This window comes from Mesorhizobium sp. BR1-1-16, from assembly GCF_020165495.1.
Lineage (GTDB): Bacteria > Pseudomonadota > Alphaproteobacteria > Rhizobiales > Kaistiaceae > Kaistia.
Genome location: NZ_JAIUIE010000009.1, coordinates 1 through 56,700, shown reverse-complemented (window position 1 = coordinate 56,700; position 56,700 = coordinate 1). Strand labels below are relative to the sequence as shown.

The window sequence follows — 56,700 nt, the reverse complement described above, 5'->3', positions numbered from 1 at the left end:
CCATCGCGAGCGAAAGGAAGAAGAGACGCATCGGAACCTCCGGTTTCTTGATCGATGAAGCAGATCAGCGGCGTGACATCAGGCGCGAATATCTCCCGGCCAACGCCAGAAGATCGAAACTTCCATCGCCTTGCCCAGCGCAACGACAGCCGCTCCCTGCCAGAGGTGACGGCATAAACCTTAAACGTCGGCAAAAGAGCGGAAGTTTCGCGGGGATTGCCGGAAGGGCGCCGTTCAGGGATGTCCCTTGCAATCTTCGACGTTGCGGCTGCCGCCAGGGCCGCAGGTGTTCGGCGGATTGTTCATCGCCCGCACCGCCCCGACATTATCGCCGGCGCCTGTGCACGCCGAAAGTCCGCAAAGCGGTGCAGCGATCGCGAGGACGAGGAGGAGTGCGCGCATCGGTCGATTCAAGCTCACGGGATTGGGGCAGAAGGCGCTAGCGCCGGCGGACAGAGAGCGACACAGGCTGTAAAGCTGGCCTCAACGCATCGGCACCAGACGTTTGGCTGCGCAGTCCTTTTCGACGGCAACGGCGATCAGCGCATTGCGCTCGCCCCGTGCCTTGGCAACCATGGCAGTGAATTCCGGGCTCCGCGAGCCTGTACCGAGCAGCAGAAATTCGAGGCTCGGGCTGCGGCGAAATCCGGCGATCGTGCTGTTGTTGTCGCCGATCGGCACGTTCAGCTTCTGAATCCGCACTGCGATCTCGTCGCAGGAGAGCTTGCGGAAACGGGCCGGATCGATGGGCGTCACCGGCTCCCATTGTGCGAAAGCGGGGATCGAACCTATGAGGACGAGTGCTGCGGCGATAACGAACCGTTTCATCTGTGTCCTCCGATCCCAGAAATCGGCGCCGGTTACCCGGCGCCGTTTCGATCAACGGCGGCCGCCGTTGCAATCATTGATGTTCGAACTTCCGTCCGAGCCGCAGGCATTGACGGGATTGTTCATCATATCGACGGCGGCTGCCGAGTTGCCCGAGCCTGTGCTGGAGCAGCCGGCAATTGCTGAGAGGCTGGCGACGACGGCCAGTGACAGAAGAAGAACACGCATTTGGACTTCACCCCCGGTTGAAACATCCTGGCCCTGCGGCCGCCTCAGCCATCATTGCCCGCATTGAGCTCCGATGGCCGCTTGCCTTCATCGGGCGGAAGCGCAGGCAGGTAGCCGCGGCTCTCGGCCCATTGACGGAAGGCGACCCGCAAGGCTTCGGGCCGCGACATCGACGGCGCCTCTTCCGTGATGAATCGGTCGAGCGCGCCGAGAAGCTCGGGCGCCATGCGTACGCCGACAAGCGTCGCGTCTGTGCGCGGCCTGCCTCGCAATCTGCGGTCGAAAGGTCCGTCTGAACTCATGTCTTATCTGATAACAGAAAATCGATATCGCGGCAATTGCCGGGTCGCTCAGGCTGTCAGCGGGGCCACCACGCGCGAGCAGATCCAGAGAATCTGCGCCGGCTCCGATCCCGTGGAGACACAGGCGTGACCCATCGAGCTGTCGAAATAGCAACTGTCGCCAACATTGAGCACAGTGGGGGCGTAATGCTCGGTATGCAGCGTCACCTGTCCGCAGAGGACATAGAAGAACTCTTCGCCGGAATGGCGGACGAGGCTCGGAAAATCGCTGATCGACCGTGCGTCGATCGTGGTGAGTAGAGGGATGAACTGCTTTCCCGAGAGCTCTGCCGCCAGCATCTCATAGGAATATTGTGCGGTGCTGCGAATGACGCCCTGTCCGCTGCGCGTCACGGTCCTGCGGCCGCCGATATCGTTCGGTACCTTGCCGGTGAACAGTTCGGCCATGTCGAGGCCGAGACCCCCGGCCACGCGCAGGATCGTATCATAGGTCGGAGACATCTGGCCGTTCTCGATCTTCGACAATGTCGAGGACGCGAGGCCGCAGCGGTCGCCGAGTTCCTGCAGCGTGAAGCCGGCTTCGCGTCGAAGCCGGCGCAGGATGGTTGCGATCGGCTCGCTTCCGCGGGGCGGAACAGGCTCGACGCCGGAGGGTGTTGCAGGGCGGGCAGTCTTTGAAGGCGAGGCCATCAGGCATTCCTATCAGAAACATTTTTGAACTACAGGATTCCCGGTGCCTTGGCAAAGCCCGCTGGTCATCGATCGCCAGAAAGAAATGTCGACAAATTGTGCACAATCGACGCACAGCTCGGGCGACTTCGTTTTGCGTCGCCCACGGCAGGAATAGGCCAGAAAACACGGAATTTACCGCCTCGGTTCGTTTTTAGCCGCGTCGGGTATGGATACGGATCAGCGCTTCCGGAAAGCAGAATGCAGCGTTTGCGCATCGCCGAGGCGCCAATGCGCTAAATTTCGCCTATACGAAATAAATTTCCTCGCTATGGTTTCCATCCGGAGTGGCGTCGATGCGCTGTCTTCGGCTCGAAGTCGGGGACGCGGCGACGCGGCAGCTTCTGGGACAGAGGGGAATTTCGATGAATTTTCGAGCAAGGGCATTGGCCTCGGCCTTCATCCTCGCCTCGCCGGTCTGGCTGGCGACGCCGTCTTTCGCGGAGCGCATCTTGCGCCTCGACGAATCGCCGATTGGCGAGATCGATCCGGCCAAGGCGACGGATTATGCCGACACCGTGCTGGCGGTGAACATCTATGACACGCTGGTCTTCCCGAAGGCGGGCGGTCCTGGCGTTCAGCCCCTGCTGGCGACCGAGTGGACCACCGACGGCAAGACCTTCACGTTCAAGCTGAAGGATGGCGTGAAGTTTCACTCCGGCAATTCGCTGACGGCTGATGATGTCGTCTTCTCGCTCAATCGCATGATCGCGATGGGGCAGGGCTTCTCCAGCCTCTTCGCCGGCCGGGTCGAGAAGGCCGAGGCCATTGATCCGCTGACGGTCAAGTTCACGCTGACGGAGCCTTATGCGCCGTTCCTGGCGGCCCTGGTCCGTCTGCCGATCGTCGATTCCAAGACCGTCATGGCCAACAAGGTCGACGGAAAATATGGCGAGTTCGGCGATTACGCCGATGCGTGGATGTCGGCCCATGACGCCGGCTCGGGCGCCTACAAGGTCGAGAGCCAGAACCCGCAGTCCGAGACCGTTATGGTCAAGTTCCCGGACTATTTCCTCGGCTTCGGCGAGAACGCACCCGACAAGGTCCGCTATCGCTATGGCATCGAGGCGCCGACCGTGCGCGCGCTGATGTCGCGCGGCGAGCACGACATCGCCGATCTCTGGCTGCCGCCGGAAGTCATCCGTGCGCTCGCAGCCGAGAAGGGGATCAAGCTCGCATCCGAGGCCGGCGGCGCGACCGGCGAATATATCAAGCTGAACACCACCCGTGCACCCCTGGACGACGTCCATTGCCGCCGAGCGCTGACCTATGCCTTCGACTATGCGACGGCCCTGAAGATCCTGAAGATCGACGACAAATATGCTCAGGGCATCCCGATGAAGGGCCCGCTGCCAAGCGGCCTGCTCGGCTATGACAAGAGCCTGCCGGACTACCAGCAGGACATGGCGAAGGCCAAGGAAGAGCTCGCGCAGTGCAAGTATGATCCGAAGACGAGCCCGCTCGATATCGCCTGGATCGCCGAGGTGCCGGCGCGCGAGCGCATCGCGCTCTTGATGCAGGCAAGCTTCTCGCAACTCGGCTTCCCTGTGAAGGTCATCAAGACGCCCTGGGCGCTGGTGTCCGAACAAGTGACCAAGCCGGACACGGCGCCGCACGCCGTCGAGATCGCGGTCGCCGCGGTGACGCCTGACCCGGATTCGCTGCTCTACAACATGTTCTCGTCCAAGGTTCCGCCGACCTGGATGTCCGCCGAGCATCTCAAGGATGCCAAGGTCGATGAACTGCTCGAGGCTGGCCGCAGCGAACCCGACGAGGCGAAGCGCGAGGCGATCTACAAGGAACTCAACACGGTGCTCCGCGACCTCGCGCCCGATATCAACGCCTATGAGTTCACGGGCGTCTACACGGTGCGCGACGCGATCGGCATCCCGGCGCTCGAAGACAAGTCCAAGCAGACGCTGGACAATTTCAATCTCGTCTTCCGCAATATCAGCGTCGCCGAGTAAGGCGCACCGGTTATCGGCCCCGGCGGATATCCGCCGGGGCCGGGTCCACTATCCGCCTGGCGGGTCGCTGACGGAGCAAGAGCCGCGATGATCCTGAAATCCACATTGAGGCGCATCGGCGCGGCGCTCATCGTCATGATCGGCATTTCCATGCTGATCTTCGCGATCGCGCGGGTGATGCCGGGCGATCCCGCGCGGATCGCACTCGGGCCGAACGCCACCGCCGAGCAGGTCGCTGCGCTCCGGTTTGAACGCCATCTCGATGCGTCCCTGCCGGTGCAGTATTTCGAGTTTCTGAAGGCGCTGTCGCGCGGCGATCTCGGCAGGTCGCTCTACACCAATCGTCCCGTCACGACCGATATCGCACAGTTCCTGCCGGCGACGCTGGAACTCGTCGTCGTGTCGGCGATCATCATGGTTCTGATCGGCCTGCCGCTCGGCATCATGTCGGCGCATTTTCGCGGCCGTGTGCCCGATCATCTCGGCCGGCTGATCGCGCTCATCGGCGTCTGCACGCCGGCGTTCGTCTGGGGCGTCATCCTGCAGCTCTTCTTCGGTTATTTCTGGCCGATCTTCCCGATCGAGGGGCGGCTGCTTGAAACGACGCCAGTGCCACAGGGGCCGACGGGCTTCTACCTGATCGACAGCCTCGCAACCGGCAATGTCTCGACCTTCTTCGACGCGCTGCATCACCTCATTCTGCCCGCGCTGGCGCTGGCCATGTCGGGCCTTGGCCAAACCGCACGCCTGACGCGGGCCAACATGATCGATGTGTATGACAAGCCCTATGTCGAGATGGAGCGCGCCTACGGCTTCAAGCCGTTCCGCATCGCGACGCGCTACGCGTTCCGCCCGGCCTTCATCCCGACACTCACCATTCTCGGGCTCGAATTCGCGGCGATGCTCGGCAATGCGTTTCTGGTCGAGAAGGTGTTCGGCTGGCCGGGCCTGTCCCGCTATGGCGTCGAGGTGATCATCCGCAAGGATCTCGATGCGATCGTCGGCACGGTTCTCATCATTGCCGCGGCTTTCCTGATCATGAACATCGTCGTCGACATTCTCGTTGGATTCATCAATCCGCGCATCCGCCTTGCGGCAGGGAAGGGCTGAGCGATGTCCGAGCCCGGTTCTCCCGTGCTGCCGAAGCGCGGCGGCTCCAAGGCTGTGGCGGCCTATTTCGGCAATCCGCTGTCCGTCGGCGGGCTCCTGATCGTCGTTGTGATCGTGATGCTGGCCGCTCTTGCCGACTATGTGACGCCATTTCCAGACCATGTCGGACCGATCGGCGATTTCGCAGCCATGAACACCGGCCCCGGCGAAACCTACAAGCTCGGCACCGACACGATGGGGCGCGATCTCTTCACGCGCATCATTTTCGGTTATCGCCTGTCGCTGATCATGGCGGTCGTCGTGCTGGCGATCGCGACGCCGATCGGCGTCATCGTCGGCCTCGTCGCCGGGTACAAAGGCGGATGGACCGATTATGTCCTGATGCGATTGACCGATGTGTTCCTGGCCGTGCCGCCGCTGGTGCTCGCCATGGCAATCATGGGCTTTCTTGAGCCGACGCTGATGAACGGCATGCTGGCGATCACCGCGATGTGGTGGCCGTGGTATGCGCGGCTCATCTACAACGTCACCCGCGCCGAGGCGCAGGAGGGTTATGTCCTCGCCGCCGAGACGGTCGGCGCCTCCACCGCGCATATCCTCTTCCGCGAGATCCTGCCCAATTGCTGGCCCTCGATCCTCACCAAGATGACGCTCGATGTCGGCTTCGTCATCCTGATGGCGTCGTCCCTGTCCTTTCTCGGCCTCGGCGTGCAGCCGCCGACGCCCGACCTCGGCTCGATGGTTGCCGATGGCGCGAAATACATGCCCGACGCTTGGTGGCTGTCGCTCTGGCCGGCCATCGCCATCCTGCTCGTCGTGCTCGGCTTTAACCTCGTCGGTGACGGCCTCAGGGAAGCCTTCGAGGCGGAGGGCTGATCGATGACGGAAGCGGTTCTCGCCATTCGCGATCTGCGCCTCGCCTTTGGCAGCCGGCGCAGCCAGAGTGCCGTGCTGCACGGCATTTCGCTGCATGTGCGCGCTGGCGAAAAGGTGGCGCTGGTCGGCGAATCCGGCTCCGGCAAGTCGGTGACGGCGCGTCTCGCGATGGGCCTCCTGCAGGAGAGCCCGAAGGTTCACGCGACAGGCTCGATCCGCTTCGACGGCATCGAGGCGATCGATGGCGGGCCTGAGATCGCACGCCGCAGGGGCAATCGTGTCGCCATGATCTTCCAGGATCCGACATCGGCGCTGAACCCGACCTTCCGCATCCGCGGCCAGTTCCGCGACGTGCTGCGCTCGGGGGGTCGGCGGATCAGCGTCGCTGATGCGGATGCGCGCGCTGAAGCGGCACTTGCCGAGGTCAGCATTCCCGATCTGAAGCGTGCGCTCGATTCCTACGCCTTCCAGCTTTCAGGCGGCATGAACCAGCGCGTGATGATCGCCATGGCGCTCGCCAATCGCCCGGCGCTGCTGATCGCCGACGAGCCAGGCACGGCGCTCGACGTGACTGTGCAGGCGCAGACTTTGGCGCTGATGCATGATCTGACCGAGAAGCGCGGCACAGCGGTCCTGCTCATCTCGCATAATCTCGGTGTCGTCCGGGAATTCGCCGACCGCGTCTATGTCATCTATCGCGGCCGTATCGTCGAACATGGCACCACGGCGCAGCTCTTCCGCGATCCGCTGCACCCCTATACGCGCGCCCTTCTCGCGGCGATCCCGAAGATCTCGGGCGGCGGCCTGCCGGATCTCCCCGAACGCAGCCCCGATTTCGAGAGCCCCATGATCACCCATGAAGGTTGCGGCGAACCGCAGGGCTTCTCGGCATGACGACGCCCATTCTCCAGCTCGACCAAATTGGCAAGGTGTTCTCGGCCGACGGCCATCGTGTGACGGCGCTCGACGATGTCTCACTCGGCTTCGAGCGTGGCGAATGCCATGCGATCGTCGGCGAGAGCGGCTCCGGCAAGACGACGATCGCCAATCTCGTGCTCGGGCTGATGCTGCCGACATCTGGCGCGATCCTGTTCAATGGCGTCCCGCTGCCGGGCGACCGCTCGCACGCGCAGAAACGTTCGATCCAGCTCGTGCAGCAGAACCCGCTCTCGGCGCTCAATCCGCGCCGCAGCGTCGGCGCCAGCGTCCGCCTGCCGCTCGACGTCCATGCGATCGGCGTCAGCGCCGACCGTCGGCAGCGGGTCGAGGCGCTGCTTGCCGAGGTGGGGCTCGATGCGGATATGGCCAGCCGCTCGCCGCGCGGTCTCTCGGGCGGACAGCGCCAGCGCGTCGCAATCGCGCGGGCGCTCGCCTGCGAGCCCGAGCTGATCGTGCTCGACGAGCCGACTTCGGCCCTCGACGTGCTGGTCCAGGCCCGCGTGTTGCAATTGCTACACCGGCTGCGGCTCGCGCATGGGCTTACTTATCTCTTCATCACGCATGATCTCGCCGTCGTCCGTTCGATCGCGACCCGGGTCAGCGTGTTCCAGAAGGGCAGGCTCGTCGAGACAGGCGGCGTGGACGCCATTTTCGCCGATCCCAAAAGCGCTTACACGCGCCAGCTCATCGGCGCCGTGCCCGTTGTGACCGACGAGGAAGCGCAACTGCGCGAGGCAATCCGGGCCGGCGCTCCGGGTACCGGAACCGCTGCATCGTAAAGGTGCTTCCCATCCAATGGGTCGTGGCGCGTCGGGCCTGCCCGGCGTCGTCGCCAATTCAAAGAGACAAAAAGGGCTTGGAAACGACATGACGACCGATACAACCGGGCTGCTCGCGCTTCTCTCTAGCGCTATCGAGGCGAACGCTGCAGCGCAGACGGCATTCCTCGCCAAGCTCGTTTCCTTCGATACGACCCGCGGCAAGGAAGCCGCCTGCCAGGATTTCATCGCCGGCGAGCTGGCGTCGCGGGGCGGGGTCGTCGATCGCTTCACGATTGCCGAAGTGCCGATTGCCGGCAAGCCAGGCGCCTCGGCGATCGTCGACGTCGATTATGAGAAGGCGGTGCAGGTCGTTGCCGCCTTCCGCGCGCCTGAGCCCGCCGGCCGCAGCCTGATCCTGCAGGGGCATATCGATGTCGTGCCGACCGGGCCGCTGGAGCAATGGGCGCATCCCCCGTTTGAGCCGGTGATCAAGGACGGCTTCATGTATGGCCGCGGCAGCACCGACATGAAAGTCGGCGTGGCCTCGATGATCTTTGCTCTCGATGCGCTCGCAGCCATCGGCCTCGAGCCGGCGGCGGATGTGTTCGTCGAAACGGTGAGCGAGGAGGAGTGCACCGGCAATGGCGCGCTGGCGACGCTTGAGCGTGGCTATCGCGCTGATGCTTGCTTCATTCCGGAATCGATGGACAACAAGCTCATCCGTGCCGAGCTCGGCTCGGTCTGGTTCCGCCTGCGCATTCTCGGCAAGCCCGTCCATGTGCTTCAGGCGCAGGCCGGCGCCAGCGCCATTCTGGCCACCTATGACTACATCACTGCGCTTCAGGCTCTCACGGCGCGGATCAACGAGCGCGCGCGCTCTCATCCCTGGTTTGGTCATATCGAGAACCCGGTGAAGTTCAGCTGCGGCAAGATCCGAGGCGGTGATTGGCTCGGATCGGTGCCGGCCTGGTGCGAAATCGAATGCCGGCTCTCTGTGCTTCCGGGCGATTCGCTGCCGGATATGCGCGCCTGGGTGCTGGAAACCGTTGCCGACTGTGCGGAGCGGCTCGGCGCCGATGCGCCACCGGCACTGACCTGGATCGGCTTCCAGGCCGACGGCCATGTCTTCGAGCCGGGCTCCGAGGCGGAAGCTGTCCTCGAACGCGTCCATGAGGCTGTGTTCGCCACTCCGTTGGAGCGCTTCAGCATGACCGCGACGAGCGATACGCGCCAATACGATCTCTATTACGGCATTCCGACGCTCTGCTACGGGCCGCGCGGATCGGGCGCGCATAGCGCCGCCGAGCGAACCGACCTTGCGAGCATGATCGAGACGACAAAGGCGATCGCCCTCTTCATCGCGGAATGGTGCGGAACGCGCCCGAAGGCCTCTGGCCACGCCTGACGGTCAATCCCTGGGCAGAACGTGCAAAACGCCGCGGCTGCCCAAGAGACAGGCGGAAAGGGGCAATTTCGGCTTGTCGACAGTCTGGATACAGGATAATTCTCAGGTGAATGAGGAGCAGGATGCCATGACGGCCAGCGTCAACGACTATTGGGATGAGTTCATGGCGGCGGTCGCGGAAGCCGATCAGCCGCGGCGTGCATTCGAGGTGCTGCAGCGCATCACCGAGGAGATGGTCGGCACCCAGCTCTTCACGGCCATGACCTATGATTCTATCGCCGGTCTCGCGCGCCGCACCTATTCCGGTAACGAGACCGCCTATCCGACTGGCGGCTTCAAGCCGATGTCGATCGGCATCTGGTCAGAGACAGTGATCGAGAAGCAGCAGCCCTATGTCTCGAACACGATCGAGCAGATCGCCGAGGTCTTTGCCGACTGGCCGCTGATCCAGTCGCTCGGCTGCGAGAGCGGCTGCAATATTCCGGTGGTTATAGCCGGAGATGTCGTCGGTACGCTGAACCTCCTCGATGCCAAGGGCCACTACACGCCCGAGCGCATGGCCATCGCGATGCAGCTTCGGCCATTTGCAGCCATCGCCTTCATGGCGGCGGACAAGGCCGCGGCGCGCGACGCCGCTGGCGCGGCCTGAATTCCACGAACGGAAGCACGAGCATGGCAGAGACCACTCTCCGCGTAGCGACGGATGTCGGCGGCACATTCACCGACCTCGTCTATTTCGAGACCGATACCGCGACCGGCAAGCAGACCATCCGCACCGCGAAATCCGACACGACGCCGCCGAATTTCGAGGCTGGCGTGCTCAACGTGCTCAAAAAGGGCGATGTCGACATCGCCTCGGTCGATTTCTTCGCCCATGGCACCACCGTCGTGATCAACGCGCTGACCGAGCGCAAGGGCGCCAGGACGGCGCTGATCACGACCGAGGGCTTCCGCGACGTGCTGGAGATCGCGCGCGGCAACCGGCCGGACTTCTTCAATCTCATGTATGAGAAGCCGACGCCCTTCGTGCCGCGCTATCTTCGCCGCGAAGTGCCGGGACGCATCAGCTATCGCGGGGAGGAAAAGACGCCGCTCGATCTCTCAGTCCTGCCGGAGATCCTCGATGGATTCCGCGCCGAGGGCGTCGAGGCGGTCGCGGTCTGCCTGCTGCATTCATACGCCAATCCGGTGCATGAACTCGCCGTCTCCGCCGAGATCCGCCGTCTCTGGCCGGAAGTCTCGGTCGTCGCCTCCCACCAGATCACGCGCGAATGGCGCGAATACGAGCGGACCAACACGGCTGTCCTCTCGGCCTATGTCCAGCCTGTGGCAGAGCGCTATCTCACCCGCATCGAGGAAGGGCTCGCCTCGGCGAATTATGGTGGCCGCCTCTACATCATGCAGTCGAACTGCGGCGTCGACTCGCTGCGCTCGACGAAGGCGATCCCGATCACCATGGTGGAATCGGGCCCGGCTTCCGGCTTCTGGGGCGCGGCGGAGCTTGGCCGCATCATCGGCGAGCCGAATGTGCTGGCGCTCGATATCGGCGGCACCACGGCGAAATGCTCGCTGATCGAGAACGGCCAGGTCCGCATCAAGACCGATTACTGGATCGAGCGCAGCCGCAAATCGGCCGGCTATCCGATCATGGTCCCGGTGGTCGATCTGGTCGAGATCGGCAATGGCGGCGGTTCGATCGCGCGGGTCGATGAGTTCGGCAAGCTGCATGTCGGACCGCAGTCAGCCGGCGCTTCGCCCGGTCCGGCCGCCTATGGCCGCGGCGGCACCAAGCCGACGACGACCGACGCCAATCTCGTGCTCGGCCGCATCAACCGCGACTATTTCTGCGGCGGCGAGGTGATCGCCGACATGGCCTCCGTCACCGCCGCCATGACGCCGCTCGCCGAGGCGCTCGGCGTCTCGATCGAGGAGGCCGCGCGCGGCATCGTCCGCATCGCCAATTCCAACATGGTCAACGCTCTGAAGCTGGTGTCGCTCAATCGTGGCCATGACCCGCGCGATTTCACGCTTGTCGTCTTCGGCGGCGGCGGCGCGATGCATGGCGTGGCGCTCGGGCAGGAACTGGGCGTGCGGAAAGTCGTCGTGCCGCGTGGTGCGCCGGTGTTCTCGGCCTGGGGCATGATGATGTCCGACCTTCGCCGCGACTATTTCCTGACGCGTCTGATGGACGAGACCGACACCGCGGCGCTTGATGCGCTTGTGCGCGAAGCCTGCGCCCATGCCACCGCCCAATTCGGCGAGGAAGATGTTGCCGCCGACAAGATCACCTTCCGGCCGATGGTGAAATGCCGCTACCAGAACCAGGAGCATTCGGTCGAGGTGCCGATCGAACCGGGTCCCGTCGATGAGGCGAAGCTCGCCACGATGGTTGAGCAGTTCCACGCGATCTACGAGCGCGAATATACCTATCGGCTCAAGGCGCCGGTCGAGATCGTCGGCCTCCATCTCATCGCCTCGGCCGAAGTCGGCAAGCTCGAGATCGTCGCACTGCCGAAGACCGGCGCGAAACTCGAGGACGCCGTGAAGGGCCATCGCCAGGTCGATTATGCGACCGAAGGCTTGCACGAGGCAGTGATTTACAATGCCGAGAAGCTGGAGCCGGGCATGGCCTTCAACGGCCCGGCCGTGATCGAGGATCCGGGCACGACCATCATCGTCCATCCCGGCAATCGCGTTTCGATCGATGATTTCGGCAACACCCATATCGAGATCAGGGGCTGAACCGATGAGCGACAAAACCTTCGACCCTGTTACCCTCGATATCATTCAGAACGCGCTGGAGGCCGTGGCGGACGAGATGTTCGCGGCGCAGCGCAAGACCTCGATGAGCGCCATCATCTATGAGGTGCTCGATATGGGCACCGGCATCTGCGACGCAAAGGGCGAAATCGCCTCGTCGGGTGCCGGCATCCCGGCCTTTGTCGGCGTGCTCGACAAGGCGGTGAAGCGCATCCTTGAAAAGCATCCCGCCGAGACGATTGCGCCCGGCGATCTCTTCGCCTCCAACGATCCCTATTGGGGCGGCGTCACGCATTTGAACGACATGATCCTTGCGATGCCGGTCTTCTCGGAAGGCCGGATTGTCGCCTGGACCGCGAATATCGCGCATTGGAACGATGTCGGCGGCATGGTGCCGGGGTCGATGTCTTCAGATGCCACCTCTATCTTCCAGGAGGGCGTTCGCATTCCCGCGGTGAAGCTGGTCAATGCCGGCGTTCCGAACGAGGCCGTGTTCGACATCCTCTATGTAAATTCGCGCCTGCCGGATTATCTGCGGGGCGATCTCTGGGCCGGCATTGCCGGTGCGCGGATCGGCGAGCGACGCATTCTCGAACTCGTCGAAAAATACGGCACCGAGACCTTCGAGGCGGCGCTGGCCGACTTCATGGAGCTCGGCGAGCGCCGCGCCCGTGCTGCCCTGAAGACGCTGCCGAAGGGCATCTTCCATTTCACGGAAGAGCAGGACGACGGGGCCATTCACAAGGTGACGGTCGAGATCACGGACGATGAATTCGTCATCGATCTGACCGACAATCCGAAGCAGTCGGGCTCCAAGAATTCGAGCCGCGAGGGCGTCGAGATCTCAGCGCAGCTTGCCTTCAAGGCGGTGACGGATACGCAGGCGCCGGGCAATGGCGGTTTCTTCAAGCCGCTGCGCGTCGTCACGAAGCCGGGCACGATCTTCCACGTCGTGGAGCCGGGCGCGCTTGGCTACTACTCCGAGGTCGAGATCCGTCTGTTCGACCTGATCCTCCGCTGCCTGGCGCCGCATCTGCCGGGTCTTGTTCCGGCCGGTAATTTCGCGTCGATCTGCGGCACTGTCGTCGGCGGGCCGCATCCCGATCACGGCCGTCACTACACGATCGTCGAGCCACAGCTTGGCGGCTGGGGCGCCTGGCGTGGCCATGACGGCAACAGCGCCATCTTCTCCGGCTTCCATGGTGACACGTTCAACTGCCCGGCCGAGGTCGCCGAGGCCCGCTACGGCCTCGCGGTCGACCAGATGGCGCTTAACCCGGAGGCGGGCGGCGAGGGGGCCTGGCGTGGCGGCAAGGGCATCAATGTCCACTACCGTGTCCGCGCCGACAACAACTTCCTCTCGATTGGCTATACCCGCTCGCGCATGCCGCCCTGGGGCGTCGATGGCGGTCTCGACGGTTCGCCGAATTATGTCGAGGTGCTTCGTCCCGGCAAGGCGCCGGAGCGCTATTCCTTCGGTACCGACATTCCGCTGAATACCGACGATATCGTGAAGGTCGTGACCGGAAATGGCGGCGGCTTTGGCAATCCGGCTGAGCGTGATGCGGCTGCGATCGCCGATGATCTCAAAAATGGCTATCTGACGGCCGAGCGCGCCGCCGAGATTTATGGCTACAGCGCGGAGGCCGCCGGATGAGCGCCTATCTCTTCACTGGCGGGCGCCTGCTCGATCCCGCGCAGGATGCGCTGCTGGAAGGCTTCGAGGTGCTGGTCGATGGCGGCCGCATCGTCGAAGTGTCGGAGGCGCCGATCAAGGCGGCTTCGGCCACCCGTATCGATCTCGCTGGCCGGACACTCATGCCGGGCCTCATCGACTGCCACCTGCATGTCGTCTCGACCACGGTCGACGGCGCGGCCAATACGCTACAGCCGTCGTCGCTGACGGCGCTCAAGGCCGGCAAGATCATGGAAACGATCCTGCAGCGTGGCTTCACCACGGTGCGGGATTGCTGCGGCGCCGATCTCGGCCTGGTGATGGCCATCGAGCAGGGTCTCGTCGCGGGGCCGAGGCTCGTCATCTGCGGCAAGGGCCTCACGATGAGCGGCGGGCACGCCGACCAGCGGCCGCGCCTCGATGATCGCACCTCGATGATGGAGGAGAGGCTCGGCAATCTCGGGCGCATCGTGGACGGCGTGGACAACGTGCGTCTCGCTGCGCGCGAAGAACTGCGCAAGGGCGCCAAGTTCATCAAGATCATGGCGAATGGCGGTGTGGCCTCGCCGACCGACCCGATTCACTCGCTGCAATACTCGCGCGATGAGATCCGCGCCATCGTCGAGGAAGCGGAAAACGCCGGCACTTATGTCTCGGCGCATGTCTATACCGACAAGGCGATCCGCCGTGTCGTCGAATGCGGCGTTACCTCGCTCGAGCACTGCAATCTGATCCAGCCTGAGACTGCGGCGATCGCCGCTGAGGCGGGCTGCATCGCCGTTCCGACGCTTGTCGCCTATGAGGGACTGGCGCTTGAAGGAGAGAAGTTCGGGCTTGGTCCCGAGGCGGCGGCGAAGATCGAGACCGTGCGGTCGGCCGGGCTTCAGTCACTCGCGATCATGCAGGCGGCCGGGCTGCCGATGGCGTTCGGTTCCGACCTGCTTGGCGAGCTCCAGAAGTATCACACGATGGAGTTCGAGATCCTCGCCCGTGTCCTGCCCAATGCCGAGATCATCCGCTCGGCGACGCTGGTCGGCGCGAAGCTCTGCCGGATGGAGGGTGATGTCGGTGTGATCGCACCGGGTGCCTTCGCCGACCTTCTGGTTGTCGACGGTGACCCCTACGCGGATATCACCTGCCTTGCCGGCGACGGCGCTCATATGCCGGCCATCATGGCGCGGGGCTGTTTCGCGAAGAACACGCTGAACTGAGATCGGTCCTAAGACCCGGCCAGCCGCCTCGTCGCGGCCGGCCGAACAAAAAGAACAATCAATCCTGCCGTCCAGTCCGGAATCCGGAAGAGGAGATAAGATTATGAATGTGAAGTCCATTGCGCTCGCAGCAGGCCTTGCCGCGCTGCTCTCGACGGCCGCGCATGCCGCCGAATACAAGGTGGCGTTCCTCGCCGCCTCCAGCCAGAACGGTTTCAATCAGGCCATCTGGGAAGGCGTGCAGAAGGCAGCCAAGGCGCGGGGCGTCGAGGTGGAGATCTTCAATGGCGAATTCGACGCCACGAAGCAGTTCTCGCAGGTCGAGGACATCGTCGCCGGCGGCAAGTTCCAGGGCATCGTGATCTGTCCGAATGACAGCGTCGGCATTGCCGCCGCCGTCGAAGAGGCGATCAAGGCCAATGTCAAGGTCGCGACGACGCTGTTCCCGATCGGGCCGAAGCTCGACGTGCTGGAGCCGCAGGTGCCAGGCCTCACCACGACTGTCGCCTCGAACCCGGCGATCGGCGCCAAGGCGCAGGCCGATGCGGTCGTCGATTTCTGTAACGACAAGGATCCCTGCAAGGTCGCCATCATCATCGGCCAGAAGATCTATCCGTTCGACAACCTGCGCTACGAGACCTACCAGAAGGTGCTCGGCGAGCATAAGAACATCGAGATCGTCGCGACGGTTGAGGGGAATTACGACCCGGACAAGTCGATGGCCGGCATGCAGGACGTCCTGCAGGCGCATAAGGACATCAACGTCGTGCTTTCAAACGCCGACCAGCAGCTTGTCGGCGCCGAGATTGCCCTGCAGGACGCCGGCATCGACACGTCGAAGCTCTATCTGATGGGCGGCGGCGCCAACCAGATCGCCATCGACGCCATCAAGGCCGGCCGCTGGACCGCCACGCTGGCGCAGCTGCCGGTGAGCGAGGGCGAATATGCGCTGAACGGCGTCGTCGACGCGCTCGAAGGCAAGGCAACACCGGCCTTCACCGACGAGATGTCGCTTGGCAAGGTTCCGCCGATCATCACCAAGAAGGTGCTGGACGAAAACCCGGACTACAAGCCGCAGTGGCAGGGCTGAGTTTCGGCAGTCCCCTGATTGGGGTGGCGTGCTGATCATGCACCGCCTGCTGTGACTGCGATGGCCGGGTCGATCCCGGCCATCGAGAGACTCGGCTGGCCGCAGAAGTGAGGCTGACAGCTGGCTCAGACCCGGCGATGACGGCCGTCGAAACGCCTGATGACGCCGACCCGCCTGCCTCGCATGTTGGAAAACGCTATGTCCGAAGACGCCGTCCGCCTTGAAGGCATCGACAAGAGCTTTGGCAGCGCGCGCGTGCTGGCGGGCATTTCGCTCGCCTTTGCGCGGGGCGAAGTTCATGCCCTGATCGGCGAGAACGGCGCTGGCAAATCCAGCCTCGGCAAGATCGTCGGCGGCTACTATTCCTTCGATGCCGGCACGCTCAGCGTGTTTGGCAAACCGGTAAGCCACTGGTCCCCGCGCGCGGCGTTGCAGAGCGGCATCGCCATGATCCACCAGGAACTTCAGCTGGTGCCTGAGCTGACCGTGGCCGAAAACGTCTTCCTCGGCATCGAAAGCAATCGCGGTGGTGTCCTGTCAGGCTCTGAACAGGCGCGCTTCCGTGCACTCGACGAACGCTGCGGCTTCGGGCTGTCGCCGGGAACGGTGGTCGCCGAGCTGCGCATCGCCGAGCGGCAGAAGGTCGAGATCATGCGGGCGATCGCCCGCGACGCGCGCGTCATCATCATGGATGAGCCGACCTCGTCGCTCACGGCGGACGAGACCGACAAGCTGCATCGCGTCATTCGCTGGCTGCGTGACGACGGCCGGACGGTCATCTATGTCACCCACTTTCTGGATCATGTGCTCGAAACGGCCGATCGGGTCACGATCATGCGCGACGGCCGTATCGTCCGCACCGGAGCGATCGCTGGCGAGACCAAGCAGAGCCTCATCGAGGCGATGCTCGGCGAGCCGGCCGATGTTGCCTTTCCGCCCTTGCCCGCACCGCCAGCCACGACCGCGCCGAAGCTGCTGGAAGTCGTGCATCTTTCCGCGGCGACCGGACTCGACGATGTCTCGCTCGATGTGCGCGCCGGTGAGATCGTCGGGCTGATCGGCCTTGTCGGTTCCGGCCGCAGCGAACTCGCCCGCGCGATCTTCGGCGCCGATCCCTCGCGCGGGACGGTGCGGGTTGCCGGTGAAGCCTATGACGATCGCAGCCCACGTCACTCGGTGAGGCGCGGCATCGGCTTTGTGCCCGAGGATCGCCGCAAGCAGGGGCTCGACCTCGTTCAGGCCGTGCGGCCGAACATGTCGCTGCCGCATCTTCGCCTCGTCTCGCGCCTCGGTATTCTGCGCACGCGCGAAGAGCGTCGGCGTACCGCCGAAATGATCGAGCATTTCAATATCATGCCCGGCCATATCGATGGCGACGTCGCCTATTATTCCGGCGGCAACCAGCAGAAGGTGCTGCTGTCGAAATGGGTCTATGGCGCGCCGAAGGTTGTCATTCTCGATGAGCCGAGCCGCGGCGTCGATATCGGCGCGCGGCGGCGCATCCATGATTTCGTCGTTGAACTGGCCAAAGGCGGCGCCGCGGTCCTGCTCATCTCGTCCGAGCTGGAAGAGGTGATCAGCCTGTCGCATCGCGGCTATCTCATGCGCGACGGCCGCATCATCGGCGAGGCCGACTGCCGCAACCTGACCGTGGAAGACGCGCTCTTCCGTCTCTTCAATGTCGACCGGGCCGCCGATGCGGCAGCTCTCGGAGTGTCCTCATGACCGAAACCTCGCATTCCGCCGCGCCCGTCCGCGCCTCCCGCATCGCCGAGGTTCCGTTCAGCCGCCGCCTCGTCGCGTTCCTGCAGACCTATGGCATTCTCATCATCATCGCACTGCTGATGGCCGGGTTGACCGCGCAGTCGAGTTCGTTCCTGACGCCGCTCAATCTTCTGAACATCCTCAATCAGAGCGCGCCGCTGGCGATCATCGCCTGTGCCCTGACGCTCGTCATCATCGGCGGCGGTTTCGATCTCTCGGCTGGCGCGATCTTCGGCGTCGCCTCCGTTTCGGCGGCCTGGCTCGCTGTCAATGTCGATCCGACTGTCGGCCTTGTCGCCGGACCGCTGGTTGGCCTCGTGCTCGGCATCGTCAACGGGCTGATCATCACCGGCTTCAACGTGCACTCGTTCCTTGCGACGCTGGCCAGCAGCATGGTGTTCCGCGGCATCGCCATCCTCATCACCGGTGGTGCGCTGATCCCCGTGCGCATGCCCGAATTCGCCTTTCTGGGGCGCGGGAAGATCGGGATGGTCAATGTCGCGGTGATCGTCTTCCTCGTCTTCGCCGCCGCTATGATCTTCCTGCTCAACCGCACCACCTTCGGCCGCCGCGTCTTCGCGGTTGGCGGCAATGAGGAGGCGGCGATCCTGTCGGGCGTCCGCACCAACCTCGTCAAGATCGCCACTTTCGGTCTCACGGGCTTTGCGGCGGGCCTAGCCGGCGTCATCGCCGTGTCGCGCATCTCGATGGGGCAGCCGCAGGCCGGCGTCGGCATGGAACTCGACGCCATCGCCGCCGTCATCCTCGGCGGTACATCGATCTATGGCGGCAAGGGCGCTGTCTGGCGCTCGATCGCCGGCGTGCTGCTGCTCGCGCTCATCGGCAATGGCTTCAACATCCTGAACGTCAATCCGTTCTTCAAGGATCTGACGACCGGCCTGATCATCGTCGTTGCCGTGGCGCTCTCGGCCGGCCGCAAGCGGCGGTAGGCGAGATCGCCTATTCGGCGGCCTGCGCCTTTGGCGTCGGGCAAAAGGCGGCGTGCAGGGCCTCGATCACCGAGACGACCTCAGGCGTCGTGATCCGGTAATAAACCGTCGTGCCCTCGCGCCGTGAAGCGACGAGGCCGTCGGCGCGCAGCCGCATGAGCTGCTGCGACATCGGCACCTGCTCGATTCCCAGTTCGTGCCGCAGCTCGGCCACCGTCTTTTCCTCGCTGCCAAGAGCGCAGAGCGCCAGCAGTCGCTGCGGATGCGACAGGCTGCGCATGAGTTCGGCAGCGCGTTCGGAGGCAGGGATCATTTCTGATACATTCATGATCTTGAATTTATAACTTTTGAATGTTACGTGCAACTCGGATCGCGGGGAGCCGCCGGGATGTTGCCCGCGCCGGGCCATACCGGCCCGAGTCCACCAGCGTTCCCGACCGCTTGTTCGAGATCAAGGCGGGCTGGTGAAGATCGGCTCTTGTCGAGACGTTGGGAGGAGAAAGCATCATGGCGCATATCGTCGTTCTGGGTGCCGGGCTTGGTGGCACCATCATGGCCTATGAGATGAAGGACAAATTGGGGCGAGGCGACCAGATCACAGTGGTCAATCTCGGTTCGACCTACTCTTTCGTCCCCTCGAACCCCTGGGTCGCGGTCGGATGGCGAGAGCCCGAGGACATCTCCGTCGATCTCGCCGAAGTCCTTGGGCGGCGCGGCATCGCGCTCCGGCCGGAGGGCGCGCGACGCGTTCATCCACACGAAAACCGCGTCGAGCTCAATGACGGTTCGATGCTCGACTATGACTATCTCGTGATCGCCACGGGGCCGGATCTCGCCTTCGATGAGATCGAAGGGCTCGGGCCGTCCGGCCATACGCAGTCGATCTGCGCGCTCGATCATGCCGTGAAGGCGCGGACCGCGTTTGACGCGTTCAAGCGCCAGCCGGGGCCGATCGTCGTCGGCGCGGCGGCGGGGGCATCCTGTTTCGGGCCGGCCTACGAATTCGTGTTCCTGCTCGATACTGCGCTCCGCAATGCGAAGCTGCGCGATCAGGTTCCGATGACCTTCGTGACGCCGGAACCCTATATCGGACATCTCGGCCTCGACGGCGTCGGCGATACCAAGTCGCTGCTCGAAAGCGCGATGCGCGAGCGGCATATCAAGTGGATCACCAATGCGCGGGTCGTCTCTGCCGCAGCGACCGAGGTCACGGCCGAAGAGGTCAATGAGGACGGGACCGTCAAGCAGCGCCACGTCCTGGCGTCGCGCTACACGATGATCCTGCCGGCGTTTCGCGGCGTCGAGGCCGTGCGCGGCATCGAGGGACTGACCAATCCGCGCGGCTTCATTCTTGTCGACAAGCATCAGCGCAACGCGGCCTTTCCGAACATCTTCGGGATCGGCGTCTGTGTCGCGATCCCGCCGGTCGGCAAGACGCCGCTCGCGGTTGGCGTTCCCAAGACCGGCTTCATGATTGAATCGATGGTGACGGCCACCGCGGCCAATATCGCCGCGCTTCTGAAGGGCGAGGCACCGCGCGCGGTCGCGACATGGAATGCCGTCTGTCTCGCGGATTTCGGCGATGAGGGGATTGCTTTCGTCGCCCAGCCGCAGATCCCGCCGCGCAACGTCAACTGGTCGTCGCAGGGAAAATGGGTGCACGCCGCGAAGATCGGTTTCGAGAAGTACTTCCTGCACAAGGTCCGGCGCGGCAAGAGCGAAACCTTCTACGAGAACCTCGCTCTGGATGTCCTCGGCATCAAGAAGCTCAAGGATATTCAAGTCGAGACGGTCGAGTGATGGGCTCAACAGAAACAACGGAAATAATCATGACGATTGATCGTGCTGTCCTGATGTTTGCCGGAGCCGTCGAGCTCCTCTCGCTTCTGCTCGGGCTCTATGTCTCGACATACTGGTTCCTGCTCACTGCCTTTGCCGGGCTCAACATGATGCAGGCGTCGGTGACCGGCTTCTGCCCGGCCGCGATGGTGTTTCGCAAGCTCGGCGTCCGGCCAGGCGTCGCCTTTCGCTGATCCGAGACCGCCGGCCGTGCGCCAGCCTCGCGTCGCCCGGCCGATCCATTGAACAGAAGGTCCTGAAATGCCCCTCGGCCCAAAATCCGCAATTCCGGTCCTGGCCGCGCTTTGGCTCAGCGTGTCTCTCCAGGGTGCTTTGGCCGGAGAGTTCACCGTCGAGGCTATCACCATCCCGGAGATGAAGGCGGTCTTCGGGCAGGTCGAGAGCCGGACCGTCGTTCCGGCGCGGGCGCGCATCGGCGGAACCATCGCTTCCATCGACGTGACCGAAGGCAGCGGGGTCACCGAGGGCGCCGTCATCGGACGAGTTGTCGACGACAAGCTGGCGCTGCAGATCCAGGCGGCCGAAGCGCGGGCGCAGCAAGCCAATTCTCAATTGGTCAAGGCCAAGGCCGATCTCGATCGCGCGCAGCAGCTTGTCTCGAAGGGCGTATCCAGCCAGGCCCAGCTCGATCAGGCGCAATCGACCTATGATGTCGCCGTCAACCAACTGGCTGCGGCCGAGGCCGACAAGGCCGTCGTCCGGCAGCAGAGCAATGAGGGCGACATCCTTGCTCCCGCTACCGGGCGCGTCCTGACCGTGCCGATCACGCTCGGCTCGGTGGTCTTGGCCGGTGAGACGATCGCCCGTGTCGCAAGCGGCGGCTACTATCTCCGCCTCTCGCTGCCGGAGCGTCATGCGGCCTCGATCCGCGAGGGGGACAGCGTCATGATCGGCGGACGCGGGCTCGCGGCAACCGATGGCGCAGGCAAGGCCACGCTGCGCACCGGCAGGATCGCCAAGGTCTATCCGGAGATCACCGACGGCCGTGTCACGGCCGATGTCGAGGTCTCGGATATCGGCGACTATTTTGTCGGCGAACGGACGCTCGTCTCGATCCCGATCGGAAGCCGTAGCGCGCTTGCCGTCCCGCCCGCCGCGGTTGAGACGCGGCACGGTCTCGACACAGTGCGCCTTGCGTCCGGCGACGCGATCTCCGTCATTCTCGGTGAGCATTTCGTGTCGAATGGCGACGCGCGCGTCGAAATCCTGACCGGTCTCAAGGCCGGCGACATCGTCACTCTTCCGGATGCGGCGCAATGAAACTCGGTCTGGCCGGCTCGCTCACGCGCGCCTTCATCGCGTCGCCCCTGACGCCGCTGTTCCTGCTGGCAGCATTCGCGCTCGGCACGGTGGCGCTCATCACGCTGCCGCGTGAGGAGGAGCCGCAGATCTCGGTGCCGATGGTCGATATCCGCGTCGAGGCCAATGGCCTCAAGTCGGACGATGCCGAAAAGCTTGTCACCGAGCCGCTCGAGACAATCGTCAAGAGCATCGACGGCGTCGAGCATGTCTATTCGACGACCGAGGACGACGGCGTCCTCGTCACGGCGCGCTTCGCGGTTGGTACCTCGTCCGATGCGGCGGTGCTGCGGGTGCACGAGAAGGTGCGCGCCAATCTCGATCGCATTCCGGTCGGCATCCCCGAGCCGCTGATCGTCGGTCGCGGCATCGACGATGTCGCCATCGTCGTCGTCAACATTGCGCCGAAACCCGAGGCCGCGTCGCGCTGGACCGCCGACGGACTGACGCGGGTCGCGCGCGAATTGCAGGTCGAGCTCGCCAAGCTGCCGGATATCGGGCTGACCTATCTGGTCGGCGAGCAAGGCGAACAGTTTCGCGTCGAGCCGGATGGCGAGAAACTCTCGCTCTACGGCGTGACGCTCGCGCAGCTACAGGCGAAGATCACCGGCGCCAACCGGTCGTTCGAGGTCGGCCGCGTGCGCGACGGCGGCCAGCAGCGGACCCTGGTGGCTGGCCAGACGCTGCAGCAGCTCAGCGACATCGGCAATCTCGTCATCACCGCACGCGACGGCCGGCCGGTCTATGTCCGCGACGTCGCCAACATCGTGCTGGCCACCAGCCCGAACGAGACGCTGGTCACCGCCGTGACCCGCACGAGCGATGGCCTGATCCGCACGCCGACCGTTTCGCTCGCGCTGGCCAAGCGGCCCGGCACCAACGCGGTCGTCATCGCCGATGCGATCACCGAACGGCTTGACGCCGTGCGCGGAGCCATCGTCCCTGATGACCTGACGCTGACGGTTTCCCGCAACTATGGCGAAAGCGCCAACGAGAAGGCGAACGAGCTTCTGTTCCATCTCGGCCTCGCCACGATCTCGATCGTCGTCCTCGTCGCCATCGCGATCGGCTGGCGGGAAGCGGCCGTCGTTGCGCTCGTCATCCCGACCACGATCCTGCTGACGCTCTTCGCGTCTCGGCTGATGGGTTACACGCTCAACCGTGTGAGCCTGTTCGCGCTGATCTTCTCGATCGGCATTCTCGTCGACGACGCGATCGTCGTGATCGAGAACATCGCTCGTCACTGGGCGATGAAGGACGGGCGGCCGCGCGCGCAGGCAGCCATCGAAGCGGTCGCGGAGGTCGGCAATCCAACCATTGTCGCGACGCTCACCGTCGTCGCGGCCCTGCTGCCCATGCTGTTCGTCTCGGGCATGATGGGCCCCTATATGAGCCCGATCCCCGCCAATGCCTCGGCGGCGATGCTGTTCTCCTTCTTCGTCGCGGTTATCCTGACGCCGTGGCTGATGCTGCGTTTCGCCGGCAAGGCGGGCGTGCATGGCCATGGCGAGCATGAGGCGGCCGATGGCGGGCGGCTCGGATGGATCTATCGCGCGGTGGCACGGCCGATCCTGGCCTCGCGCGGCCGCGCCTGGATGTTCCTCATCCTTGTCGGCGTCGCGACCATCGCTTCGATGGGGCTGATCTATACCAAGCATGTGACGGTCAAGCTGCTGCCTTTCGACAACAAGGCCGAGCTCCAGGTCGTTGTCGACCTGAACAACGGCGCCTCGGTCGAGGAGACGAACCGCGCGCTGCAGGCGATCGTCGACCGCCTCACGGGCATCCCCGAGATCACATCGTTCGAAACTTACGCAGGCACCGCGGCGCCGTTCAATTTCAACGGTCTGGTGCGGCACTACTATCTACGGTCCGGACCGCAGCAGGGCGACGTCGCCGTCAACCTGACTCCAAAGGGCGATAGAAAGCTGACGAGCCATGCCGTCGCGCTTGAAATCCGCGACCGCTTGAAGGGCCTTGATCTTCCTCAGGGTTCGGCCGTCAAGGTTGTTGAGCCGCCGCCGGGACCTCCGGTCATGGCGACCCTGCTCGCTGAAATCTACGGCCCGGACGCCAGCACGCGCCGTGCCGTTGCCGGCAAGGTCCGCGAGGCCTTTGCGAGCGTGCCCTATATCGTCGATGTCGACGACAGCTACGGCATTCCGGCCGAGCGGGTGCGGCTCGCGATCGACCAGGACAATCTCGAATATTACCGCGTCGAGCAGGGCGACGTTTATGACGCCATCAACGCGCTCTATGCCGGCACTACGGTTGGCTATTCGCATCGCGGCGAGGGACGGCAGCCGATCCCGATCCGCATGGCGCTGCCGAAAGAGGAGGGGGTCGTCGATGCCCGCGCGCTGGCAACGCCCGTCCCCGCCAATGCCTTGCCGGGCGGCCGCGGTGTTGTCGAGCTTGGCGACGTCGTCCATGTCAGCCGTGAGCCGGCTTCCTACCCGATCTTCCGGCACAATGGACGCGCGGCGGAGATGGTGACGGCTGATCTTGCCGGTGCTTTCGAAGCTCCTGTCTATGGGATGATTGCGGTCTCCGACGCAATCGACAAGGCGGATTGGGGCGCTATACCCAAGCCGGCCATCGCCTTGCACGGGCAGCCCGACGACGAGACGAAGCCGACGCTGCTGTGGGACGGAGAATGGGAGGTGACCTGGGTGACGTTCCGCGACATGGGGGCAGCGTTTGGCGTCGCCATCCTCGGCATCTATATCCTCGTCGTGGCGCAGTTCGGCTCGTTCCGCCTGCCGCTCGTCATCCTGACGCCGATCCCGCTGACGCTGATCGGCATCATGATCGGCCACTGGCTGTTCGACGCGCCGTTCTCGGCAACCTCGATGATCGGCTTCATCGCTCTTGCCGGCATCATCGTCCGCAACTCGATCCTGCTGGTCGATTTTATCCGCCACGCGCGAACGCCGGGTCGGCCGTTGCTCGACGTTTTGCTTGAGGCTGGGTCGATCCGCTTCAAGCCGATCCTTCTCACCGCGATCGCGGCGATGATCGGCGCGGCGGTGATCCTGACGGACCCGATCTTCCAGGGGCTTGCGATTTCACTGCTGTTCGGCCTCGCATCCTCAACCGCGCTGACCGTCCTCGTCATTCCGGCGATCTATGTCGCGCTCCGTGGTGAAAGGCGCGGCGCGGTTGGCGTGAGCCCCCCGAAGGCCTAGATTCAGTTTCAGCGCCACCGGCGCCGAAACTGAAGGGCGGGATCAATGAGGCTGGATGCCGAGACGATCGGATGGTGCGCGCGATGAAGGCGCGTGCCGTGAAACCCGAAAGCGCCGGCATTTTGATGTATCGCCGCGGGGCGGGGGGCATCGAGGTGTTGCTCGTGCATCCCGGCGGGCCGTTTTGGCGGAAGCGCGATGCTGGCGCGTGGTCGATCCCGAAAGGCGAATGCGAGCCGGGCGAGCCGCCGGATTTTACCGCGCGGCGGGAGTTTGCCGAGGAAATCGGCATCATCCCGACCGGCCGGCTGGTGCCGCTTGGCAGCGTCCGGCAGAAGGCCGGCAAGCTCGTGCATGGCTTTGCGATGGAAGGCGATTTCGATCTCGCCCGTTTCGCCAGCAATGTCTTCGAGATGGAGTGGCCGCCGCGGAGCGGGCGGATGCAGAGCTTTCCGGAGGTCGATCGGGCCGAATGGTTCGATCTCGCCACGGCGCGAACGAAGATCAACGCCGCTCAATCGGACTTGCTGGACCGGCTCTTGGCTGTGATCGACGCAGGATAGCGGCGTCGCTTCGAGGCGCGCGACGACAATGGATCAGCCGCCGGCCAGATGGCGTTCGATCTGCGATATCGGCAAGCCCGTCAGTTCCTTGGCAAGATCTTGCTTCGCGATCGTTCGTACCGACGCCGGGAAGGCCTGGCGCAGCAGCCCGAGCGCCTTCGGTGGCGCGACGAGAACAAGCGAACGTGCCTGACGCTCCTGGAGGATGCCGGTGAGCTCATCGGCAACCCGCTTCAGGAATGCTGCTTCCGCGCGTTCATGCGGATCGGCCATCTCGACCGCGCTGCGGCTTTCTCCGAGCGATTCATGCACGCGGCCCGGACGGTCTCTGCCGAGTTCATGCGCCGCGGCGCCATCATGTTCGAGCACGTCGACAAGCTTGAGGTTGACCAGTTCGAGTGTGCCCTCATTCTGCAGAATCAACGCCTTTGCGCCGTCGCAAACGAGCACCCATCCGCGGTGGGGAATATTGATCCGTGCCATCGTCGTTTCCCTTCGATGGCGGCCCGCGACCCATGGTCGGCGCCGCCCCCTCACATCCGGATAAGCTTCAACCGGATCGGGGAGCGGCGCGTTGCGCTCGATCAATATCTGCGGTGGACCGGCCGTTTCGGCTGGTCCACCAGACGCGGTATCGGCTGTCAGTGCAGATCGGCGAGCGATGCCGCACCCGGTCCGGGCGTCACCAGCGTCGGCCACTGGTGCGAGCCGAACGGCACCTTCGGCGGCAGGAAGGTGGTCATGCCGCGCGCCTTGGTCTCGGCCACGATCGAGTCGCGCGCGTCGCCTCCCATCAGCTCGTAATCCATAAGATGCGGGCTGCCGAAAAAGGTCTCGCCGACGGTGCGATCGGCAATGATGCGGGTCAGCGAATCCAGCATGTCCTGCTGCGTCGTCGTGAACGACACCGTCTCGATCAGGATCAGGCGGTCATTGATGGCTTCCGGCGGGAAGAACTGCGCCAGAACGCTGAACAGCACATTGTTCTGCCGCGCCACATAGATCGTGTTGCTGGCGGCGTAGACCTTGTCCCAGTCCGAGCCGAGCTGCTGCTTCCAGTCGGCCAGCACGCCCATCCAGTGCTTCACCTGGGTATCGGCCGCCCATTTGATGTTGAGCTTCAGTTGGTTCTTCTGCTTCTCGGCGAAGTCCTGAACAGCTGCAAACGAGATGACGCCATCGGCGATCGACTTGTCGATGAAGTCAATATTTTCCTGGATCAGCGCCTTGTTGTTGGCGCGCCAGGCTTCGGGCATCGAGGTGGCGTCGAGGCTGTCGAGCGCCGCCTTCAGCTGGACGCGATAGGCCAGCACCGGCGTCTGCCAGGACGTGTCGCCGACCTTGCCGATATGCGGGCCGACGACGACGCCGAGGGCCATGACGCTGTGGCCGATCGACTTCAGCAGCTGATAGACCTCGGGAACGGGCGGCGCCTCCAGCGGCGGCTGGCCGGGACGGTAGAGCGTGAAGCGTCCGCCCGTTCCCGAAAAGAGGCCGAGGATGACCGGGTGCTGGGCGAGGATGCTCGCCTGCACCAGGCGGCCGGCGCTCTCATAGAGGGCGAACATGCCGGTATTCAGCGCCAGCACGTTCTGCTTGGCTGTTTCGGCGGGCGTCGGGACCGTGGCGCCGACGATCACGTCCATATAGGACGGGATGCCGGTCTCGGCCCGTGCGCTCGACACGCCGGCAAGTGCCGTGAATGCCAGTAAAGTCGAGACCATTAGCGCGCGAACGTCGCGATGTCTTTTCATAGTCCGCTCCCTCCCTCGTTGTTCGATTCAATGCTCGGCCGAGGACCTTCCATGCATCGCGCATCGAAGGTCCTCGGCCGAGCGAATACTGCCTCGGCGAGTGAACCCGGATGCCCGGGCTTGCCGTTTCCCGCTCTCGCGCGCGAACGCGATGCGGCCGGCGCCCGCATCCGACCCGATGTCGATTGCCAAAATCCGGGAAGTGCTTATCGTGCCTCGGTAGATCATTGCCGATGGCTGAAGCGGGGGCTCCAGCCATTCGGCTTGATCATGCGCGTCTAGAGCGATCGTCTCGCTGCTTTTTCTTGAATTGTCGCAATCACCGGGCCGGTTGAACATTCGTCTCGCGGCTTTGAAGCCTGTGTCTGTTCTCGTTTAGCGTTGCTTTGTTCGGAATCGATAGGCATGGCGTCTCAGCTCCCCCGCAAGATCCTTGATCACGTGTCTCTGCTGGCCGACAGGCAGGTCCGCCCCGAAAATCTGGGGGTGATGACCGTGCGGTCGACGGAGGGCATCGCGGAGCGCGAGCGTCTCGATTATTGGCGCCATTCGGTCCTGCACCGCATGGAGCCAGTCCCGCAACCCGACGCGAGCCGTCCCTTCGCGGGCCGTCTGGTTCATATTGCCGGCGCGACCTGCGCGTTTGTCCACAACGTTTCCGAGTCCATTCATACCCGGCGCGATCGAGCCCGCCTCAGGAGGGATGATTGCGATGAGATCCTGGTCGGCCTGGTGGAAGGGGGTGCCCCCAGCCGTCTCAGCCATGGAGGAAACTTGACCCTCCACCAGGACGATCTCTGCATCGCCGATTTCTCACGGCCGATCGAATACCGGCAGGGCCGCAACCGCGAGATTACCCTGATGTTCCGACGCTCCGTCCTCGCCGAGGCGATGAAGGGGGACGTGTCGACTTTGGCGGGGCGGCTGTTGCCGCGCAATGGCATCGCCGCGATGCTTCGCTCCCATCTGCGGCTGATCTCCGTCGAGGCCGGCAACATGTCGGCGAAGGAGCGGGCCGCGATGGTCGAGGCGGCATCCGAGATGACGCTGCTGGCGCTCCAGAGGGAATTTCGGTCTGTTGTCGATGAGGAGCAGTTCCCGACCGGCCTCTATGCTGCGGCGATGACGGTGATCCGCCACTACTGCTGGAATCCCGATCTCGATCCGGCGACCGTCGCCAGCCGCGTCGGGTGCTCACGAGCGACGCTCTATCGGATCTTCGCGGCCGAGTCCGAGAGCGTCGCGCGATCGATCTGGAATGCTCGCCTCGATCGCGCCCATGGCCTGCTGCGGGAGTCGTCCGAAAGCGGCGCCTATGTTTCCGACATCGCCTTCAGAAGCGGCTTCATCGACATGCCGACCTTCAACCGCATGTTCAAGCGCCGCTTCGACAAGACACCGACCGAGGCAAGGTTCGGCCCTTAGTCGCGGCAGTGCGTTCAGTCGAAAGGCTCCGGCCCGATAGGTCGGGATCGGCCAAATAAGGGATGGTGCAGGAGCCGTTCCTCGGCTATCAATTCGATAAATCTGGAATCATTGGAGTATCGAAATGAACCTCGAGGAACCGCAGGCGCTGGAGATCTTCGCCGCCCTGTCGCAAGAGACGCGGCTTCGAATGGTGCGTGCTCTGGTGAAGGCCGGTGCGGAGGGCATGGCGGCAAGCGCTGTCGCCGAAGCGGTTGCCGTGCCGCCGTCGAGCGCATCATTTCATCTCGCGCATCTCGAGCGGGCTGGCCTCCTGACATCACGGCGCGAGTCCCGCTCGATCATCTACAGCGCGGACTTTTCCGCATTCTCCGCCCTTATCGAATTTCTGATGCGCGACTGCTGCGACGGCCACCCCGATGTGTGCCTGCCCGCGATCGATGCGCTGTCCGCTACCTCTTGCTGCGCCCCGACCAAAGACGTCGATCAGGTCGAAGAGACCAGCACGCTCCGGTCGAACGTCGCTTAGGACGCCTCCATGACCCTCTTTGAACGCTATCTCACCGTCTGGGTGGCGCTGTGCATCATTGCCGGCGTTGCGCTCGGGCATTTCCTGCCCGGCGTATTCCATGCCATCGGCGCTGCCGAGGTCGCCCGGGTCAACCTGCCGGTGGCGGTGCTGATCTGGCTGATGATCATCCCGATGCTCTTGAAGATCGACTTCGCCGCGCTCGGGCAGGTCGGCCGGCACTGGCGCGGCATCAGCGTGACGCTGATCGTCAACTGGGCCGTCAAGCCGTTCTCGATGGCGCTGCTTGGCTGGCTGTTTATCGGCTGGCTGTTCCGGCCCCTGCTGCCCGCCGCCCAGATCGACAGCTATATCGCGGGCCTCATTATCCTGGCCGCGGCGCCCTGTACGGCGATGGTGTTCGTTTGGTCGAATCTCATCAAGGGCGAGCCGCATTTCACGCTGAGCCAGGTCGCGCTCAACGACGTCATCATGGTCGTCGCCTTCGCGCCGATCGTCGCGCTGCTGCTCGGCCTTTCGGCGATCACCGTCCCCTGGGACACGCTCGTGCTCTCCGTCGCGCTCTACATCGTCATTCCGGTGATCGTCGCGCAGGTTCTGCGCCGGCGGCTCCTGGCGACCGGCGGGCGGGGCGCGCTCGATGCCCTACTGAAGCGTCTGGGTCCGGTCTCGCTGGTGGCGCTGCTGGCAACTTTGGTGCTGCTGTTCGGCTTCCAGGGCGGCGAGATCATCGCGCAGCCGCTGGTGATCCTGTTGCTGGCCGTGCCAATCTTGATCCAGGTCTATTTCAACGCTGGGCTCGCTTATTTCCTCAACCGCGCGTCGGGTGAGGAGCACTGCGTCGCGGGCCCGTCGGCGCTGATCGGCGCGTCCAATTTCTTTGAGTTAGCCGTGGCCGCCGCGATCAGCCTGTTCGGCTTCCAGTCCGGCGCGGCGCTCGCCACCGTGGTCGGCGTCCTGGTCGAAGTGCCGGTCATGCTGTCGGTGGTCTGGATCGTCAACCGCTCGAAGGGTTGGTACGAGCGCGGCGCGGCCGTCCGGTCCGTCGCTGCCAGAAACCCGACGATCAAGCCGAGGACTGCGCAATGACCATCACGATCTATCACAACCCCGATTGCGGCACTTCGCGCAACACGCTGGCGATGATCCGCCAGAGCGGCGAGGAGCCCGTCGTCGTCGAATATCTGAAGACGCCGCCGAGCCGCCAGAGACTGGCCGAACTGATCGCCGCGATGGGCATCTCCGTTCGGCAGCTTCTGCGCGATAAGGGAACGCCCTGTGCCGAGCTTGGCCTCGCCGATCCGAAATGGACCGACGAGGAACTCATCGGCCTGATGCTGGCGCATCCGATCCTGATCAACCGGCCGATCGTCGAAACGCCGAAGGGTACCGTACTGGCACGGCCATCCGAGGCTGTGCTGGCGGTTTTGCCGAACCCTCATATCGGCCGCTTCGTCAAGGAGGACGGCGAGGTGGTGGAGCCTCCCGGCGCGGCGCGGGCCTGATCATCCAGCTCGCATCGGGTTTCTAGACCAGTTCGTTCCACTCGCCGGCCACGGCTTCGACCGATCTGACTTCGTTACCGATGCGCACCCTCAGCGCCCCGGATTGCGCGGGCAGGATGCGGCACTTCGTGACGGCGCCATCGGACCAGCTCATGTCGAGTTCGATCCCGCCGCGCAGACGCATGCCGCGGACGCTGCCGGTCGACAGAGCCTTGGGGAGGGCAGGCAGCAGGCGAATTTCGCCCGGCCGACTGTGGGCGATCATTTCGCAGATGCCGGCGGCCCCGCCGAAATTGCCGTCGATCTGGAAGGGCGGATGCGCATCGAACAGATTGGTATAGGTTCGATCGGGCGAAAGCTGGCGCTTCAACACAGTCCAGGCGCGTTCGCCGTCGCCGAGCCGCGCCCAGAGGCAGATGCGCCAGCCGATGCCCCAGCCGGTGGCCTCATCGCCGCGCAGTTCGAGCGATCGGCGCGCAGCCGCCGCGAGCGCGGGCGTCTCGACGGTGTCGATCTCCAGCCCCGGATAGAGCGCATAGAGATGCGAGACGTGGCGGTGGTCCCGGTCGCGTGCTTCGAGGTCCCAGTCTTCGATCCATTCCTGCAGCTGCCCGGCCTTGCCGATCAGGTCCGGCATCAGGCGAGCCCGCGCGGCGCGGACGCGGTTGAGAAAGTCTACGTCCTCGGCGACGCCGGCGGCCAGTATGCCATCGAAGAGATCACGGCCGAGCTGGTTGTCCATGGCGCAGCCAACCGACAGACTGGCGCCGAAGGGGTGGACGTTCTCGGGTGAATTGGTTGGGATGGTGACGAGCCAGTCGCTGCCGGGCAGATCGACGAGGAAGTCGAGGAGGAACTCGGCCGCCCCGCGCATCAGCGGATAGATGCGGCTGACGAGGCTCTCCGGCTGGCCCGCATAGACGCAGTGGTCCCAGAGCTGGCAGGCGAACCAGACGCCACCCATCGGCCAGAGGCCGGGGTCAGCCTGGTCGATCGGCCCAGCTGCGCGCCACAGATCGGTGTTGTGGTGCAGGACCCACCCACGCGCGCCGTAATGCTCACGAGCAATCTCGCTGCCGGTCTCGGCCAGATCCTCAACCAGCGCGATCAGCGGCTCGAAGCATTCGGCAAGGTTGGTCGGATCCGGCAGCCAGTAGTTCATCTCCGCATTGATGTTGGTTGTGATCTTGGAGTTCCAGGCCGGGCGAAACTCGGTATTCCAGATGCCCTGCAGGTTGGCCGGCTGCGTGCCAGGGCGGGAGGCGCTGATCATCAGATAGCGACCATACTGGACATAGAGCGCGGCCAGCGACGGGTCGGTCTCCTTGGCGGGATCGGCGATCCGGCGATCGGTCGGCTTCTCGTCCTGGCCATCGCCGAAGCTGATGGCAAAACGGTCATAGAGACCGCGATAGTCGGCAACATGACCCGCCCGCACGGCATCCCAGCCGCGCTTTTGAACCGCATCGAGCCGGCCGATGGTGGCGGCCTCCGGATCACCGGACACATCGTCGTAGCGCAGGAAGCTGGTTCCGACATCGACCCAGATCGTGAAGCCCGCGACCTTCGAGAGCCGCAGCCCGCCGTCATAGGCGCTGATCGTGCCGCCATCGGGGACGATGCGCATCCTGACGCTCCAGTCGAGCCCGGACGGCACGCCATATTCGGCGCGATTGCGCCCGCGGCAAACGATCTCGCCCCGCTCCGCATCCATGACAGGCGCGAAGGGCTGCTCGATGTCGTAGCTGATATCGCTGTCGAATGTTTCGCCGCCTTCCGTCCACATCCGGATGCCGATGACATTGTCCGGCGCCGAGGCGATGACTTCGCGGCGATAGTGGATGCCGTGATGGCGGTAGTCTACCGAAGCAATGGCCGTCGCGAGATCGAGTTCGCGCCGGTAGGTCCCGACGTCCGGGCGATGACGCGTCTCGATGAAGATCCAGCCGGCCGGCTGATATGTCATCTGGAAGCGAGGACGGGCCATGAGCTGCGCATCGGCGAGGCGCTCGGCGTCGGCATATTCGCCATCGAGCAACAGCTTTCGGAGCGCTGCGAGATGCTGATGGGCGCCCTTGTTGGCGGCGCTATAGGGCGAACCGGTCCACAGCGTGTCCTCGTTGAGCTGGATGCGCTCCTTGCGGCTGTTGCCATAGACCATTGCGCCGAGACGGCCATTGCCGACCGGCATGGCCGCGGTCCAGTCCACCCAGGATTCCTTCGGATACCAGAGCCGGTCAGACATTGCTTCAATCCTGCATGGAGTGAGAACGACACGGCCTTCGGGAACCCAGGCCGGAGCGGCCGGCTGCGAACGCCGCCGGCCGAAGGGGAGGCGGCGCCTGCCTATTCCTTGCCGCCGCTCGACACGCGATTGCCGACGGCGAACTGGCGCTGAAAGATCAGGAACACGAGCAGCGGCACGATGGCCGTCACGATCGCGGCGACCGCCTGCTGGTCGATATTGGGATCATAGGTCCCGGAGATCCGGGCCAGCAGGACCGTCAACGTGACGTCGTTGCGGAGGAACAGCATCGGCAGCAGCAGCGAGTTCCAGCACCAGAGGAACTGGAGAATGCCGCAGGCGAAGATCGGCGAGATGAGATTGGGCAGCACGACCCGCGTGAAGGTGCTGATCGGCCCGCAACCATCGATACGGGCGGCCTCGATCAAATCGTTCGGAAAATCCTCCAGGAAGGACTTCACCAGGAAGACCGACCACGCATAGCTGAGCCCGACATAGGGGATGATGACCGCCCAGATATTGTCGAGCATGCCCATTTCGCGCCAGAGCCTGAACAGCGGAATGATCACGACCTGCTGGGGCAGCACGAAGGCGTTGATGATGATGATCAGCGAGGTGCGCCGCAACGGGAAGCGCAGATAATGGAACACATAGGCGGCGGCCGGCGCCGTCAGCATGGTCAGCACGGTCGCCAGCAGCGTCACTTTGGTCGAGACCCAGAGGCTGTTGGCAAGCGGATAGTCGCTCCAGACTTTCTTCCAGGCATTCAGCGTCAGCTGGTTCTGGCTGAAATGCCACCAGCCGCGGGCAATCGATTCCGGCGTCTGGAAAGAGGTGGCGATGATGCCGATGATCGGCACCACCCAGAGGCACGCGATGATGCCGACAACGATGATGATCCAGCGGGGGGCGCGATAGACCATTATTTGGCACCCTTGGTGCGCTGGGCAATCGCCGGGATCGCGACGATGAGAACGGCGACGAGCAGGACGATGGTGGCAGCGGCGCCGTAGCCGAGATTGAACTGTGTCATGGATTCCCGGTACATGAAGAAGCCGACCGTCTCCGTTGCTCGCGCCGGACCCCCATTCGTGAGCACGAAGATGATGTCGAACGCGCGCAGCGCGCTGAGCAGGTTGATGAAGATCGCGACGCGGGCGCCCGCCGTCGACAGCGGCATCATGATGTACCAGACGACGGCCAGCGGTTTGGCGCCGTCCATCTGCGCCGCTTCCAGCACAGTGCGCGGAATGGTCTGGACAGCGGCGAAGCTGAGCAGCAGCGGCAACCCCACCGCGCTCCAGGACGCGGCGACGATCAGCGCGACGAGCGCCGAAGTGCCGGATCCGAGCCAGGCCTGTGACCAGTCCCCGAGCCCGACGGCAATCAGCATGCCGTTGAGCAGACCGGATTCGCCAGGGCGGAAGATGCCGATCCAGATATAGCCGGCGACCGCTTCGGAGATGCCGAAGGTGGCGAAGATCATCAGGCGGAAGACGGCTGTCTGCTTCGGCGCGAAGGCGCAGAGCATAGCCAGGAACCAGCCGATCGATACCGAGAGGATGGTGACGCCCAGCGTGAAGATGAGCGTCGTCCAGAGCGTTCCGAGAAAGGTCGGATCGGTGAACAGCCGGACATAGTTATCGATGCCGACATAGCTCGGCTTTCCGAGACCGCGGATCTGCCAGAAGCTGATCCGGATGGTCTCGAAAAGCGGATAGATCACCGAAAGGCCGAACAGCAGGACCACCGGTGTCAGCAAGGCGAAGGCCGCCATTGGCTGCGACACTTGCCGTCTCGGCTTGCGGCCTGCCGCCATCGCGCCGGCGCTCGTCATGGCCGCGCCGCTGATTCCACTGTTCATGCCGGCCCGATCTCAATAGGACTGCGCAGCGACAGCTTCGATCTGCTCAAGCGTGGGCATGATCTGGGCTTCGACGGGATTGGCGACAAACTTCTGCAGCGCCACGCGATATTCATCGACCAACTGTCCAGGCAGCATGTCGCCGAGGACGAACCGGACCTGGCCTTCCTTGACATAGTCGACCGACGAGGCCGCGACGGGATCGTAGGCGGAGACGTCGACAGCCGAGCTCGGCACGGTGAAGCCGGCCTTTGCAATGATGCCGGCGCCTTCGCCGTTGACCAGGTAGTCGAGGAACAGGTCGGCACCTTCAGGATTGGCGCCAAGGCTGGTCGCCAGCACTTCCTTCGAGTCGACCAGCGAGTCGTTGTCATGCCCGAGGCCGATCGCCGGGAACTTCCCGAGCGCATAGTCCTTGCCGGGCACGAGATGGTACTGCGAGCGGGCACGGGCGTTGATCCACATGCCGATCAGCAGATAGTTGGCCGTCCGGTCGACGAAGACCCGGTCCGCCGCGTCGTCCCAGTGCGAGGCGAGAATGGTCTGCGCGCTGGCGCAGCAGCCCTTTGCCATCATATCGCTGTAGAATTGCAGCGCCTTGACGAGGCGTTCGTCGGTCCACTTGATCTTGTGCGCCGCGAGGTCGTCGATGACCTCGGGCCCGCCGACGCGCAGCAGCAGCGATTCAAACCATTCGCCATGGGCGTAGATCTTGCCGGGCAAGGCGACCGGCTCGGCGAAACCGGCCTTCCGGAGCGGCTCGAACGTGCCGGTAAAGCCGTTCCAATCGGCGGGGAATGCCTGCAGGCCGATCTTCTGCAGATCGGCAGGAACATGCCAGATGCCGCTGCGATAGCCGAAGATGTAGGGGACGCCGTAAACCGCGCCGTCGGTCGTGCTGAGTGCGCGCCAGGTCGGCGACAGCAGCTTGTCCCAGTTCTTCTCAGTCCAGACGCTTGAAACGTCGCGCAGCATACCGGCATCGGCCAGTTCCTTGCGGAAGGCCGGCCAGGCACTGATGATGAGATCGACCTTCTGGCCGCCGAGCAGCGCAGTGCGGATGCCGCCGCGCTGGTCTCCCGAGGTGGTGACCGGAACCTGCTTGATGGTGACGCCCGGATACTTGGCCTCGAAGCCTTTGGCGAGCTCGTTGATGACCGCTGCGTCAGCGCCGCCGAGCCAGTTCAGGATCTCGACCTCGCCCGTCGGCTGAGCCGAAGCCGGCTGCCAAGCCATCGTCATCACGACGCCAAGCGCGCCGACTATTCGTCCCAATCCGTTCATCAGTGTCCTCCACGGCAGCCGACCGCGCTGCCCGCAATGATGAATTTGGTATATTTCGATTTAGGACCGTCGGCAATACCGTTTTAGACGGAAGGCGAACCTCGGCGCGATCAGGCGAGGCGATGGTCGCGCAGCGAGGACAGCAGCGTCGTCATCGATGTCCGCAGGTGACGCCGCGCCGCGGCCGCTGCAGCCTCGTCATCGCGCGACTGAAGCGCCGAGATGATCATGAGATGTTCGCGGATCGCCGCAGCGTTGCGGTGCTTCTCGTCCCGTTTATCCCACATGTAGTGGTAGTGGAAAATGAGGGAGATGATCTTCTGGAACTGAGCCGCGAAACGGTTCTTCACAACCGAGTTGATCGCGACATGGAAGCGCTCGTCGAGCTTCGAGAAGTCATGGTAATCGGCGTCGATTCTAGTTTCGAGGGCAAGATGGGCCATGCGCAGGGCTTCGAGTTCCGACCAGATCGGATGGCTGACCGGGCAGGCCATGATCTGGTGGATCGCGTTCAGCTCGAGGATGGTCCGAAATTCCGAGAGTTCCACCGCGAAATCGGCGGTGAAGCCGAGTAGCAGCCATCCGCCCTTGTTGCCGCGCTCGACGAGGCCGAACTGGCTGAGGCTCGCGAGGAACTCCTGCAGCATCGCAGGGGTAACCGAGAATTCCCTCGACAGTTGGGCGATGTTGAGCGGCGTCCCCGCCGGGACGTCGAAACGCAAGATCCATTCAAGGAAGGCCGTCTCGAAATCGGCCGGCTTGCTCAGATTGTCGTTGACGCTCAGGCGGTCTTCGGGCCCCGGCGTACGCAGCAGCGTTTTTTCGCGGCCGCGCCAGGCGACGATGCTGATTTCTTCCAGTCGTTGCAGCACTGAGCGAATGACGGTTCGGCTGACGCCTGCCTGCTCAGCGAGCGCATTCTCCGAGGGGAGGGTGGCTCCTGGCGCCGATGTCGAGCATAGATCGATCAGCCTGTTATAGGCTTCCCTGAACCGCTTGTCGCTTCGCGCCATTCAACCCCCAATACGCTTCGTCTCGCCCGCCCGTTGATCAGAATTAATTCGTACGCTGAACGAGGTCAACGGACCGCCCTGACCCGGTGCCCGTCGCCGGTCGCTGCAAATCCGAACGCGCCGTCCGTAACGATCGGTGCTTGTCTTCGCACCGATCGTGCATGAAAAAAATAAAAACATTTGACAGCGTACCTGCCCAACCTATTCCCTCGGCGGTCAATGCTGGCCGTGCCAGCACCGATGTGGGAAGGCCGTCCGGTCGCCAGACCAAAGCGAGGCAAGATGCGTGCAATAGTCGTCCAGGAACCAGGGTCCATCGCGCTGGTCGATCGACCCGATCCTGCGGAGCCGGATGCAGGTTGGGTCGCGGTCGATATCACCCATGCCGGAATTTGCGGCACGGACTACCACATCTTCGAGGGGAAGCACCCGTTTCTTCAATATCCGCGCGTAATCGGCCATGAGCTGAGCGGCATCGTCGCTGCCGATGCATCCGGCTGGAGCCGCGGCGCACGGGTGGTCATCAACCCCTATGTGGCTTGCGGAACCTGCCATGCCTGCCTGCGCGGCAAGCCGAACTGCTGCATGCGGATCGGCGTGCTCGGTGTTCACCGCGACGGCGGGCTCTGCGACCGAATCAACGTGCCGGCCATCAACCTCATCAGTGCCGACGGCCTCGAACAGCCTGAGGCGGCAACGGTCGAGTTCCTGGCGATCGGCGCCCATGCGATTCGGCGATCGGGCATGGGTCCGTCCGATCATGTGCTTGTCGTCGGCGCGGGACCGATCGGTCTCGGCGCCGCGTTGTTCGCGCGGCTTCGCGGTGCAAGGGTCGATCTTCTCGATGCGAGCCCGGAACGGCTGCAACTGGTTTCCGAGCGGTTTGGGTTCGAAGCCACTCACACCGTCGCCGAGGGTCCTGAGGCTCTCATGGCTGCCACGGACGGCAACGGCTTCGACGTCGTTTTCGATGCGACCGGCAGCGCGGCCGCCATGCAGACGAGCTTTGGCTATGTCGCCCATGGCGGGACATGCGTGCTCGTCGGCGTGACCCCGGCCGATGTCACTTTCAACGACGCCGAGTTTCACAAGCGTGAGATGAGCCTCTTCGGCAGCCGCAACGCGACGTCCGAGGACTTCGAGACCGTCGTGGCTGCGCTGAAAAGCGGTGCCATCGATTATCGCCGCCTGATCACCCACACGACTAACCTCGAAGGGTTGCCCGGCAGCATCGCCGCCTGGGCAGCCGATCGCAGCCATGTGATCAAGGCCATGGTCACTGTCGCGCCATGACCGGCGGAGCGATCATCCAGTTCGGCACCAGCCGCTTCCTGCAAGCGCACGCCGACCTCATGCTGTCGGAGGCGCGCGCGTCCGGGCAATCGGTCGGACCCGTCCATGTGGTGGAGACGACCGGCTCACCGGCGTCTCGCCGCCGCATCGAGGCCTTCAAGGCGGGGCGGCCGTTCCCGGTGCGCATCCGCGGCCTCGTCGATGGTCGCCCTGTTGATGTCGAGCGCAGCGTGTCGGGCGTCGTCGATGGCCTGTCAGCGCGGGAGGAGGGCGCGCGGCTGCGTGCTCTCTTCGTCGAGGCGGCCGACTTCGTCATCAGCAATACCGGCGACAAGGGCTTCGATCTGCCGGTCGCCCCGGAGCCCTCGTTTGCCGGCTGGACGACCTATCCTGAATTGCTGACGGCGCTGCTCCATGCCCGCTTCAGCGCCGGCGCCCCGGGGCTGACGATACTGCCCTGTGAGCTTGTCGAGCGGAACGGTGATCGCCTGCGATCCATCGTCGACGGCCTGGCGCAAGGGAGCGGGCTCGGCGATGAATTCCGGGCATGGCTGGCGCAGTCGTGCGTTTGGGCGAATTCGCTGGTCGACCGGATCGTCTCAGCCCCGATCGAGCCGATCGGCGCGGTCGCCGAGCCTTATGCGCTCTGGGCGATCGAGCGTGGCGATCGCCTCATTCCGCCGTGCGTACATGACGATATCCAGGTCGTCGATGACCTCGGCTTTATCGAACGCCGGAAACTGTTCCTGCTCAATCTCGGCCACACGCTCATGGCGGAACGCTGGCGCGGCGCGGGGCGCCCGGAGGGTGAGACGGTGCGCGAGATGATCGCGGATGCGGGCGTCAAGGCCTGGCTGGAGAGCATCATCGTTGGCGAGGTCATCCCCGCCTTTGGCGATGCCGAGGCTGACGCGACGCGTTACTGGCAGACCTGCGTCGACCGTTTCGGCAATCCGTTCCTCGATCACCGCATCGCCGATATCGCGCAGAACCATGCGGCGAAGATCGATCGCCGCGCCGGTGGCTTCGTTCGCTGGGCGCGGCAGCAGCAGCCGGGCCTCGCCTTGCCGCAGCTGTTCTCGGTATTCCCGGAGCTGGCCAGCATCGCGTGACCGGCCGCCGCGTCAATCAATCCGCCGACGCTGCGCGTGTCGAGCCGCGCAGGATGATGTCGCATTTGAGCGTGATCGCGCGCGGCGTACGGATCTTGTCCTTGCCAAGCCGTGCCTCGATCAGGCTAGCGATGGATTCTGCAAGGCCGGTGATGGGCTGGGCGATCGACGTGATGCCGGGTTCATAGAGGCGGAACAGCGCCACATCGTCAAAGCTGACCAGCGACAGATCGGCCGGGATGTGCCGGCCGTGATCCTTCATCCAGCTCAGCACGCCGATGGTCATGCCATAGCTGGAAACGAAGATGGCAGTTGGCGGCGTTTCAAGCTGCATGAGCCGGCGCGCGGCTTCATAACCGCTATCGGATCGCCAGTCTCCTTGCGCGACATAAGCAGGATCGACAGCGATTCCGCGGTCGCGCAGCGCCGCCTCATAGCCTTCGAGGCGCTGCCGGGCAGAAGAATCGTGCATCGCACCGACGGCGATGGCGATCCGTTCATGGCCAAGGTCGAGCAAATGGCTGACGGCGCGGTAGCTGGCTTCGCGGTTCTCGATCACGACGCTATCCGAGGCGAGGCCTGCAATCTCGTTGTTGTAGAAGACGACAGGCACGCCGTCGCCGATCAGCTGTTCGATCCTTTTGCGGACCTTGGCGACGCCGTCCATGATCAGCGCGTCGACACGCTGCGCCGCGAAGAAGTCGAGGGCGTCGTAGATCACGCCGGCATCATGATTGTGGCAATAGATGACGAGCGCGCGGCCTGTTTTCCGCAGCAGCCGCGCCAGTTGCTCGACCATCTCGGAGTGGAACTCGTCGAATGTGGGAATGAGCAGACCGATCATATGGGTCGTGTCGGTCTTCATCGCCGCGGCCACTGCATTGCGACGATAGGAGAGCTTCTCGATCGCGGCCTCGATCCGCTGTCGGTTGCCGCCGCGGATCTCGTGTCCGTTCAGAAATCGCGACACCGTTCCGATGGCAACGTCCGCTTCCGAAGCGACGTCGGCGATGGTCGCGGATCGCCGTCTTGTGCCCTCGGGCGGCGGGGCTTCTGCTGGCGGATCTTCGTCGGACATGGGCCCATCGTGCTCTCGTTCCAGCGAATGCGGGACGCCTTCGCTTCCTAGCCGATCACACTGCCCGATCCAAGCGAGGCGGGGCGCCGTTGGTCACGGCGCCCCTCCGAGATGTGATCAGGCGTCCTGAAGGACCAACGCGCTGTGGATATGAAGGCGCGGCAAGGTTACTTCGACGCGTCCATCATCCAGCGTGCGCCAGTCGACATCCGCCCCCGTCAGCGCGTCATAGACCCGCGACGGAGGCTGGGCGAGGCGCAGGCTCGCCGTGACCGGACCGATGGCCGGAACGTCCTCAATCATTTCGAGGACGCGCGTCGAGCCAGCCTCGGTCGGGATCGCCTTGCCTCGCACCTGAGGCGCGCCATAGAGCAGATGGAGAACGTGGCGGCCTTCGGCATGCTGCCGCGTCAGCGTGGCCCGGGCGCCCGACGGCAGATCGGTCGTGAGGACCGCATCGGGCATCAAGCGGCGGATCAGGCCGCGGATGATGTACTTGTAAAGCGGCTGGCCATAGGCGTGGTACATCTCGAAGATCGGGAAGGCCACATAACCGATGCCGCGATATTCCGTGACACCCGCGCCGATGGTTCCGGCACTCGGATCATCGGGCGTGTGCTGGTGCGAGCAGAAGTGCCTGTAGCTGCGGTTGAAATAGGACGGCACGATCGAGGCGAGCACGGTCGCCTCGCCGCTGACGATTGTCTGACCCGTGCCATACATCACGAAGGGTGACTGCGGCAGGCTTGCATCCAGCGCGTCCGGATCGGCGCGAAGATAGGATGGGTTGAAGGCCACAGGCCCCTTGGCTGCTTCGAGGCCGAGATCGAGCGCAAAGCCGTCGGCGTTGAGGCCAGACGTTCCCGACAGGATCAGCTTGCCGCCCTTTGCGACATAGGAGTCGAGCCGCGCCGCCAATTCAGAGTCGATGGTGATCGAATCGGGCAGGATCACGAGACGATAGGGATCGAAGGATGCCGTGCCGTCGATGACGTCGAAGGGCAGCTTCAATTCCTGCAGCATCTGGGCTGCGCCGTCATCGCTGCCATTGTTGCGGTCGCCATTCGGATGGAAATACTCGGCCGCGAGGATTGCGACTTCCGACAACTGCTTGGCGCCCTTCAGGAAAGGCTCGAGCCGTTCCAGCCGCTCATAGGCCGGCGCGATCGACTTGTAGGTGTCGTGGTTGATGGCGCCGTTCGGATGCAACTGGTCGCCGACCAGGCATTTCGCGCCGAGTGCAGCCATCTGGCCGATCTCATAGACCAGCGCTTCGGGATGTTTGAAGCCGCCGAACTCGCCCCATGCGGTGTGAAACTTGCCCGTCTGGCCGAGGAAATCGAAGCCGAGCGTGGCGGCGTAGCGGGCGCTCGAAGGGAAGTGATCATAGCCCCAGCCGCCGGTCGGCAGGCTCTCGAGCTCGAGATGGCTATATGTCTCGAAGCGGTGACGTCCCATCTTGTGAATGTGGCCGCAATTGTAGAAGACGCGCAGCTCCGGATATTCGGCGAACAAGGCATCGGAGACGTAGCGGCGAAACGCTTCGTTGACGGCCTCGTCGTTCTTCATCCGGTCGGCCGGGTTCTCGGGGTCCAGACCTTCGGCAATCATGCTGTCGATGCAGTTCTGGCAGACACAGCCAGGGGTCATCACGATGTCGAAGAACAGACCCTGCGTCTTGTAGTTGGCGGCCACCTCGCGTGCCTGATCGAGGATATAGTCCTTCGCGCCCTGATGGTTGAGGCAGATCGTATGCCAGGCGGGGCTCAGCTGTTTCAGGCTCGATGGGTCGGTAGCCTTGGCCCGCGAGTAGCTGTTGGTCGCACTGATCACGCGCCATTCCGGATGCTCGCGCGCCGAGAGCTCATCCCATTGCACCGAGATATAGACCGGCGTCTCGATATCGGCAGCGGCGCAGGCGGCGATCATCTCGCCCATCAGGTCGGGGCGCGCGAGGTTCGGATGCGGCTTGCCAACTTTCGTCGGGTAATAGGACCAGCCGTGATGGCACTTGGCGAAGACGGTGATCGAATCGACATGTGCCGCCTTCAGCGTCGCCACGAAGTCCTCGGCGTCGAATGCGGCGCCGACATCTGGAATATGCTCCGAGGTATGAAAGTCGAGATGGATCTGGCGATAGCGTAGCGGTTTGAATGTCATCTCAGGCATCATAGCTCCTTGGGAACGGTTGCCGGCGGTGGGACGATTGCGGTGTCGGCAGAGAGTGCGAACAAGAGGGCAGCGCGAGCGGGCGGCGGGGATCTACCCGCTATCTGGCCCGCCGTGACGAGCCGCTGAAACGGCGTGTCGCCATCATATCGAAATGAAAAGACCGGGCGGCCGGATCAGCCGACCGCCCGGTAGTGGCACCGCCTGGCGCAGGGAGGAGATGCGACAGGCGGGCCTAAGCGCCGACCGCTGGCTTAGTAGACGGTCGCGGCCTTGGCCTCGAGCGCTGCCATCACCGCATCGATCGTGGCATCGCTCGGGTTCTGCAGGAACTTCTGCAGCTGGACGCGATACTCGTCGACGAGGTCGCCGGGCAACAGATCGCCGAGCACGAACTGGACCTTCGCGTTGGCGACATTGTCGACGGCGATCTTGGTGACGGGGCCGTAGAGCGACTGGTCGACCTTGCTGCTCGGCGACGCCAAGCCATGCTTGGCGACAATATCAGCCGCCTCCGCCGTGCCGAGCCAACCGAGGAAGGCATCGGCCGCGGCCGGGTTGTCGCCCGAGCTCAAGCCGACGAATTCCTTCGAGTCGACGCTCGACGTGTCGTCATGGCCGGCACCCATCGCCGGGAACTGGAAGAGCGAATAATCGACGCCTTCCTTCAAACCGAAGTCGGACTGAGCCATTCCGTTGACCCACATGCCGATCAGCTCATAGCCGGACGTCGCAGCCCGCAGCACGTTGTTGGCAGCATTGTCCCAATCGGTCGCGAGCATGACGGTGGGGTCGCCGCAGCAGCCGGCCTTAAGCAGCTCGGCATATTTCTGGAGCGTCGTCTTGACGATCGGATCGGTCCAGGGGATTTCGTGCCGCGCCAACTTGGCTGCCGCATCGGCGCCGGCCGTGCGCAGGAGGATGCTCTCGAACCATTCGGTCTGAGCCCAGACTTTCGCCGGCACCGCGATCGGGGTCACGCCGACGGCGTTCAGCTTGGGGAAGCTGGCCTTGAGTTCGTCCCAGGTCTTCGGCGCTGCGTCGACGCCGGCCTTCTTCAGCGTGTCGGGCCGGAAGAAGATGCCGCTGCGATCACCAAACGTGTAGGTCACGCCATAAGTCACGCCGTCGATCTGGCCGAGCTGGCGCCAGGTGTCGGGGATGTTGTCGCCCCATTTGCCTTCATCCCACTGCTTGTCGAGCGGGCGCAGCATGTTGGCGTCGGCCAGTTCCTTGCGGAAGGCCGGCCAGGTGTTGGTGAGAAGATCCGCCTTCTGGCCGCCGATCAGGGCGGTACGAATGGCACCGCGCTGATCGCCCGACACGGTCAGGTTGATGTTGCGGAATTTCACGCCCGGGTTCTTGGCCATGAAGGCGTCTTCGAGGTCCTGAAGGACCTGAAACTGCGAGCCGGTTTCCCAATTCAGGAACACCAGTTCGCCGCTTACCTCCTGCGCATATGCCAGTGGCGACAGCGCCGTCGCGGCGACGAGGCCTACCATGACTGCGCCGGCTCTTTGGCCGATCGCGCGTTTCGTAACTCTCATTGTCGTTCCTCCTTGAAAAAAGGCGAGGGCGCTGGTCCCCCAGGCCCTCATGATGAAACGTTATCAACTAACTTGCCGATTGTGAAGGGTGGCGCCCCTGTCCGCGTGTGCCTGCGGCTCGAACGAGAACAGCGGGATTGACAGGACTGGTGCTTTGGGATTTGATTTTATATCAAATCTTGAGAGGGCCAATTCCTTGTCAATCATCCGAAAGATCGAACTCCTGGAGTTCACCTACCCGGTGGAGAATGTCGGTCCGGCTGAAAACGGGTTCGACACGGTTTATGTGCCGAACCGCACGGGCCGGCTTTCGTCGATGGCGACGCGGATCGAGACATCGGATGGCGTCGTTGGCGAATATGTCGGCGGAATGAACCTTGCGTTCCGCCAATCGGCCTATATCGCGCAGCGGCTCCTGGGGCGGGATGCTTTTCACCGCCTCGAAATCTACGAGGAAAGCAAACGCGCGCTGCGCAAGTTCGACAAGATGGGCGTGGGTGTGCTGGACATCGCGCTCTGGGACTGGGCTGGCAAGCGATTGGAGACCTCGGTCGCCAATCTGATCGGCGCCAGCCGCCAGCGTATTCCCGCCTATGCCAGCACCTATCACGGCGATCGCAATGGCGGCCTTTCAAGCCCCGCGGACTTCGCCGATTTCGCAGAACACTGCCGTAGCCTCGGCTATCGGGCCTTCAAGATGCATGGCTGGGGCGAGGGCATCGTCGAGGAGGAGGTGGCGTCGATCCACCTCCTGCGTGAGCGCCTTGGGCCGGACATGAAGCTCATGCTCGATCCGGCCAGCCATCTTCGCACCTTTGCCGATGCGCTCGCCGTTGGCCGGGCCTGCGACGAAGCCAAATTCTTCTGGCTCGAAGATCCGTTCCGCGATACCGGCGTCTCGCAGTCGGCGCACCGTCTCCTGCGCGAGCGCATCGCGACGCCGCTCCTGATCGGCGAACATGTTCGCGGTCTCGAGAACAAGGCCGATTTCGCAGTGTCCGGCGCCAGCGACTTCGTGCGCGTCAATCCCGACTACGACATGGGAATCACCGGCGCGCTCAAAGTCGGGCAGATGGCGGAATCGCTCGGGCTGGACGTCGAAGTGCATTCGTCCGGGCCGGCACATCGCCACTGCGTCGCCGCGTTCCGCAACACCAATTTCTATGAACTGGCGCTGGTCGGGCCGAAATGCGGCTCGTCCAAGCCCGGCGTCTACACCTGCGGCTATTCGGACGCCCTGGAGGCCATCGGGGAGGATGGCCAGCTCCCGGTGCCGACCGGAAACGGGCTCGGCGTCGATTATGACTGGGAGTTCATCCGCAAGAACACCACCAATTCTGTGGTCTTCGAATAATCACAAGGCTCGCAGCGACGAGCCGCCCCCGGGAGGAGAAGCCATGTTCAAGAGGATCGCACTACTGTCGACGATCACGTCGCTCGCATTGGCGGCCGGCGCGTCGTTGGCTTTCGCAGCGGACAAGACGCTGGTGGTCTGGGACTTCAAGTCCACTGACCCGCTCGTCAAACCCTATTTCGATTTCGTTAAGGAGACCTTCGAGAAGGCGCATCCGGGCGTCGTCATCAAGCAGATCGCGCAGCCAGCCGACAGCTATTACACGGTGCTCGGAACAGCCATCAACGCCAAGCAAGGGCCAGATGTGGCCCTCCTGCATGGCGGCAACCAGGCGCTCGACCGCGCCGACGCCTTTGTGCCGCTCAAGGACGAGGTGGCTGATGTCGTGCCGAAACTCGCCGGTCTGCCGGCCTTTCTGCGCAGCGACGGCGCCTATGTGGCGCTGCCTCTGACCGTGCAGGGCGCGGTCTACTACATGAACAAGGAGGTCCTGCGCGAAGCGGGGCTGGATGCCGACATGGTCCCGCAGACTTGGGAAGACTTCACGGCGGTCTGCGAGGCGATCAAGAGCAAGACCAAGGCCTCCTGCCTGACGATCGGCAACAAGGACGGCGTCGACTTCATCAACGTCATCGCCGCGATCGCCGAGGGTACCTGGTCCAAGGAGACGCGGGCCAAGTTCATCGCGCATGACCTCAGCTGGACGAGCGACGATATGCGCGCCGTATTCCAGACGATGCAGACGATGATCGACAAGGGCTGGCTGGAGAAGGGCGCGAATTCCTATTCCCCCTATACGGACGCCGTGAACATCTTCGCCGGCGCGCGGACCGGGCTCATTCTCGGGCTCATCTCTGACGCGCCAAATTCATGGAAGAACGTCGAGGACCTCGCCGGCAGTGGCGAAGTGGGCGTTGCAATGCCGGTCGCGATCGGCCAGACGCCCGAGCAGAAGCCGAACCGGCTCGAGGTCGATGGCGGCATCGGCTTTGGCATCACGAGCTGGAGCCAGAACAAGGACCTTGCCGTCGACTATATCAAGACGGCGGTATCGCCAGAGGCGGCTGCGGTCCTCATGGAAACAGCAGGTGGGCTGCCGAGTAACGAAGCGGTGGACGTCAGCACGATCGATTCGCCTGCTGCGAAGGAGATCATCCGGTTGCTCAATTGCTGCACCGACGACAAGCGCATCAAATCCTATTACGGGGTTGCCGAGCGGCGCGAGTTGCAGCGGCTTGGCCAGTTGCTGCTGACGGGCGACACGACCGTCGACCAGGTGCTGCAGAGCCTCGAAAGCGTGCGGCAGGCGGAGATTGCCCGCGCCAAATAGCCGGGCAGGGGGATGCTGCGTCGCGGCATCCCCGATCCGCTCTTCCAGTGTTCCCGAGCCCGGAGCCGTTCGCATGCGAAACGAGCGCGTGGTTGCCTATCTGTTTGTCCTGCCGGCGCTGGGTCTCTTCCTGGTCTTTCGCTTCTTTCCGCTTGTTGCGGGGTCTGTCTATGCCTTTACGGACTGGAATGGCATTGCCGATGCCCGCTGGATCGGACTCGCCAATTTTCGTGAGCTGATTTTCGATCCCGTCTTCCGCGACACGATGAGGAACACAGCCTGGGTGATCCTGTCGCTGCCGATCTGGGTTGGCCTGCCGCTGCTCCTCGCGGTGTTCATTCATCTCGGCGTGCCGGGGGCGCCCTTCTTCAGGGCCGCGTATTTCTTCCCGATCGTGCTCAGCTCCATCATCATCGGCACGATGTTCAGCATCATCATGCGGTTCGACGGCAGCTTGAACCAGTTGTTCATCCTGCTTGGGCTGGAGCCGGTCGATTGGCTCGGCGACCAGAGATTTGCGCTGATCTCGGTCGTGAGCGTCGCCATCTGGGCTCATTTCGGGATGAACGTCCTGATCTTCCTGTCGGGGCTTTCGGCCGTACCGCCCGAGATCATCGATGCGGCCCGCGTCGATGGCGCCAATCTCTGGCAGGTGATCTTCCGCATTATCATCCCGATGCTGCGCCCGATCGTCGAGTTCGTGGCGGTGATCACGATGATCACGGTCGTCACCTCGATGTTTGGCCTCATCTACATCATGACGGGCGGTGGCCCCGGCACCGCGACCTACATGCCCGAATTCCTCATCTGGCTGATGCAGGGCGAATCCAACCGGCTCGGCTATGCCGCCGCGATGAGCATCGTCCTGTTCGCCTTCGTCGGATGCATCGGCGTGGTCCAAATCCGCATGATGCGGCGTGAGTGGGAGTAGGGGATGCGCCTCGCACAGAAACGATCGGAGCGCATCGGGCTTTGGCTGGTCAGCGCCTTCATGCTGATCCTCGCCGCCAGCACGATCTATCCGATCTTCTTCACCATCAGCACCGCGCTGAAGTCGACGCGCGAATTCATCCGGCACGGCTTCTCGATCCCGACCGCACCGACATTCGAGAAGTTCGTCACCGCCTGGACCACCATCAAGCTCGACGCCTATTTCATGAATTCCGCCATCGTCACGGTGATCGGCGTCACGCTGGTGCTTCTCGTCTCGTCGCTCGCCGGCTATGCGCTGGCGCAGATGCGCTTCCGCTTCCGCAAGGCGATCTATTTCTTCCTGCTCTCGGGACTGATGATCCCGGTTCAGGTCGTCATGGTGCCGCTGTTCCGCATCATCGTCGAACTCGGCATGCTGAACTCGCGGGTCGGGCTCGGCATCCTCTACGGCGCCTTCTTCTCGCCGTTCGGCATCTATCTGACCTCGTCCTACTTCGCGTCCATCCCGCGCGAGCTCAGCGAAGCGGCCAAGGTCGATGGCGCCTCCTATTGGCAGATCTACCGCCTCATCATGCTGCCGCTCGCGCGCCCCGTCCTGATCACGCTCGGCATCCTGACGACGCTGAGCTGCTGGAACGATGTGCTGCTGTCCTTGCTGGTGCTGCAGGACGACAGGACGCTGATGGTCGGGATCGCGTCGCTCCGCGGCGAATATGGCGCCGATATCCCGCTCGTCGCGGCCTGCGTCGTCATCGGCGCTGCACCCGTCATTGCGATTTTCCTGATCTTCCAGAAGAAGATCCTCGGCGGCATCATGGTCGGCTCGGTCAAGGGATGAAGCCATGGTGCAGTGTTTGGAATTGATGGCATGACGGCGATGGAAAGGCGGCAGATCGGCGGAACGGCGCTCTCCGTCAGCGTCCTCGGCCTTGGCGCTGCGCCGCTCGGCGGCCTTTACCAGCCGTCCTCGGCGGAGCAGGCAATCGAGACCGTGCAAGCGGCCGCCGCCGCTGGCATCGATCTCTTCGATGTCGCGCCGCATTATGGGCAGGGCCTTGCCGAGCAGCGCCTCGGCGTCGGGCTCGCAACGCTGCGTGATAAGGATTTCACCCTTTCAACCAAAGTCGGCCGGCTGCTCGATGCGGCACCGGCGGCGCCATCGCAGCCCAACTGGCCCGAGGCACTGCCATTCTCGACTCTCTATGACGCCTCGCGGGCCGGCATTCTCCGGTCGGTCGAGGATAGTCGCCACCGCCTTGGCGAGCTGGCACCCGCCATGCTCTTCCTGCACGATCCTGATCGCCAGGCGAGCGGCGCGGCGCTCGCGGAGATGATCGCGGAGGCCTACCGGACGCTGGCGGACCTTCGCGCGGAGGGCCTGGTTTCGGCCATCGGCATCGGCGTCAACGCAGCCGAGCCCTGCCGGATGGCGCTCGACACCGGCGACTGGGACTGCTTCCTGCTTGCCGGTACCTATTCCGTCCTGCGGCAAGATGATGACGGCCTGCTTGATCTCTGTGAGCGACGTGGCGTCTCCGTCCTGATTGGCGGCCCGTATATGTCCGGCGCTCTCGCGGGCGGGGCGACCTGGCGCTACCGGCCGATCCCGCCCGACATCGCTGCCGACATTGCCCGGCTCCGGGCTGTCTGCGCGCGGAATGGCGTCCCGGTGGAGGCTGCGGCGCTGCAGTTCCCCCTGCGCCATCCGGCTGTCGCCGCCGTGCTGGTCGGCATGCGCTCTGCCGACGAAGTCGAGCGCAATGTCGCTTTTCTCCAGCGCGACATCCCGCACTCGCTGTGGGCCGACCTCGCGGCTGAGGGCCTGATCACCGACGCCGTCCGTCCACCGATTGAGGCCTCGTCATGATCATCGATGCGCACCAGCATTTCTGGCGCCTGTCGCGCGGTGACTACAGCTTTCCGGTGCCGCAGGATTCCGTCCTCTACCGCGATTTCGAGCCCGCGCAGTTGAAGCCGCAGCTTGACCAATCGGGCGTCTCGACCACGATCCTGGTTCAGGCGACGGATACGCTGGAGGAAACCGGCTTCCTGCTGCGGCTTGCCGCCGAGACGCCTTTCGTCGCCGGCGTTGTCGGCTGGTGGGATCCGCATATCGACGGCGGCCCGTCGCGCCTGCTGGCGCTGCCCCATGCCGAATGGCTGGTCGGTGTGCGGCCGATGCTGCAGAAATATGATGATCTCGCCTGGCTCCTGATGGACGAGGCGCTGCAAGAACTCTCCGAGATCGGGTCGAGCGGCCTCGCCTTCGATGCGCTGGTGGATGCGCGGCATCTGGACGGCATCGATGCCCTGTGCAGGGCGCTGCCGCAGCTGCGCGTCGTCATCGACCATATGGGCAAGCCCTGGCGACATCCGGCGCTGTTCCCCCGTTGGGAAGCCGGCATGCAGGCGCTTTCCCGGCACGCCAATTGTTTCGTCAAGCTGTCGGGGTATCCCTTCGCTCATCGAGCGCCCGATCCGCAGGCTGATCTCCAGGCGCTCTTCACGCGCCTCAGAAACTGGTACGGCGCCGAGCGGCTAATCTGGGGAAGCGACTGGCCGGTCGCCGAGCGGGAAGGCGGCTATGCGAGCGCTTTTGCCGGCATGAAGGCGCTGGTGGCCGCCGCCGAGCAGCAGTCCATCTTTCGTGATAATGCGGCCGCCTTCTATCGGCTGAGCCAGAGCGAGAAATCCTGATGATTGCTTTGGACGCGCGTATCGGAGACCGTCGCATCGGGGATGGATATCGAAGCGCTCGATTTGACCCGATGTCCCCTCAGATCCGAACCATAGCCCAAGCTGAGGCTAGAACAATCGCGAGAGATCCAAGGTGACCGACACGATGCTCACCCAGACCGCATCCCCGGCTAGCGCAAGCGGCGAAGGGCTCGGCGGCACGTCGTATCGCAGGGTCCATAAGGCGATCCTGGCGGATATCGTCAACGGGGTCTATTCGCCCGGCGCCCGCCTCAAAGTGGCCGAGCTCTCGAAGCGCTACGGCTTGAGCCCGATGCCGATCCGCGAGGCGCTGCAGCAGTTGCAGGGCGAGGGCTTCGTCATCATGTCGCCGAACCGCGGCGCCAGCGTCCGGCCCATCGACCGCAGGTTCGTTGCCGACATCTATGAGGTCCGGAGCGCGCTCTACACGATCATCTATAGCGATGCGATCAAGGGCGCCGACGCTGCGTTGGACGAAGCGCTCGTCGCGATCCAGAAGCGCTTCGACGCCCTGGTTGAGCGTGGGGATATCGCCGCCTGCCACGAGCAGAACCGGTTGCTGCATGCAACCATAGAGGCGCTCTGCCGCAATCGGGAAGTCGCCAACCTGATTGCGCGCTACAGCAACCTGACCAGTTCGCTGCGTGACGTCTTCGGCTACAACCTCGACCGCCTCAGCCAAATCTCTGAAGAGCACTGGATGATCATTGAAGCGATCCGCGCGCGCGATGCTGGCAAAGCCATCGCGGCCGCGCAGCACCATGTGCGCCGCGCCTTCGAAAACATGAGCCAATACATACCGGAAAACTAAGGGAGGCTCGCCATGACCTCGGAACGCGAATCCGTTCTTCGTGTCGGCGCGGTGGTCGGAATACGGCCCGAAACCATCGAAACCTATTGCGATCTGCACGCCAATCCGTGGCCCGAGGTTCAGGCGGCGACGAGCCGCGCCGGCATATCCAATTATTCGATCTTCCTGATGCCGGAGAAGAACCTCCTGTTCTCCTACTACGAGTACAGGGGAGCTGACCGGGCCGCAGACGCTCGTGAACTGGCGCAGAACCCGGTCATGAAGGACTGGTGGGCCCTGTGCAGGCCCTGCCAGGTTCCGCTGGTGACGGTTGAGGGCAGCCGCCGCTGGACCGATCTCCGGCCGATCTTCTTCCAGAAATAGCGGCGCGCCGGCCGAAGAACACATCTCTGCAGAACATCCCCGGCTCGGCTTGCGGTGCCGGTGTCAAACCGGCCGATCGAGCCAGTCCAGAACGGCATTCCTCAGAAAGGCCAAATCGGGGGGATTGTTCTCCGGCGCGCCGGCGACATGTCCCCAAATGCTGGGGATCGGCCGCAGCTCGCTCCGGGCGAGGTGCGGCACGTCGAGGGCGTTGTCATCCGGCGGGAAATACATGTCGGTACGCCCCGGCAACAGCAATATGCTGGCCTCGATGGCGTTCAGCGCCTTGACCAGATCGCCGCCATAGAGGTCGTTGTCGCTGATATCGCCATTCAGCCAGGTCAGCCCCTGTGCGTGGAGGTTGGCGGCGCCGGCTGCGATGAAATCCGGCGCCCATTTATTGGTGAGGAAATCCTCGAGGTCGGTCGCGCCGGTCGCACTCAGATGCAGGTCCTGGCGATACCAGGAATGGCTCATGGCCCAGCCGGCATAGATCCGCGCGAAGGTACGCAGCGCCTTGGCGGGCTCGGACGCGTAGCGGATGCCGCCAAGATATTCCGGCGCCGCTTCCAACGCTGCGAACAACGAGAGCAGGAACACCTTGTTGTGCGTCGAGGTGCGGGCGCTGCCAGCGACGATGATGGCGCGCTCCACAGCATCGGGATAGAGCGCCGCCCAGTGATAGGCCTGCTGCGCACCCATCGAGAAGCCATAGACGGCCGCGATACGGTCGATGCCGAACTGCTCCGACAAGAACCGCCTCTGGGCGCGGACATTGTCGGTGGCGGTGACTAGGTTCGGATAGTCCGGCGTGTTCGACGGGCTCGACGATAGTCCGTTGCCGAACATGTCAGGCGTGACGATGAACCAGCGGCTGGGGTCCAGCACCTTGTCGGGGGCGATCAGCCATTCCTGGTCGCTGTGCTTGGCGGTGTAGCTGGTGGGATAGACGATGACATTGTCGCGCGACGGCGACAGCGTACCGTAGCTCTTCCAGCTCAAGGTCGCGTCGGGCAACACCTCGCCCGATTGCAGCTTGAGATCGCCGAGGGCAAAACGCCCGGTTTCGGTGGGGATGGTCATCTAGCGCTCCGTTCAGGATAATCCCCGGACCGGCCATGACGGCCTCGGGAGGCATCAGCGTCGGCCGATCGATTGGCGATATTGGTCATGTCTCATCGCCCGATCGCATAGGCCTGTTGCAGGCGCGTGGTCGCTCCGGCCCGCAACACGCCGGAAGCGTCGCGCTCTGCAGCGGTCAGGCGTCCGACGGTCTGCGGGTCGGCTACGGTCAGGCGATGCCCGCGGGCGCGCAATTCGGCGAGCGTTGCTTCCCCGATGTCGCGTTCGATCATCAGGCTCGCCGGGTCGGAGGTACGCGGATAGAAGGAGGCCGGGAAATGCGCGGTGTGGAAGGCGGGGGCCTCGATCGCGTCCTGCAGGTTGAGACCGTGGTGAACGTGGCGCAGGAACATCGGCAGCTGCCACTGCTCCTGCTGGTCGCCGCCAGGCGTGCCGAAGATCATTGCCGGCACGCCGTTCTTGAGCGCGAGCGAGGGGGTGAGGGTGGTGCGCGGCCGCCGGCCCGGCGCGAGCGAACTCGCCAATCCCTCGGTCAACCAGAACATCTGGGCGCGCGAGTTGAGGCAGAAGCCGAGTTCCGGGATGACCGGCGAGGACTGCAGCCACCCGCCCGACGGCGTGACCGACACCATGTTGCCCTCTTCGTCGATGACGTCGAGGTGAACCGTGTCGCCGCGTCGCTCCGTGAGATGCTCCATGGTCGGCTCGTAGACGGCGCCGCCGCTCATTGGCGCGAGCATGGCCATGGTCCGTGCGACGAGATCTTCATAGCCGGGGATGACACCCGGCCGCAGTTCCGCCGAGGCCCGCCCGCTGATTAGCCGGGCACGCTCGCGTGCATAGTCGGACGACAGCAAATGCGCGAGCGGGACATCGATGGCGGCTGGATCGCCGTAATAGACCTCGCGATCGGCGAAGGCGAGCTTCTCTGCTTCGATGACCGTGTGGACGAAGTCCGGCCCGTTCGGGTCCATCGCCGCGAGATCGAATTCCTCAAGGATCGCCAGCGCCTCGAGGAAGACCGGTCCCTGTCCCCACGGTCCGGTCTTGGCGATCATCCAGTCGTGATATCGGCCGATCGCCGGTGCCTCGATCGTGGCGCGCCACGCTGCCATGTCGGCGCCGGTGAGGACGCCTTTATGCCGCTGGCCGCTTTCATCCATCAGCGCCGTGTCGCGAACGAAGCGATCCACCGCCTCGGCAACGAAGCCCGAGTAAAAGGCCTCGCGCGCGCCTTCGATCTGCGCCTCCCGGCCGCGCCGCGACTCGGCCTCGTCGAGCAGCCGGCGCCATGTCCGTGCCAGTGCCGGGTTGGTGAATTTCGACCAGGGCGCCGGCGCCTTCCCGCCCGGCAACCAGGTGTCGAACGAGGTCGGCCATTCCTCGCGGAAGAATTCGCCGAGATCAGCGATGGTCGTGGCGACGCGCGGTAGCATCGGATGGCCGTTTTCCGCGTAGCGGAGGGCTGGGGAGAGCACATCGCGGAGCGACAGCCGGCCATAATCGCGCAGCATCAGCATCCAGCCGCCGAACGAGCCGGGAATGACCGTCGCCAGAAGTCCGTTGCCCGGGATCCGATCGAGCCCTTCGGCTCGATAATGAGCGATGGAAGCGGCGGCCGGCGCCGGCCCCTGGCCGCAGATCACCTCAACCTTGTCCGTCTTCTTCGAATAGAACACCGCCGGCATGTCGCCGCCGGGGCCGTTGAGATGAGGCTCGAGGACCTGGAGGACCAGGCCCGTCGCGACGGCCGCGTCGAAGGCGTTGCCGCCCTTTTCCAGCATGCTCATCCCGACCGCCGAAGCGATCCAGTGTGACGAGGCGACGACCCCGAACGTTCCTACGATTTGCTGGCGTGGCGAATTGGCGGCCATCTCGCTTACTCCCTTTGTCGAAATTGTCTTTGTATTCACTCGGTTTCGCGTGGATCGAGCGCGTCGCGCAGGCCGTCGCCCAGGAGGTTGAAGCCGATCACCACCAGGAAGATCGCGACCCCGGGCCAGACCGCCATCCACGTTGCCTGTTCGAGGAAGTTCTTGGCGGTGTTGAGCATCGAGCCCCAGCTGGGGGCAGGCGGCTGCTGGCCGAGGCCGAGAAAGGACAGGCTCGCCTCGGCGATGATCGCCACCGCAATGCTCAGGGTCGATTGCACCAGGATTGCCGAAAAGACGTTGGGCAGGATGTAGCGCGTGATGATGCGGAAATGGCCGAGCCCGATGGCCCGCGCGCCCTCCACATAATCCTCGGTCTTGACCGCCAGCACCTGGCCGCGCGTGACGCGGATGAAGATCGGCATCGCCGACACGCCAATGGCGATCATCGCATTGGTGAGGCTCGGGCCGAGGAAGGCGGCGAGCGCGATCGCCAGGATCAGGAACGGCGTCGCGAGCAGAGCGTCGGTCACGCGCGAGACGATCTGATCGATCCAGCCGCCGAAATAGCCCGCGACCAGGCCAGTCGGCACGGCGATCACGATGGTGATCATCACCGAGACGACGCCGGCGAGGAGGGAGGCCTGCGCGCCCCAGATCATGCGCGACAGCTCGTCCCGCCCAAGGTCGTCCGTGCCCAGCCAGTGCATCAGCGATGGCGGCTTGCGGATGGCGCCCCAGTCCGTGGCGGTGGGGCTCGGGATCGGCAGGACCGGGGCGAGGACGGCGACCAGCACGAAGAAGAAGACGATGCCGAAGCCGAACAGCGCACTTTTGTGCGACCTCAGCTTCCTCCACGCGCGATTGGGGCTGCGCGGCGTCGCCGTGCTTTCGAGGCTGCCCGCCGTGATGCTGGTCATAGCGAGCCCTTCAGGCGTGGATTGAGCAGGATATAAGCGACGTCGGCGATGAGGTTCATGAAGATGAACATCACGCCCGTGCAGAGCACGACGCCCTGCACGACCGCATAGTCGCGGTTGAACACCGCATCGACGATCAGCTTGCCGAAGCCGGGGATGGTGAAGACCTGCTCCGTCAAAACGGCGCCGGCGAGCAACTCACCGAAGATCAGTGCCGCGACCGTGACAACCGGGATCAGAGCGTTGCGGAAGGCGTGCTTGAGTACGACCACATATTCCTTGAGCCCCTTGGCGCGCGCTGTACGCACATAGTCGGTCTTGAGCACGGTGAGCATCGCCGAGCGGGCATGGCGCATGAAGGCGGAGGCGATCATCGCGCCTAGCGCCAGCGACGGCATGATCATCGTTCTGAGCGACTGGATCGGATCGTCGAACAAGGACACGTAGCCCGAGGCCGGCAACCAGCCGAGCTTCACGGAAAACAGCAGGATCATCATGATCCCGAGCCAGAAATTGGGGATCGATAGCCCCGAAAGGGCAACGATGTTGGCGACGTAATCGGTGACCGTGCCCTTCTTGACCGCCGACAGGATGCCGGCCGGAATGCCGATGACCAGCGCGAGGACCATCGACATCACCGCAAGCTGGATGGTGATCGGCAGTTTCTGGCCGATCAGAGTCAGCACCGGCTGGCTGGTGCGCAGCGACATGCCGAAATCGCCATGCAGCATGTCCTTGACCCAATAGACATATTGGGTCGGGATCGGCTCCATGAGGTGATACTTCGCCCGGTAATATGCGATGGCCGCAGGGTCGCGCTGCTCGCCTGCCATGATCAGCGCCGGATCGCCCGGCAGCAGCTTCTGCAGCGAGAACACGAACATCGAGATCAGAATGATCGTCGGCACGGCGATCAACAGACGCTTGACGATGTAGCGGACCATGGATGTCGCTCCGGAACGTCGGAAGGGAGACGGGGGACCCCGGCCGAAGC

At 64.0% G+C, this 56,700-nt stretch carries 52 protein-coding genes (1 of these 52 only partly in view); 32 read left to right on the top strand and 20 right to left on the bottom strand.

What is annotated here, in order from left to right:
* From LB518_RS17900 to LB518_RS17880, 5 genes are all read right to left on the bottom strand, one after another.
* Positions 1-31 carry the beginning of a hypothetical protein gene (locus LB518_RS17900; RefSeq protein ID WP_224579088.1) on the bottom strand. 137 nt of this gene lie to the left of the window's left edge, so the window shows 31 of its 168 coding nt (coding positions 1-31); its start codon is at positions 29-31; its stop codon lies off the left edge, out of view.
* Positions 32-483: 452 nt separating this feature from the next.
* Entirely contained in the window at positions 484-828 is a 345-nt protein-coding gene (locus tag LB518_RS17895) for a hypothetical protein (protein ID WP_224579086.1), read from the bottom strand.
* A 51-nt stretch (positions 829-879) separates the two neighbouring features.
* The gene (locus tag LB518_RS17890; RefSeq protein ID WP_224579084.1) at positions 880-1,056 is read right to left on the bottom strand and encodes a hypothetical protein; all 177 of its coding nucleotides are present in this window, start codon (positions 1,054-1,056) and stop codon (positions 880-882) included.
* Positions 1,057-1,100: 44 nt separating this feature from the next.
* Entirely contained in the window at positions 1,101-1,283 is a 183-nt protein-coding gene (locus tag LB518_RS17885) for a hypothetical protein (RefSeq protein ID WP_224579082.1), read from the bottom strand.
* Between the two features lie 123 nt (positions 1,284-1,406).
* Positions 1,407-2,048: a helix-turn-helix domain-containing protein gene (locus tag LB518_RS17880; protein WP_224579080.1), complete on the bottom strand. Its 642-nt coding sequence runs from the start codon at positions 2,046-2,048 to the stop codon at positions 1,407-1,409.
* Between the two features lie 404 nt (positions 2,049-2,452).
* On the opposite strand from LB518_RS17880, the gene LB518_RS17875 reads away from it, so the two are divergent.
* From LB518_RS17875 to LB518_RS17815, 13 genes are all read left to right on the top strand, one after another.
* On the top strand, positions 2,453-4,054 hold the full coding sequence (locus LB518_RS17875) for an ABC transporter substrate-binding protein (protein ID WP_224579078.1): 1,602 nt from the start codon (positions 2,453-2,455) through the stop codon (positions 4,052-4,054).
* A gap of 87 nt (positions 4,055-4,141) precedes the next feature.
* Positions 4,142-5,164 (top strand): ABC transporter permease, encoded by a 1,023-nt coding sequence (locus tag LB518_RS17870; RefSeq protein ID WP_224579076.1) that lies wholly within the window; start codon positions 4,142-4,144, stop codon positions 5,162-5,164.
* A 3-nt stretch (positions 5,165-5,167) separates the two neighbouring features.
* The gene (locus LB518_RS17865) at positions 5,168-6,040 is read left to right on the top strand and encodes an ABC transporter permease (RefSeq protein WP_224579074.1); all 873 of its coding nucleotides are present in this window, start codon (positions 5,168-5,170) and stop codon (positions 6,038-6,040) included.
* A gap of 3 nt (positions 6,041-6,043) precedes the next feature.
* Positions 6,044-6,934, top strand: a complete 891-nt coding sequence (locus tag LB518_RS17860; RefSeq protein WP_224579072.1) for an ABC transporter ATP-binding protein — start codon at positions 6,044-6,046, stop codon at positions 6,932-6,934.
* Complete coding sequence (locus LB518_RS17855; RefSeq protein ID WP_224579070.1) at positions 6,931-7,758, top strand: ABC transporter ATP-binding protein; 828 nt, start codon at positions 6,931-6,933, stop codon at positions 7,756-7,758. The genes LB518_RS17860 and LB518_RS17855 overlap by 4 nt, the downstream gene beginning before the upstream one ends.
* Positions 7,759-7,846: 88 nt before the next feature.
* On the top strand, positions 7,847-9,145 hold the full coding sequence (locus tag LB518_RS17850) for an ArgE/DapE family deacylase (RefSeq protein ID WP_224579068.1): 1,299 nt from the start codon (positions 7,847-7,849) through the stop codon (positions 9,143-9,145).
* 127 nt (positions 9,146-9,272) lie between these two features.
* On the top strand, positions 9,273-9,794 hold the full coding sequence (locus LB518_RS17845) for a GAF domain-containing protein (RefSeq protein WP_224579067.1): 522 nt from the start codon (positions 9,273-9,275) through the stop codon (positions 9,792-9,794).
* Positions 9,795-9,817: 23 nt separating this feature from the next.
* Positions 9,818-11,887: a hydantoinase/oxoprolinase family protein gene (locus tag LB518_RS17840; RefSeq protein WP_224579066.1), complete on the top strand. Its 2,070-nt coding sequence runs from the start codon at positions 9,818-9,820 to the stop codon at positions 11,885-11,887.
* Between the two features lie 4 nt (positions 11,888-11,891).
* Positions 11,892-13,562, top strand: a complete 1,671-nt coding sequence (locus LB518_RS17835) for a hydantoinase B/oxoprolinase family protein (RefSeq protein WP_224579065.1) — start codon at positions 11,892-11,894, stop codon at positions 13,560-13,562.
* The gene (locus tag LB518_RS17830; protein WP_224579064.1) at positions 13,559-14,791 is read left to right on the top strand and encodes a metal-dependent hydrolase family protein; all 1,233 of its coding nucleotides are present in this window, start codon (positions 13,559-13,561) and stop codon (positions 14,789-14,791) included. The genes LB518_RS17835 and LB518_RS17830 overlap by 4 nt, the downstream gene beginning before the upstream one ends.
* A gap of 103 nt (positions 14,792-14,894) precedes the next feature.
* Positions 14,895-15,881, top strand: a complete 987-nt coding sequence (locus LB518_RS17825; protein ID WP_224579063.1) for a sugar ABC transporter substrate-binding protein — start codon at positions 14,895-14,897, stop codon at positions 15,879-15,881.
* Between the two features lie 198 nt (positions 15,882-16,079).
* Positions 16,080-17,606, top strand: a complete 1,527-nt coding sequence (locus LB518_RS17820) for a sugar ABC transporter ATP-binding protein (RefSeq protein WP_224579062.1) — start codon at positions 16,080-16,082, stop codon at positions 17,604-17,606.
* Entirely contained in the window at positions 17,603-18,595 is a 993-nt protein-coding gene (locus LB518_RS17815) for an ABC transporter permease (RefSeq protein WP_224579061.1), read from the top strand. The genes LB518_RS17820 and LB518_RS17815 overlap by 4 nt, the downstream gene beginning before the upstream one ends.
* 10 nt (positions 18,596-18,605) lie before the next feature.
* On the opposite strand, the gene LB518_RS17810 is transcribed toward LB518_RS17815, so the two are convergent.
* The gene (locus tag LB518_RS17810; protein ID WP_224579060.1) at positions 18,606-18,908 is read right to left on the bottom strand and encodes an ArsR/SmtB family transcription factor; all 303 of its coding nucleotides are present in this window, start codon (positions 18,906-18,908) and stop codon (positions 18,606-18,608) included.
* Between the two features lie 194 nt (positions 18,909-19,102).
* Here LB518_RS17810 and LB518_RS17805 point away from each other — a divergent pair, with 194 nt between their 5' ends.
* The 5 genes from LB518_RS17805 to LB518_RS17785 all read left to right on the top strand — a co-directional run bounded on the left by LB518_RS17805 (position 19,103) and on the right by LB518_RS17785 (position 25,505).
* Positions 19,103-20,395, top strand: coding sequence for an NAD(P)/FAD-dependent oxidoreductase (locus LB518_RS17805; RefSeq protein ID WP_224579059.1), 1,293 nt, complete (start codon positions 19,103-19,105; stop codon positions 20,393-20,395).
* A 29-nt stretch (positions 20,396-20,424) separates the two neighbouring features.
* The gene (locus tag LB518_RS17800) at positions 20,425-20,628 is read left to right on the top strand and encodes a YgaP family membrane protein (protein WP_224579057.1); all 204 of its coding nucleotides are present in this window, start codon (positions 20,425-20,427) and stop codon (positions 20,626-20,628) included.
* Between the two features lie 67 nt (positions 20,629-20,695).
* Positions 20,696-21,715 carry an efflux RND transporter periplasmic adaptor subunit gene (locus LB518_RS17795; protein ID WP_224579056.1) on the top strand — a complete coding sequence of 340 codons (1,020 nt, stop codon included), beginning with the start codon at positions 20,696-20,698 and terminating at the stop codon, positions 21,713-21,715.
* Entirely contained in the window at positions 21,712-24,942 is a 3,231-nt protein-coding gene (locus LB518_RS17790) for an efflux RND transporter permease subunit (protein ID WP_224579053.1), read from the top strand. Before LB518_RS17795 ends, LB518_RS17790 begins: the two co-directional genes overlap by 4 nt.
* Positions 24,943-25,040: 98 nt before the next feature.
* Positions 25,041-25,505 (top strand): NUDIX hydrolase, encoded by a 465-nt coding sequence (locus LB518_RS17785; RefSeq protein ID WP_224579051.1) that lies wholly within the window; start codon positions 25,041-25,043, stop codon positions 25,503-25,505.
* A 33-nt stretch (positions 25,506-25,538) separates the two neighbouring features.
* On the opposite strand, the gene LB518_RS17780 is transcribed toward LB518_RS17785, so the two are convergent.
* Both LB518_RS17780 and LB518_RS17775 read right to left on the bottom strand, forming a co-directional pair.
* Complete coding sequence (locus tag LB518_RS17780) at positions 25,539-25,988, bottom strand: host attachment protein (RefSeq protein WP_224579049.1); 450 nt, start codon at positions 25,986-25,988, stop codon at positions 25,539-25,541.
* A gap of 158 nt (positions 25,989-26,146) precedes the next feature.
* Entirely contained in the window at positions 26,147-27,259 is a 1,113-nt protein-coding gene (locus LB518_RS17775; RefSeq protein WP_224579047.1) for a hypothetical protein, read from the bottom strand.
* A gap of 774 nt (positions 27,260-28,033) precedes the next feature.
* Here LB518_RS17775 and LB518_RS17770 point away from each other — a divergent pair.
* From LB518_RS17770 to arsC, 4 genes are all read left to right on the top strand, one after another.
* A complete protein-coding gene (locus LB518_RS17770) occupies positions 28,034-28,684 on the top strand; it encodes a helix-turn-helix domain-containing protein (RefSeq protein WP_224579045.1) in 651 nt (216 codons plus the stop codon).
* A gap of 124 nt (positions 28,685-28,808) precedes the next feature.
* Complete coding sequence (locus LB518_RS17765) at positions 28,809-29,213, top strand: ArsR/SmtB family transcription factor (RefSeq protein WP_224579043.1); 405 nt, start codon at positions 28,809-28,811, stop codon at positions 29,211-29,213.
* Positions 29,214-29,222: 9 nt separating this feature from the next.
* Entirely contained in the window at positions 29,223-30,302 is a 1,080-nt protein-coding gene (arsB, locus tag LB518_RS17760; RefSeq protein ID WP_224579041.1) for an ACR3 family arsenite efflux transporter, read from the top strand.
* Positions 30,299-30,718 (top strand): arsenate reductase (glutaredoxin), encoded by a 420-nt coding sequence (gene arsC, locus LB518_RS17755; RefSeq protein WP_224579039.1) that lies wholly within the window; start codon positions 30,299-30,301, stop codon positions 30,716-30,718. Before arsB ends, arsC begins: the two co-directional genes overlap by 4 nt.
* 22 nt (positions 30,719-30,740) lie before the next feature.
* On the opposite strand, the gene LB518_RS17750 is transcribed toward arsC, so the two are convergent.
* From LB518_RS17750 to LB518_RS17730, 5 genes are all read right to left on the bottom strand, one after another.
* Entirely contained in the window at positions 30,741-32,963 is a 2,223-nt protein-coding gene (locus LB518_RS17750; protein WP_224579037.1) for a glycoside hydrolase family 95 protein, read from the bottom strand.
* 101 nt (positions 32,964-33,064) lie between these two features.
* Positions 33,065-33,886, bottom strand: coding sequence for a carbohydrate ABC transporter permease (locus LB518_RS17745; RefSeq protein WP_224579035.1), 822 nt, complete (start codon positions 33,884-33,886; stop codon positions 33,065-33,067).
* Positions 33,886-34,827, bottom strand: a complete 942-nt coding sequence (locus LB518_RS17740) for a carbohydrate ABC transporter permease (RefSeq protein ID WP_224579033.1) — start codon at positions 34,825-34,827, stop codon at positions 33,886-33,888. The genes LB518_RS17745 and LB518_RS17740 overlap by 1 nt, the downstream gene beginning before the upstream one ends.
* 12 nt (positions 34,828-34,839) lie before the next feature.
* Positions 34,840-36,111 carry an ABC transporter substrate-binding protein gene (locus tag LB518_RS17735; RefSeq protein ID WP_224579031.1) on the bottom strand — a complete coding sequence of 424 codons (1,272 nt, stop codon included), beginning with the start codon at positions 36,109-36,111 and terminating at the stop codon, positions 34,840-34,842.
* 110 nt (positions 36,112-36,221) lie between these two features.
* Positions 36,222-37,124, bottom strand: coding sequence for a GntR family transcriptional regulator (locus LB518_RS17730; RefSeq protein ID WP_224579029.1), 903 nt, complete (start codon positions 37,122-37,124; stop codon positions 36,222-36,224).
* A 282-nt stretch (positions 37,125-37,406) separates the two neighbouring features.
* Here LB518_RS17730 and LB518_RS17725 point away from each other — a divergent pair, with 282 nt between their 5' ends.
* Together LB518_RS17725 and LB518_RS17720 are read left to right on the top strand one after the other, a co-directional pair.
* Positions 37,407-38,417: a zinc-binding alcohol dehydrogenase family protein gene (locus tag LB518_RS17725; RefSeq protein WP_224579027.1), complete on the top strand. Its 1,011-nt coding sequence runs from the start codon at positions 37,407-37,409 to the stop codon at positions 38,415-38,417.
* Positions 38,414-39,529 (top strand): mannitol dehydrogenase family protein, encoded by a 1,116-nt coding sequence (locus LB518_RS17720; RefSeq protein WP_224579025.1) that lies wholly within the window; start codon positions 38,414-38,416, stop codon positions 39,527-39,529. Before LB518_RS17725 ends, LB518_RS17720 begins: the two co-directional genes overlap by 4 nt.
* A 16-nt stretch (positions 39,530-39,545) precedes the next feature.
* Here LB518_RS17720 and LB518_RS17715 read toward each other — a convergent pair whose 3' ends face one another.
* From LB518_RS17715 to LB518_RS17705, 3 genes are all read right to left on the bottom strand, one after another.
* Positions 39,546-40,607, bottom strand: a complete 1,062-nt coding sequence (locus LB518_RS17715; RefSeq protein ID WP_224579024.1) for a LacI family DNA-binding transcriptional regulator — start codon at positions 40,605-40,607, stop codon at positions 39,546-39,548.
* Between the two features lie 117 nt (positions 40,608-40,724).
* Complete coding sequence (locus LB518_RS17710) at positions 40,725-42,776, bottom strand: beta-galactosidase trimerization domain-containing protein (RefSeq protein WP_224579022.1); 2,052 nt, start codon at positions 42,774-42,776, stop codon at positions 40,725-40,727.
* A 254-nt stretch (positions 42,777-43,030) separates the two neighbouring features.
* On the bottom strand, positions 43,031-44,323 hold the full coding sequence (locus LB518_RS17705; protein WP_224579020.1) for an ABC transporter substrate-binding protein: 1,293 nt from the start codon (positions 44,321-44,323) through the stop codon (positions 43,031-43,033).
* Positions 44,324-44,519: 196 nt separating this feature from the next.
* Here LB518_RS17705 and LB518_RS17700 point away from each other — a divergent pair, with 196 nt between their 5' ends.
* The 8 genes from LB518_RS17700 (at position 44,520) to LB518_RS17665 (ending at position 51,832) form a co-directional block, all read left to right on the top strand.
* A complete protein-coding gene (locus LB518_RS17700) occupies positions 44,520-45,677 on the top strand; it encodes an enolase C-terminal domain-like protein (RefSeq protein ID WP_224579018.1) in 1,158 nt (385 codons plus the stop codon).
* Between the two features lie 43 nt (positions 45,678-45,720).
* Positions 45,721-47,007: an ABC transporter substrate-binding protein gene (locus LB518_RS17695; RefSeq protein WP_224579016.1), complete on the top strand. Its 1,287-nt coding sequence runs from the start codon at positions 45,721-45,723 to the stop codon at positions 47,005-47,007.
* Positions 47,008-47,080: 73 nt separating this feature from the next.
* Positions 47,081-47,938 carry a carbohydrate ABC transporter permease gene (locus tag LB518_RS17690; protein WP_224579014.1) on the top strand — a complete coding sequence of 286 codons (858 nt, stop codon included), beginning with the start codon at positions 47,081-47,083 and terminating at the stop codon, positions 47,936-47,938.
* Between the two features lie 3 nt (positions 47,939-47,941).
* Positions 47,942-48,778: a carbohydrate ABC transporter permease gene (locus LB518_RS17685; protein ID WP_224579012.1), complete on the top strand. Its 837-nt coding sequence runs from the start codon at positions 47,942-47,944 to the stop codon at positions 48,776-48,778.
* Positions 48,779-48,808: 30 nt separating this feature from the next.
* Positions 48,809-49,807 (top strand): aldo/keto reductase, encoded by a 999-nt coding sequence (locus tag LB518_RS17680; protein WP_224579010.1) that lies wholly within the window; start codon positions 48,809-48,811, stop codon positions 49,805-49,807.
* The gene (locus LB518_RS17675) at positions 49,804-50,637 is read left to right on the top strand and encodes an amidohydrolase family protein (protein WP_224579008.1); all 834 of its coding nucleotides are present in this window, start codon (positions 49,804-49,806) and stop codon (positions 50,635-50,637) included. The genes LB518_RS17680 and LB518_RS17675 overlap by 4 nt, the downstream gene beginning before the upstream one ends.
* A 145-nt stretch (positions 50,638-50,782) precedes the next feature.
* Positions 50,783-51,469: a GntR family transcriptional regulator gene (locus tag LB518_RS17670; protein ID WP_224579272.1), complete on the top strand. Its 687-nt coding sequence runs from the start codon at positions 50,783-50,785 to the stop codon at positions 51,467-51,469.
* A 12-nt stretch (positions 51,470-51,481) separates the two neighbouring features.
* On the top strand, positions 51,482-51,832 hold the full coding sequence (locus LB518_RS17665; protein WP_224579006.1) for an L-rhamnose mutarotase: 351 nt from the start codon (positions 51,482-51,484) through the stop codon (positions 51,830-51,832).
* Positions 51,833-51,895: 63 nt separating this feature from the next.
* Here the strand turns inward: LB518_RS17665 and LB518_RS17660 are convergent, their stop codons facing one another.
* The 4 genes from LB518_RS17660 to LB518_RS17645 all read right to left on the bottom strand — a co-directional run bounded on the left by LB518_RS17660 (position 51,896) and on the right by LB518_RS17645 (position 56,650).
* Complete coding sequence (locus LB518_RS17660; protein ID WP_224579005.1) at positions 51,896-52,915, bottom strand: alpha/beta fold hydrolase; 1,020 nt, start codon at positions 52,913-52,915, stop codon at positions 51,896-51,898.
* Positions 52,916-53,007: 92 nt separating this feature from the next.
* Positions 53,008-54,789 (bottom strand): gamma-glutamyltransferase family protein, encoded by a 1,782-nt coding sequence (locus tag LB518_RS17655; RefSeq protein WP_224579003.1) that lies wholly within the window; start codon positions 54,787-54,789, stop codon positions 53,008-53,010.
* A gap of 35 nt (positions 54,790-54,824) precedes the next feature.
* A complete protein-coding gene (locus LB518_RS17650) occupies positions 54,825-55,706 on the bottom strand; it encodes an ABC transporter permease (protein ID WP_224579002.1) in 882 nt (293 codons plus the stop codon).
* A complete protein-coding gene (locus LB518_RS17645; RefSeq protein WP_224579000.1) occupies positions 55,703-56,650 on the bottom strand; it encodes an ABC transporter permease in 948 nt (315 codons plus the stop codon). Before LB518_RS17645 ends, LB518_RS17650 begins: the two co-directional genes overlap by 4 nt.
* Positions 56,651-56,700: the final 50 nt, after the last annotated feature.

Bases quoted from the DNA above. Each gene is read 5' to 3' on its own strand.
- LB518_RS17895 (WP_224579086.1), bottom strand. From the start codon at position 828: ATGAAACGGTTCGTTATCGCCGCAGCACTCGTCCTCATAGGTTCGATC.
- LB518_RS17890 (WP_224579084.1), bottom strand. From the start codon at position 1,056: ATGCGTGTTCTTCTTCTGTCACTGGCCGTCGTCGCCAGCCTCTCAGCA.
- LB518_RS17885 (WP_224579082.1), bottom strand. From the start codon at position 1,283: ATGGCGCCCGAGCTTCTCGGCGCGCTCGACCGATTCATCACGGAAGAG.
- LB518_RS17880 (WP_224579080.1), bottom strand. From the start codon at position 2,048: ATGGCCTCGCCTTCAAAGACTGCCCGCCCTGCAACACCCTCCGGCGTC.
- LB518_RS17875 (WP_224579078.1), top strand. From the start codon at position 2,453: ATGAATTTTCGAGCAAGGGCATTGGCCTCGGCCTTCATCCTCGCCTCG.
- LB518_RS17870 (WP_224579076.1), top strand. From the start codon at position 4,142: ATGATCCTGAAATCCACATTGAGGCGCATCGGCGCGGCGCTCATCGTC.
- LB518_RS17865 (WP_224579074.1), top strand. From the start codon at position 5,168: ATGTCCGAGCCCGGTTCTCCCGTGCTGCCGAAGCGCGGCGGCTCCAAG.
- LB518_RS17860 (WP_224579072.1), top strand. From the start codon at position 6,044: ATGACGGAAGCGGTTCTCGCCATTCGCGATCTGCGCCTCGCCTTTGGC.
- LB518_RS17855 (WP_224579070.1), top strand. From the start codon at position 6,931: ATGACGACGCCCATTCTCCAGCTCGACCAAATTGGCAAGGTGTTCTCG.
- LB518_RS17850 (WP_224579068.1), top strand. From the start codon at position 7,847: ATGACGACCGATACAACCGGGCTGCTCGCGCTTCTCTCTAGCGCTATC.
- LB518_RS17845 (WP_224579067.1), top strand. From the start codon at position 9,273: ATGACGGCCAGCGTCAACGACTATTGGGATGAGTTCATGGCGGCGGTC.
- LB518_RS17840 (WP_224579066.1), top strand. From the start codon at position 9,818: ATGGCAGAGACCACTCTCCGCGTAGCGACGGATGTCGGCGGCACATTC.
- LB518_RS17835 (WP_224579065.1), top strand. From the start codon at position 11,892: ATGAGCGACAAAACCTTCGACCCTGTTACCCTCGATATCATTCAGAAC.
- LB518_RS17830 (WP_224579064.1), top strand. From the start codon at position 13,559: ATGAGCGCCTATCTCTTCACTGGCGGGCGCCTGCTCGATCCCGCGCAG.
- LB518_RS17825 (WP_224579063.1), top strand. From the start codon at position 14,895: ATGAATGTGAAGTCCATTGCGCTCGCAGCAGGCCTTGCCGCGCTGCTC.
- LB518_RS17820 (WP_224579062.1), top strand. From the start codon at position 16,080: ATGTCCGAAGACGCCGTCCGCCTTGAAGGCATCGACAAGAGCTTTGGC.
- LB518_RS17815 (WP_224579061.1), top strand. From the start codon at position 17,603: ATGACCGAAACCTCGCATTCCGCCGCGCCCGTCCGCGCCTCCCGCATC.
- LB518_RS17810 (WP_224579060.1), bottom strand. From the start codon at position 18,908: ATGATCCCTGCCTCCGAACGCGCTGCCGAACTCATGCGCAGCCTGTCG.
- LB518_RS17805 (WP_224579059.1), top strand. From the start codon at position 19,103: ATGGCGCATATCGTCGTTCTGGGTGCCGGGCTTGGTGGCACCATCATG.
- LB518_RS17800 (WP_224579057.1), top strand. From the start codon at position 20,425: ATGACGATTGATCGTGCTGTCCTGATGTTTGCCGGAGCCGTCGAGCTC.
- LB518_RS17795 (WP_224579056.1), top strand. From the start codon at position 20,696: ATGCCCCTCGGCCCAAAATCCGCAATTCCGGTCCTGGCCGCGCTTTGG.
- LB518_RS17790 (WP_224579053.1), top strand. From the start codon at position 21,712: ATGAAACTCGGTCTGGCCGGCTCGCTCACGCGCGCCTTCATCGCGTCG.
- LB518_RS17780 (WP_224579049.1), bottom strand. From the start codon at position 25,988: ATGGCACGGATCAATATTCCCCACCGCGGATGGGTGCTCGTTTGCGAC.
- LB518_RS17775 (WP_224579047.1), bottom strand. From the start codon at position 27,259: ATGAAAAGACATCGCGACGTTCGCGCGCTAATGGTCTCGACTTTACTG.
- LB518_RS17765 (WP_224579043.1), top strand. From the start codon at position 28,809: ATGAACCTCGAGGAACCGCAGGCGCTGGAGATCTTCGCCGCCCTGTCG.
- arsB (WP_224579041.1), top strand. From the start codon at position 29,223: ATGACCCTCTTTGAACGCTATCTCACCGTCTGGGTGGCGCTGTGCATC.
- arsC (WP_224579039.1), top strand. From the start codon at position 30,299: ATGACCATCACGATCTATCACAACCCCGATTGCGGCACTTCGCGCAAC.
- LB518_RS17750 (WP_224579037.1), bottom strand. From the start codon at position 32,963: ATGTCTGACCGGCTCTGGTATCCGAAGGAATCCTGGGTGGACTGGACC.
- LB518_RS17745 (WP_224579035.1), bottom strand. From the start codon at position 33,886: ATGGTCTATCGCGCCCCCCGCTGGATCATCATCGTTGTCGGCATCATC.
- LB518_RS17740 (WP_224579033.1), bottom strand. From the start codon at position 34,827: ATGAACAGTGGAATCAGCGGCGCGGCCATGACGAGCGCCGGCGCGATG.
- LB518_RS17735 (WP_224579031.1), bottom strand. From the start codon at position 36,111: ATGAACGGATTGGGACGAATAGTCGGCGCGCTTGGCGTCGTGATGACG.
- LB518_RS17730 (WP_224579029.1), bottom strand. From the start codon at position 37,124: ATGGCGCGAAGCGACAAGCGGTTCAGGGAAGCCTATAACAGGCTGATC.
- LB518_RS17725 (WP_224579027.1), top strand. From the start codon at position 37,407: ATGCGTGCAATAGTCGTCCAGGAACCAGGGTCCATCGCGCTGGTCGAT.
- LB518_RS17720 (WP_224579025.1), top strand. From the start codon at position 38,414: ATGACCGGCGGAGCGATCATCCAGTTCGGCACCAGCCGCTTCCTGCAA.
- LB518_RS17715 (WP_224579024.1), bottom strand. From the start codon at position 40,607: ATGTCCGACGAAGATCCGCCAGCAGAAGCCCCGCCGCCCGAGGGCACA.
- LB518_RS17710 (WP_224579022.1), bottom strand. From the start codon at position 42,776: ATGCCTGAGATGACATTCAAACCGCTACGCTATCGCCAGATCCATCTC.
- LB518_RS17705 (WP_224579020.1), bottom strand. From the start codon at position 44,323: ATGAGAGTTACGAAACGCGCGATCGGCCAAAGAGCCGGCGCAGTCATG.
- LB518_RS17695 (WP_224579016.1), top strand. From the start codon at position 45,721: ATGTTCAAGAGGATCGCACTACTGTCGACGATCACGTCGCTCGCATTG.
- LB518_RS17690 (WP_224579014.1), top strand. From the start codon at position 47,081: ATGCGAAACGAGCGCGTGGTTGCCTATCTGTTTGTCCTGCCGGCGCTG.
- LB518_RS17685 (WP_224579012.1), top strand. From the start codon at position 47,942: ATGCGCCTCGCACAGAAACGATCGGAGCGCATCGGGCTTTGGCTGGTC.
- LB518_RS17680 (WP_224579010.1), top strand. From the start codon at position 48,809: ATGACGGCGATGGAAAGGCGGCAGATCGGCGGAACGGCGCTCTCCGTC.
- LB518_RS17675 (WP_224579008.1), top strand. From the start codon at position 49,804: ATGATCATCGATGCGCACCAGCATTTCTGGCGCCTGTCGCGCGGTGAC.
- LB518_RS17670 (WP_224579272.1), top strand. From the start codon at position 50,783: ATGCTCACCCAGACCGCATCCCCGGCTAGCGCAAGCGGCGAAGGGCTC.
- LB518_RS17665 (WP_224579006.1), top strand. From the start codon at position 51,482: ATGACCTCGGAACGCGAATCCGTTCTTCGTGTCGGCGCGGTGGTCGGA.
- LB518_RS17660 (WP_224579005.1), bottom strand. From the start codon at position 52,915: ATGACCATCCCCACCGAAACCGGGCGTTTTGCCCTCGGCGATCTCAAG.
- LB518_RS17655 (WP_224579003.1), bottom strand. From the start codon at position 54,789: ATGGCCGCCAATTCGCCACGCCAGCAAATCGTAGGAACGTTCGGGGTC.
- LB518_RS17650 (WP_224579002.1), bottom strand. From the start codon at position 55,706: ATGACCAGCATCACGGCGGGCAGCCTCGAAAGCACGGCGACGCCGCGC.
- LB518_RS17645 (WP_224579000.1), bottom strand. From the start codon at position 56,650: ATGGTCCGCTACATCGTCAAGCGTCTGTTGATCGCCGTGCCGACGATC.